57 protein-coding genes (1 of these 57 running past the window's edge) are annotated in these 57,671 nt (G+C 41.3%); 23 read left to right on the forward strand and 34 right to left on the reverse strand.

What is annotated here, in order from left to right:
• The coding region (locus Q0486_RS01460) for a hypothetical protein (RefSeq protein WP_299229729.1) at positions 1–182 on the forward strand (182 nt) is incomplete at its 5' end.
• A gap of 2 nt (positions 183–184) precedes the next feature.
• On the forward strand, positions 185–685 hold the full coding sequence (locus Q0486_RS01465; protein WP_299229732.1) for a D-Ala-D-Ala carboxypeptidase family metallohydrolase: 501 nt from the start codon (positions 185–187) through the stop codon (positions 683–685).
• 467 nt (positions 686–1,152) lie between these two features.
• On the opposite strand, the gene Q0486_RS01470 is transcribed toward Q0486_RS01465, so the two are convergent.
• On the reverse strand, positions 1,153–1,605 hold the full coding sequence (locus Q0486_RS01470) for a helix-turn-helix transcriptional regulator (RefSeq protein WP_032595873.1): 453 nt from the start codon (positions 1,603–1,605) through the stop codon (positions 1,153–1,155).
• 12 nt (positions 1,606–1,617) lie between these two features.
• The gene (locus Q0486_RS01475; protein ID WP_299229735.1) at positions 1,618–2,811 is read right to left on the reverse strand and encodes a hypothetical protein; all 1,194 of its coding nucleotides are present in this window, start codon (positions 2,809–2,811) and stop codon (positions 1,618–1,620) included.
• A gap of 184 nt (positions 2,812–2,995) precedes the next feature.
• On the opposite strand from Q0486_RS01475, the gene Q0486_RS01480 reads away from it, so the two are divergent.
• The 5 genes from Q0486_RS01480 to Q0486_RS01500 all read left to right on the forward strand — a co-directional run bounded on the left by Q0486_RS01480 (position 2,996) and on the right by Q0486_RS01500 (position 8,283).
• The gene (locus tag Q0486_RS01480) at positions 2,996–3,187 is read left to right on the forward strand and encodes a hypothetical protein (RefSeq protein ID WP_299229738.1); all 192 of its coding nucleotides are present in this window, start codon (positions 2,996–2,998) and stop codon (positions 3,185–3,187) included.
• An 18-nt stretch (positions 3,188–3,205) separates the two neighbouring features.
• Positions 3,206–3,520 (forward strand): hypothetical protein, encoded by a 315-nt coding sequence (locus Q0486_RS01485; protein ID WP_299229741.1) that lies wholly within the window; start codon positions 3,206–3,208, stop codon positions 3,518–3,520.
• Between the two features lie 195 nt (positions 3,521–3,715).
• Positions 3,716–3,919 (forward strand): DNA-binding protein, encoded by a 204-nt coding sequence (locus Q0486_RS01490; RefSeq protein WP_299229745.1) that lies wholly within the window; start codon positions 3,716–3,718, stop codon positions 3,917–3,919.
• Complete coding sequence (gene dnaG / locus Q0486_RS01495; protein ID WP_299229748.1) at positions 3,916–7,209, forward strand: DNA primase; 3,294 nt, start codon at positions 3,916–3,918, stop codon at positions 7,207–7,209. The genes Q0486_RS01490 and dnaG overlap by 4 nt, the downstream gene beginning before the upstream one ends.
• 180 nt (positions 7,210–7,389) lie before the next feature.
• Complete coding sequence (locus Q0486_RS01500) at positions 7,390–8,283, forward strand: Abi family protein (protein WP_299229751.1); 894 nt, start codon at positions 7,390–7,392, stop codon at positions 8,281–8,283.
• Positions 8,284–8,405: 122 nt separating this feature from the next.
• Here Q0486_RS01500 and Q0486_RS01505 read toward each other — a convergent pair whose 3' ends face one another.
• Together Q0486_RS01505 and Q0486_RS01510 are read right to left on the reverse strand one after the other, a co-directional pair.
• A complete protein-coding gene (locus Q0486_RS01505) occupies positions 8,406–8,894 on the reverse strand; it encodes an SLOG family protein (RefSeq protein ID WP_299229940.1) in 489 nt (162 codons plus the stop codon).
• A 4-nt stretch (positions 8,895–8,898) separates the two neighbouring features.
• Entirely contained in the window at positions 8,899–9,459 is a 561-nt protein-coding gene (locus Q0486_RS01510; protein WP_299229754.1) for a ribonucleotide-diphosphate reductase subunit alpha, read from the reverse strand.
• Positions 9,460–10,220: 761 nt separating this feature from the next.
• Between Q0486_RS01510 and Q0486_RS01515 the strand changes: the two genes are divergently transcribed.
• Positions 10,221–10,442, forward strand: coding sequence for a helix-turn-helix domain-containing protein (locus Q0486_RS01515; RefSeq protein ID WP_055298265.1), 222 nt, complete (start codon positions 10,221–10,223; stop codon positions 10,440–10,442).
• Here the strand turns inward: Q0486_RS01515 and Q0486_RS01520 are convergent.
• From Q0486_RS01520 to Q0486_RS01530, 3 genes are all read right to left on the reverse strand, one after another.
• The gene (locus Q0486_RS01520; protein ID WP_299229759.1) at positions 10,439–10,579 is read right to left on the reverse strand and encodes a hypothetical protein; all 141 of its coding nucleotides are present in this window, start codon (positions 10,577–10,579) and stop codon (positions 10,439–10,441) included. The two genes, Q0486_RS01515 and Q0486_RS01520, sit on opposite strands and share 4 nt — an antisense overlap.
• 3 nt (positions 10,580–10,582) lie before the next feature.
• Positions 10,583–10,822 carry a hypothetical protein gene (locus tag Q0486_RS01525; RefSeq protein ID WP_299229762.1) on the reverse strand — a complete coding sequence of 80 codons (240 nt, stop codon included), beginning with the start codon at positions 10,820–10,822 and terminating at the stop codon, positions 10,583–10,585.
• A gap of 99 nt (positions 10,823–10,921) precedes the next feature.
• Positions 10,922–11,281: a hypothetical protein gene (locus Q0486_RS01530; RefSeq protein WP_299229765.1), complete on the reverse strand. Its 360-nt coding sequence runs from the start codon at positions 11,279–11,281 to the stop codon at positions 10,922–10,924.
• Between the two features lie 434 nt (positions 11,282–11,715).
• On the opposite strand from Q0486_RS01530, the gene Q0486_RS01535 reads away from it, so the two are divergent.
• The 12 genes from Q0486_RS01535 (at position 11,716) to Q0486_RS01590 (ending at position 28,550) form a co-directional block, all read left to right on the forward strand.
• The gene (locus tag Q0486_RS01535; protein ID WP_299229768.1) at positions 11,716–11,937 is read left to right on the forward strand and encodes a hypothetical protein; all 222 of its coding nucleotides are present in this window, start codon (positions 11,716–11,718) and stop codon (positions 11,935–11,937) included.
• 153 nt (positions 11,938–12,090) lie between these two features.
• The gene (locus Q0486_RS01540; protein ID WP_299229771.1) at positions 12,091–12,300 is read left to right on the forward strand and encodes a helix-turn-helix transcriptional regulator; all 210 of its coding nucleotides are present in this window, start codon (positions 12,091–12,093) and stop codon (positions 12,298–12,300) included.
• Positions 12,301–12,349: 49 nt separating this feature from the next.
• Positions 12,350–13,423 carry a WYL domain-containing protein gene (locus tag Q0486_RS01545; RefSeq protein WP_299229774.1) on the forward strand — a complete coding sequence of 358 codons (1,074 nt, stop codon included), beginning with the start codon at positions 12,350–12,352 and terminating at the stop codon, positions 13,421–13,423.
• Positions 13,424–13,441: 18 nt separating this feature from the next.
• Positions 13,442–15,868, forward strand: coding sequence for a GHKL domain-containing protein (locus Q0486_RS01550; protein ID WP_299229776.1), 2,427 nt, complete (start codon positions 13,442–13,444; stop codon positions 15,866–15,868).
• 15 nt (positions 15,869–15,883) lie between these two features.
• Positions 15,884–17,149, forward strand: a complete 1,266-nt coding sequence (locus tag Q0486_RS01555; RefSeq protein ID WP_299229778.1) for a hypothetical protein — start codon at positions 15,884–15,886, stop codon at positions 17,147–17,149.
• Positions 17,150–17,156: 7 nt separating this feature from the next.
• The gene (locus Q0486_RS01560) at positions 17,157–19,181 is read left to right on the forward strand and encodes a class I SAM-dependent DNA methyltransferase (protein ID WP_299229781.1); all 2,025 of its coding nucleotides are present in this window, start codon (positions 17,157–17,159) and stop codon (positions 19,179–19,181) included.
• Between the two features lie 11 nt (positions 19,182–19,192).
• Positions 19,193–20,476, forward strand: a complete 1,284-nt coding sequence (locus Q0486_RS01565; RefSeq protein WP_299229784.1) for a restriction endonuclease subunit S — start codon at positions 19,193–19,195, stop codon at positions 20,474–20,476.
• 20 nt (positions 20,477–20,496) lie between these two features.
• Complete coding sequence (locus Q0486_RS01570) at positions 20,497–24,018, forward strand: DEAD/DEAH box helicase family protein (RefSeq protein ID WP_299229787.1); 3,522 nt, start codon at positions 20,497–20,499, stop codon at positions 24,016–24,018.
• A gap of 301 nt (positions 24,019–24,319) precedes the next feature.
• Positions 24,320–25,657, forward strand: coding sequence for a DUF2130 domain-containing protein (locus Q0486_RS01575; protein ID WP_299229790.1), 1,338 nt, complete (start codon positions 24,320–24,322; stop codon positions 25,655–25,657).
• A gap of 97 nt (positions 25,658–25,754) precedes the next feature.
• The gene (locus tag Q0486_RS01580; RefSeq protein WP_299229793.1) at positions 25,755–26,876 is read left to right on the forward strand and encodes an SAVED domain-containing protein; all 1,122 of its coding nucleotides are present in this window, start codon (positions 25,755–25,757) and stop codon (positions 26,874–26,876) included.
• Positions 26,876–28,102, forward strand: a complete 1,227-nt coding sequence (locus Q0486_RS01585) for a nucleotidyltransferase (protein WP_299229796.1) — start codon at positions 26,876–26,878, stop codon at positions 28,100–28,102. The genes Q0486_RS01580 and Q0486_RS01585 overlap by 1 nt, the downstream gene beginning before the upstream one ends.
• A complete protein-coding gene (locus Q0486_RS01590; RefSeq protein ID WP_299229799.1) occupies positions 28,089–28,550 on the forward strand; it encodes a hypothetical protein in 462 nt (153 codons plus the stop codon). Before Q0486_RS01585 ends, Q0486_RS01590 begins: the two co-directional genes overlap by 14 nt.
• Positions 28,551–28,709: 159 nt before the next feature.
• Here Q0486_RS01590 and Q0486_RS01595 read toward each other — a convergent pair whose 3' ends face one another.
• The 8 genes from Q0486_RS01595 to Q0486_RS01630 are packed head-to-tail and all read right to left on the reverse strand — an operon-like array spanning position 28,710 to position 35,473.
• Positions 28,710–29,255 carry a hypothetical protein gene (locus Q0486_RS01595; protein ID WP_299229802.1) on the reverse strand — a complete coding sequence of 182 codons (546 nt, stop codon included), beginning with the start codon at positions 29,253–29,255 and terminating at the stop codon, positions 28,710–28,712.
• Positions 29,252–29,797 carry a topoisomerase C-terminal repeat-containing protein gene (locus tag Q0486_RS01600; protein WP_299229805.1) on the reverse strand — a complete coding sequence of 182 codons (546 nt, stop codon included), beginning with the start codon at positions 29,795–29,797 and terminating at the stop codon, positions 29,252–29,254. The genes Q0486_RS01595 and Q0486_RS01600 overlap by 4 nt, the downstream gene beginning before the upstream one ends.
• 26 nt (positions 29,798–29,823) lie before the next feature.
• Positions 29,824–30,564, reverse strand: a complete 741-nt coding sequence (locus tag Q0486_RS01605) for a hypothetical protein (RefSeq protein WP_299229808.1) — start codon at positions 30,562–30,564, stop codon at positions 29,824–29,826.
• Positions 30,565–30,569: 5 nt separating this feature from the next.
• Positions 30,570–31,757: a toprim domain-containing protein gene (locus Q0486_RS01610; RefSeq protein WP_299229811.1), complete on the reverse strand. Its 1,188-nt coding sequence runs from the start codon at positions 31,755–31,757 to the stop codon at positions 30,570–30,572.
• A 30-nt stretch (positions 31,758–31,787) separates the two neighbouring features.
• Positions 31,788–33,113, reverse strand: coding sequence for an ArdC-like ssDNA-binding domain-containing protein (locus Q0486_RS01615; RefSeq protein WP_299229814.1), 1,326 nt, complete (start codon positions 33,111–33,113; stop codon positions 31,788–31,790).
• On the reverse strand, positions 33,097–33,327 hold the full coding sequence (locus Q0486_RS01620; protein WP_299229817.1) for a hypothetical protein: 231 nt from the start codon (positions 33,325–33,327) through the stop codon (positions 33,097–33,099). The genes Q0486_RS01615 and Q0486_RS01620 overlap by 17 nt, the downstream gene beginning before the upstream one ends.
• Positions 33,328–33,356: 29 nt before the next feature.
• A complete protein-coding gene (locus Q0486_RS01625) occupies positions 33,357–34,676 on the reverse strand; it encodes a DNA mismatch repair protein MutS (protein ID WP_299229819.1) in 1,320 nt (439 codons plus the stop codon).
• Positions 34,677–34,687: 11 nt separating this feature from the next.
• The gene (locus tag Q0486_RS01630; protein ID WP_299229822.1) at positions 34,688–35,473 is read right to left on the reverse strand and encodes a DUF4099 domain-containing protein; all 786 of its coding nucleotides are present in this window, start codon (positions 35,471–35,473) and stop codon (positions 34,688–34,690) included.
• An 83-nt stretch (positions 35,474–35,556) separates the two neighbouring features.
• Between Q0486_RS01630 and Q0486_RS01635 the strand changes: the two genes are divergently transcribed.
• The 3 genes from Q0486_RS01635 (at position 35,557) to Q0486_RS01645 (ending at position 40,531) form a co-directional block, all read left to right on the forward strand.
• Positions 35,557–36,201, forward strand: coding sequence for a glucosaminidase domain-containing protein (locus Q0486_RS01635; protein ID WP_299229825.1), 645 nt, complete (start codon positions 35,557–35,559; stop codon positions 36,199–36,201).
• A 297-nt stretch (positions 36,202–36,498) separates the two neighbouring features.
• A complete protein-coding gene (locus tag Q0486_RS01640) occupies positions 36,499–38,439 on the forward strand; it encodes a DUF262 domain-containing protein (RefSeq protein ID WP_299229828.1) in 1,941 nt (646 codons plus the stop codon).
• Entirely contained in the window at positions 38,432–40,531 is a 2,100-nt protein-coding gene (locus Q0486_RS01645; RefSeq protein ID WP_299229831.1) for a DUF262 domain-containing protein, read from the forward strand. Before Q0486_RS01640 ends, Q0486_RS01645 begins: the two co-directional genes overlap by 8 nt.
• On the opposite strand, the gene Q0486_RS01650 is transcribed toward Q0486_RS01645, so the two are convergent.
• The 19 genes from Q0486_RS01650 to Q0486_RS01740 all read right to left on the reverse strand — a co-directional run.
• The gene (locus Q0486_RS01650; RefSeq protein ID WP_299229834.1) at positions 40,517–41,197 is read right to left on the reverse strand and encodes a TraX family protein; all 681 of its coding nucleotides are present in this window, start codon (positions 41,195–41,197) and stop codon (positions 40,517–40,519) included. The two genes, Q0486_RS01645 and Q0486_RS01650, sit on opposite strands and share 15 nt — an antisense overlap.
• Before the next feature lie 11 nt (positions 41,198–41,208).
• The gene (locus Q0486_RS01655; RefSeq protein WP_299229837.1) at positions 41,209–43,518 is read right to left on the reverse strand and encodes a type IV secretory system conjugative DNA transfer family protein; all 2,310 of its coding nucleotides are present in this window, start codon (positions 43,516–43,518) and stop codon (positions 41,209–41,211) included.
• A 20-nt stretch (positions 43,519–43,538) separates the two neighbouring features.
• Positions 43,539–44,012, reverse strand: a complete 474-nt coding sequence (locus tag Q0486_RS01660) for a hypothetical protein (RefSeq protein WP_299229840.1) — start codon at positions 44,010–44,012, stop codon at positions 43,539–43,541.
• A gap of 3 nt (positions 44,013–44,015) precedes the next feature.
• Entirely contained in the window at positions 44,016–44,903 is an 888-nt protein-coding gene (gene traN / locus Q0486_RS01665; protein ID WP_299229842.1) for a conjugative transposon protein TraN, read from the reverse strand.
• A 51-nt stretch (positions 44,904–44,954) separates the two neighbouring features.
• Positions 44,955–46,166 carry a conjugative transposon protein TraM gene (locus Q0486_RS01670; protein WP_299229844.1) on the reverse strand — a complete coding sequence of 404 codons (1,212 nt, stop codon included), beginning with the start codon at positions 46,164–46,166 and terminating at the stop codon, positions 44,955–44,957.
• Positions 46,163–46,651, reverse strand: coding sequence for a hypothetical protein (locus Q0486_RS01675; RefSeq protein WP_299229846.1), 489 nt, complete (start codon positions 46,649–46,651; stop codon positions 46,163–46,165). The genes Q0486_RS01670 and Q0486_RS01675 overlap by 4 nt, the downstream gene beginning before the upstream one ends.
• Positions 46,652–46,663: 12 nt before the next feature.
• Positions 46,664–47,260 (reverse strand): conjugative transposon protein TraK, encoded by a 597-nt coding sequence (gene traK, locus Q0486_RS01680; RefSeq protein WP_299229848.1) that lies wholly within the window; start codon positions 47,258–47,260, stop codon positions 46,664–46,666.
• A 19-nt stretch (positions 47,261–47,279) separates the two neighbouring features.
• Positions 47,280–48,407, reverse strand: coding sequence for a hypothetical protein (locus tag Q0486_RS01685; RefSeq protein ID WP_299229850.1), 1,128 nt, complete (start codon positions 48,405–48,407; stop codon positions 47,280–47,282).
• Between the two features lie 60 nt (positions 48,408–48,467).
• Entirely contained in the window at positions 48,468–49,154 is a 687-nt protein-coding gene (locus tag Q0486_RS01690; RefSeq protein WP_299229851.1) for a DUF5045 domain-containing protein, read from the reverse strand.
• On the reverse strand, positions 49,144–49,839 hold the full coding sequence (locus Q0486_RS01695) for a hypothetical protein (protein ID WP_226791149.1): 696 nt from the start codon (positions 49,837–49,839) through the stop codon (positions 49,144–49,146). Before Q0486_RS01695 ends, Q0486_RS01690 begins: the two co-directional genes overlap by 11 nt.
• Before the next feature lie 19 nt (positions 49,840–49,858).
• Positions 49,859–50,599 (reverse strand): hypothetical protein, encoded by a 741-nt coding sequence (locus tag Q0486_RS01700; RefSeq protein WP_299229855.1) that lies wholly within the window; start codon positions 50,597–50,599, stop codon positions 49,859–49,861.
• Positions 50,593–53,427 carry a TraG family conjugative transposon ATPase gene (locus Q0486_RS01705; protein WP_299229856.1) on the reverse strand — a complete coding sequence of 945 codons (2,835 nt, stop codon included), beginning with the start codon at positions 53,425–53,427 and terminating at the stop codon, positions 50,593–50,595. Before Q0486_RS01705 ends, Q0486_RS01700 begins: the two co-directional genes overlap by 7 nt.
• A 15-nt stretch (positions 53,428–53,442) precedes the next feature.
• The gene (locus Q0486_RS01710; RefSeq protein ID WP_117652515.1) at positions 53,443–53,733 is read right to left on the reverse strand and encodes a DUF4133 domain-containing protein; all 291 of its coding nucleotides are present in this window, start codon (positions 53,731–53,733) and stop codon (positions 53,443–53,445) included.
• Between the two features lie 12 nt (positions 53,734–53,745).
• Positions 53,746–54,102, reverse strand: coding sequence for a DUF4134 domain-containing protein (locus Q0486_RS01715; RefSeq protein ID WP_195550674.1), 357 nt, complete (start codon positions 54,100–54,102; stop codon positions 53,746–53,748).
• Positions 54,103–54,168: 66 nt separating this feature from the next.
• Complete coding sequence (locus tag Q0486_RS01720; RefSeq protein WP_195550673.1) at positions 54,169–54,603, reverse strand: hypothetical protein; 435 nt, start codon at positions 54,601–54,603, stop codon at positions 54,169–54,171.
• Positions 54,585–55,202 (reverse strand): MarR family transcriptional regulator, encoded by a 618-nt coding sequence (locus Q0486_RS01725; protein ID WP_299229863.1) that lies wholly within the window; start codon positions 55,200–55,202, stop codon positions 54,585–54,587. Before Q0486_RS01725 ends, Q0486_RS01720 begins: the two co-directional genes overlap by 19 nt.
• Before the next feature lie 3 nt (positions 55,203–55,205).
• Complete coding sequence (locus Q0486_RS01730; protein ID WP_299229865.1) at positions 55,206–55,604, reverse strand: hypothetical protein; 399 nt, start codon at positions 55,602–55,604, stop codon at positions 55,206–55,208.
• 28 nt (positions 55,605–55,632) lie between these two features.
• On the reverse strand, positions 55,633–56,457 hold the full coding sequence (locus Q0486_RS01735; protein ID WP_299229867.1) for a ParA family protein: 825 nt from the start codon (positions 56,455–56,457) through the stop codon (positions 55,633–55,635).
• A 299-nt stretch (positions 56,458–56,756) separates the two neighbouring features.
• Positions 56,757–57,671, reverse strand: partial view of a TolC family protein gene (locus Q0486_RS01740; RefSeq protein ID WP_299229869.1) — the 3' portion only. It continues 360 nt past the right edge of the window; the window shows 915 of its 1,275 coding nt (coding positions 361–1,275); its start codon lies beyond the right edge, outside the window — the gene reads right to left on this strand; it ends in the stop codon at positions 56,757–56,759.

Below are 57,671 nucleotides of genomic sequence, written 5' to 3' on the forward strand. Positions count from 1 at the left end.
TTGGAAACGGGATTACAAATCCCGATAAAATATCCATTGGATTGCAAATCCAATGGAACAAAAATGAAACAAAAAAACGAGGGAACAACCAAATGGCTGTTCCCTCTACCAAAACCTTAACTATGAAATTGTACCACTCCAGCTTCACAGCTGATAATGATACTCGTTTATTCAAGCCTTAACTATGAAAAACGATTTTACATACGTTTTGTTAAATCGATATGCGAATATAAATATAAACTCTTTTTCTCCAAATTTATTTTATATGTTATACAATATAATTATATTATCTCCAAATTTCAACTTATCCGAACTCACCCATTCCCAGACAGCTATTGAAAATGCAATAGACAATAGCCCTGATGAAAAAAGTTTGGAAAACCTCAAAAATCTTTGTAAAAATCTTTTGCAGCCTTTGCGTGATAAGCTTGGGAAACCTATTCATGTCACAAGTGGTTATCGTTGCGAAGAGCTTAACCGCCTTGTTGGCGGTGTTCCGACGAGCCAACACGTTAAAGGTGAAGCTGCGGATTGTTATTGTACGGATGGTCCTGAATTTCTGCTTCAAATTCTTCTCGACTCGGGGCTGGAGTTTGACCAGGCTATTGTTTATAAGAAGAAACGTTTCTTGCATTTGTCTTTGAAAAGGGGTGGCGGGAACAGGAAAATGGTTTTGCGGAAATAGAATAATACTAAACACTATTATATTATTCATATAATCCATATTTTACCAATAACAAACAAAATATTGTTTCTACAAAAAACGACAAAAGGCTGATACAAAAAAATGTATCAGCCTTTGTAATTGCATTTATCTATTTTGGTTTATTATGCTTCCTCAATAGCTGCCTGCGCCACTTTCATAAACGATTATTTCCCAATAGGTTACATTACCGGTGTATGTGAAGTGTATGCGCTTTGGTATGACTTTTTTCTAAAGCTGCTACTTTCTTAGCATTATTATTCTATCGCAGCTTGTGCCTCTCCAATACATATCTGTATTTCAATAAGATGCAATATTTGTGTATGTAATCTGTATGCATCTTGATATAATCACATACAATGCTTAGAGCAGTTGCAATAGATATTAAGGATGAAGATTTGACCTCTCTCTGTAACGAGATGACGCATTCATTTAAATTTCAGTATTGTTTATTTCCTATCTTTCAATAGCTCAATAATCACGTCCTTATCCTTCAGGTTTGAATCAAGACGTAAAATCTGTGAGTTCAGACTCTCTATTTGCTCTTTCAGAAGCTTGATTGTTTCCCTCAGGTTCTCTGTTTCTTTCTTTTCGCTGGATAACTGTACGGCCAGTTCTGCATCACCTATCAAATTATTTGCATTACCGTCCAATGAAACGGCTGCAAGATGTGCCGAAATATGATGCTGTTTCGGACAGAAAAGGGAAAAGAAATTGAAGTCCAATGCTTCGCTGACTTTAATAAGCCTGCTCGTTTCCATTGTCTCCCTTTCCAGTATGCGGTTTATGTGCTGCTGCGGTACACCTATTTTGCGCCCAAGCTCAGATTTGCTTAATCCAAGCTCGTTGCGTCTTTTGTCGATAGCCTGACCTACATGCACGTGTTTTATGTCATTATCCATACTTGTTTAAAATTATATATTCTTTATGTCTGTATAAACACCTATACATTCTCCATTTTCTATTAACATATACTGCCTGGGGCCTAATGAACTAACTTTTGAAAATTTGTTTTCGATATTCGAAAAATTGTCCATAATTTCATTTTTAATATTTGTTATTGTACCATTTTTATATTCAGCTTTATTTTCAAGACCATTTAAGTTGATTTCCATTTTCTTTTTTAATTCATAATATTTGGGAGCATAAAAAAAATAGAAGTTTGGATTATGCCTCTTTGCGCATAGTACTAGACGTTCTTTATAATAATCAGTATCGTAGTTTGAATACATTTTACTGATTAATATATTAACCAATAGATATTCAACTTCGGCTGCATAAGCTATTTCCATTATTTCTAACATATAGCTTTTTGAAAAAGCATTTCTCCATTTTTTGATTTCAGAGTAATTAGATCCAACTAAATAATTTATGGAAAAATCAATCTTTTCAAATTTTTGCCTGTAATCGCATCTTAGTCTATTAAGATCTTCTAATCTTTGTTCTGCACTACTGATATCTTCAGGTTTAAAATTTTCTAATTGATTTACTTCATTTATCCATTGGGAATTAGATTGTATAATACTATAATCTTTTTGAAATATGTTATTTATTAAAAAATCAAGTTTTTTGTTTATGATAGATAATTGTTCTGATATTTTATTTTGGAAATATAGTCCTGTAACTAAGGAAGTTATTTGAAATACTAATAAAGGGGTAGGAAATGAAGCTGACACAAATTTACCTTGCTTATAAAAATGTCCATCTTTCATTTGATAACCATGAAAAATATTAGGGTTATCTTTCCAAACATGAAGCATATCAGTTGGTATATTAACGCATTCGAGCAAATTTCTTCCATGATTGGAAATTATTCCATCTTGTATTGCTGTTGCAATAATGGGACTAACTGCCGACTTAAAATCTAAGTTAACAGTTTTGCATTGTCTCATAATAGAATCTTTATCTAAAATTGTCTCATCGTAAACAGGCTTTAATTCTGTAAATTCTTTATTAGTCTTTTTAATTACAGCCTTGAATTCTTTTGTCCTATTTGATTTATCAATCCAATGTTCAATTTGATCAATTGTTACTTTGCTTACACCGCCAGCGACGGTACTTGCAAGAAGAACTACTATATTATCTTTTTTTATGTTGGGTATTTTCATTTTTCTATCTACATAGTAATATTGAAATTGTACATATTATGTACTTGTTTCAAAAAATACATCTTAAACAATAAATCATCAAACAAATATTTGGTTATATAAACCATTTTATGTTACTTTGCAATGTAACCTATTCATTTGGTGAATACAAAGTTAAACATTAAATATTAAACATCCAACAATTATGTCTAAAAACTTAGAAAAAATCCGTCCGGCACTTGTTGCCCTTGAAGTAGGTGAATCCGTTTCATTCCCCATTTCACGTTTGAAAAGCGTCCGTACACAGGCCTCAGAACTTGGTGCCATCTACAACCGCCAGTTCAAGACCAGAACTGACAGGGAAAATCATACCATTACGGTCAAACGAACAATATAGCAACCAAATCAGGTTTATATGAAAATATTACAGTTTCTGGACCATCTTATACCATACGAAACATTTCTGAATGATCTCTCCTCCAGAATTGTCAGGCAATTGAAGGCTGACAAGGATGATCCTGAATTCATCAGCCAGAGGAAGGCATACGAACTTTTTGGTCGCAGGAATGTAGAACGGTGGAAACGTCAGGGAAAGGTGGTTTCCTATAAAAGACCGGGTAAGGTGGAATACCGCACAGCAGACCTCAGGCTTCTGCAGCGTACCACCCAGGACTATTTTGATGAAAGTCAGCCGAAACAGGCAGAAAAATCGGTCAAGAATGATAAATGATAAACATATTATGGCTAATATTTTAATAGTGGTAAACTATATGTGTTTAATTTAGCCGTGATACTCTATGAAATATAAAGAAAACAATTATAATAGGTACAGGAATGTGCGTCAGTAACCTTTGTTCGCCAGCTTATAGTTTAAAATAAAGTCGGACAGGTATTTGTATCGCACATTCATAATGATTTTATAATAATGAAAGAACTCAGACCAGCGTGCGATCCAAACGGTGTCTATTCAGTCAAGCGCACCTGTGCTGAACTCGGTATCAGCAACAAGACACTCAAAAAATACAGAGATAACGGATATATCCAACCGCTCAATCCTAATAATGTCAGCCGTCCGAAATACTCCGGTCAGTCAATAATCGATTGTTGGAACCTGCTCAGTACGTTATGATAAGCGAAACGACCATACGGAAAGTAAGGGAACTTGCCATAGAAGACGTACTCAGTCCTTATGTCAGACTATCCAGGAAAGGCTCAACCCTGATGGGACTTTGTCCTTTCCATACTGAGAAGACCGGTTCCTTTGCTGTCACTCCCAGCAAGAATCTCTTCCACTGTTTCAGCTGTAACCGTGGCGGTGATTCCATTACGTTTGTAATGGAAAAGGAAAACCTTTCCTTCAGTACCGCCGTGGAATTTATTGCCAGAAACCATAATATTCCGGTAGAATACATCAGTGAAGAGCGCAGTGAGGAACAGATGGCCGAAGCTAGGCACCATGAATCACTTCTGACAGTTCTCGATACAGTCCAGACCTTCTTCCTACAAAATTTAAGAGCAACAGACAAGGAAGAGAGCCTTGATGCCAGGACATACGCATACAGCCGGTGGCATGAGGAGTTCTGTGCCTTTGCCGGAATAGGCTATGCACCGAAAGATGGTCAGGCCTTTATAGATTTCTGCAGAAGCAAGGCTCTGAACGAAGAACTGCTGTACGAACTCGGCATGTTCAAGCGTGGTGAGGACGGCAACACATACGCCATGTTCCGACAGCGTATCATGATTCCCGTGAGAAACAGATGGGGACGCATCATTGCCTATACGGCCAGATATATCGGAGACAACAGGAAAGCTCCCAAGTATATCAACTCGGCAACAAGCATGATTTACTCCAAGGGAGAAACAGTATTCGGTATTGACCGTGCAGCCAGACTGCGTGATGCCGACTATTATATCATTGTGGAAGGTGCTCCTGATGTCCTGAGAATGCAGTCAATAGGATACGACAATACAGTAGCGTCACTTGGAACAGCTTGGAGTGACAGCCAATTAGAGCAGCTGAAGAAGTATGTATCCTCACTCTGTTTCATTCCAGATTCAGATATTGCGGAAGGCAAGCCATACGGACCGGGATTTGAGGCGGTGATGACCAATGGGGCTGCAGCCATAAGAAAAGGATTCCATGTAACAGTCAGGGAACTTCCTTTTGCAGAAATACCATCCGAGGCAGAAGGAGAAGTACAATATGCCAAGAATGATGCCGACAGCTATATCCGCAGCAGGGAAGATTATACTTCACTTCCGGAAAAGCATTTTGTCATCTGGTTGGCACAGAAACGTTTTCTGGTAGCCAGTTCCATGGTAGAGGAAAGAAAGTGTGTTGCGGAAATAGCAGACCTGTTGCGCTATATAAAAGACCAGCTTGTGTATGACCAGTGCATAGAACAGCTTTCCAGACTGCACGGGAAGGTAAAGCTATGGCGTGATGCCGTTACCCAGGCACGTGGTGAAGCCAGGAGAAGGAACGACAAACCTGCAGCCATGAACGAGATGCAGCGTGAAGCGGAACTGCTTCGCCAGTTCGGACTGTTCGTCAGGGAAAACTGTTACTACTCCATCGGTGAAGATGATGATGAACCGTCAAGAATCTCCAATTTCATCATGGAACCGCTATTCCATATCGAGGATGAGATAAACGGAACCAGAATCTTCCGTATGAGGAATATGTACAATGTATGCAGGGTCATAGAACTGAAGGAGTCAGAATTATGCTCACTGAGCAACTTCCAGCAGAAAGTCGGCTCACTGGGCAACTATGTATGGCTAGCCAAGATAGACAAACTCAACCGTGTAAAGGAATACCTGTACTCAAAGACCGATACGGCAGAACGTATCAGAAAGCTCGGCTGGAATGCGGCTGAAGGATTCTTCGCTTTCGGTAACGGAATATTCCTTGCAGGTACATTCAATGCCGTTGATGATTTGGGTATTGTCCGTGGAATCAACGGCAAGGCCTTCTATATACCGGCCACTTCAAAAATCTATCTAAACAATCCGGAGATATTCCAGTTTGAAAGACTCATGGTACATGAGAACCGTAACGGGATAAAACTGTATGATTACGTAAAAAGACTTATGGAAGTGTTCGGTGAGAATGCAAGCGTAGCCTTCTGCTATCTGCTTGCCACCCTCTTCCGTGACATCATATTCAGACGCACCCGCCACTTTCCCATCCTGAACCTTTTCGGTGAGAAAGGAACCGGTAAGACAACCCTGGCTACTTCCCTCCAGTCCTTCTTCCTGCACGGAGTTGATCCGCCCAATCTCGGAGTAACTTCCGTACCGGCCATGAACGACCGTGTATCACAGGCCGTCAATACACTTGCCGTGCTGGACGAATACAAGAACGACCTCGACATACGCAAGATAGCCTATCTGAAAGGACTTTGGGGCGGTGGCGGCCAGACCAAGAAGAATACGAATACGGACGGTATGGCAGCACAGACCATTGTCACTACAGGTGTAGCCCTTTGCGGCCAGGACAAGCCGACACAGGATATGGCACTCTATACCCGTGTCATCTTCCTTGCCTTTTCAAAGACATCATTCAACCAGAATGAGAAAAGAGCCTATGAAGACCTCGTATCAGTCTGCAACATGGGACTTACCCACCTCACCCTGGAGATATTGGGACACCGGGAACTGTTTGAGAAGAACTTTCCGGAAATATACTCCATTACCAAGCGTGAGCTGGCTGCGAAACTGGATAATGAAACCATCCATGACCGTATATTCGGGAACTGGGTTATTCCACTGGCCACCTTCAGAACACTGGAGACAGTAATTGACGTGCCTTTCAGCTATGCAGAATTGTTTGATACGGCAGTCAGGGGAATACGCAACCAGAATGAACTGGCTCAGGAAAGTTCGGAAATAGCGGACTTCTGGAGTATGCTTCAAGGATTCCAGACTTCAGGGAAATGTATTGAGAAGGCACATTATCGTATAAGGTATATGAAATCCTTCCGTCCGTTGTCTGTCAAGGAAGATATAGAATTTAAGGAGGCACGTCCGATTCTCTATCTGAACACAGCAGCCGTAGCATCACTGTTCAACAGCCGGAATGCAGGTTCCACCTCCAACCGCTCGAACTGGTCCACCATCATGTCCTACCTGAAATCCCATGCTTCATACCTGGGTCTGAAACAGGACAGATTCACCATACTTCTGCCAAGCGGACTTCCAGACTATACCATTGACATTGTAAATGGAGAGCAGGTTAAAAAGGTAAAGGTAAACCGACCGAAGGCATTATGCTTTGATTATCTCCAACTGAAAGAGACTTTCGGGCTGGATCTTGAGACTGAGGTTGTGGCTGAAGTGCAGGACATGAAGGAAGTTTTGTCTGACAGATCAGATTCTCAGCCTTCAGTTCCGGTACAACAGGATTTATCATTTTAATCATCAGGTCATATATGTAATAAAGGAGATTGATATAAATAAAAAAATAAAGAAGAAGCTTGTTTTGGATATGAAAATCAGCAGAATATTTTGTTTAATCATGATTTTTACATATCTTTGCAACACAAGAACCCGCCAAGCCTCTTCACAATGCTTAAATCGGCGGGTCGTTTTTTATATATGAGATACACCAAACAATATTCATCCCCATCCGAGCTTCTGGTAATTTTAGAAAATCGTGGACTTGATTGTTCTGACACGGAAAATGCTGAACATATATTACGGTCTATTGGTTATTACCGGTTATCCGGATATTTATATCCCTTTTTAAAAGCTCCGAAATCAGAACATATTTATAAGATTGACAGTACTTTAGATAAAGCACTCAGTTTATATGAGTTTGACCGTGAATTACGTCTGCTTTTATTCAATCAGATAGAACGTATCGAAATAGCAGTAAGAAGTGCCATAACGAATATAGCCTGTGAAGAAACTGAAGATGTGTTCTGGATGTCCAAACCTGAATATTTTGCGAACAGTGAAAAGTTTAATAAGACTATACAACTTGTGGATAAGGAAATTCAGGCCAGTCGTGAAGATTTCATTCTTCATTTTAAGGAGTCATACGAGGAACCATACCCTCCATCATGGATGATTGCGGAGATTATTCCATTAGGAACTCTTACCAGAGTCTATGAGAATATTTCAAGTAATCAGATTCGCAAAAAAATAGCCAGATATTTTGGCTTATCTGTTCCCGTGTTCATTTCCTGGATGACTATTATTACGCTTACCCGTAATTCATGCTGTCATCATGCAAGATTGTGGAACCGTTCTTTATCTTTACGTGCTCTCACCATGACAAGACCGCTCAGACCTTGGTTGGAAGATGATGTACAACAGGGACGAGTCTTCTTTACACTATGCATATTGAAACATTTTATAGACATAATACGGCCTGATAATGATTTCAAGCAGAATCTTTTAGTCCTTTTGGAAAAATATCCGATGATTGACACACAAGCTATGGGATTCGTTGATAACTGGTTGGAACAACCCCTTTGGGAAAGTTGATTTGCATCGTATATTGTTTATTCAAAAATATTTAGCTATTCAGATATAAGTATTATAAATGAGATGTTAAGTTTTCTATTGCATCTCATTTATAATATTTTCAGTATAACACTGACTGGTTTTCAGTACAGATTTACTATGTCCATGCCTTTCTTCATTGCCTCCCTGCAGGTGTAGAATGTTCCACCATAAGGTTTGCCGTCATAAAAGGCTATCACGCCACATGAATGCTCCAGCATGAAGTCATTGCGCCTTAGAAGACACCCGTGAAAATAGTGTTCACTCAATACGATAACCCGGTCAGCCCTGGAAACTATATTCTGATAACGTTCCTTTTCAATTGAAGGCCATCGGCAGTTCTGTCTTCTGAAAGGAACAACGGCAATGAGCCGTATATCCGGATACCTTCCCTTCAGTGATAATACTGTTTCAGCGGCCAGCATGTCGAATCCCATGGCCATGCCTGAATAGAAGCAGGTTATACCCGATTTGCAGGCGACGGACACGGCTTCAACAAGCCGTGCCCTTATTTCATCCTGCCTTTCTATGGGAACAGTTCTGTGTCCCGTGAAAGCCAGTGACTTTGATTTTTCTGATAATATTCCGTTCATAGTTCTATTCTTTATAATGAGTTCTTGCAAGGAAGATGCCTTCAATGACATTCGCTCCGAAACTCTCCAGCTGATTCGCATACATACCGAAACTGATTCCGCGTGTTATTACATCATCGAAGACTATTACTGCCTTACCTCTGAACCACTCTTCTTCAAACTCGATGATACTCACCTTTCTGATTTCCTTTTCAGCCTTGTGGTTTTCATGAATAGCAAGTCTTTCTCCGCATACCCTTACATGGTCATATCCGTTTATTGCTCCTGTGAGTTCACATACCCTTTTGCAGAAGTCCATGTACCTGATTTCATTCTTTCTTACTGATGATACCGGAACCGGAATGAATACCAACTGAGAACATCCATTTCCGTGTTCCTCAATCATTCTTGCTGCCGTCATCTGTGCTACCGCTTCATAAGACCTTCCATCCTTGAAGTCATAGACTAACTGTCTGCCGGCGATTTCCTTCTCGCCCACATTCTGAATACGTTTGGGAAAATACTTGCAGAACCATGTCTGTGGCTTTTCCAACTGCTTTCTGATGCTTTCGTCCATCTGTACCATACGCTCTGATTTTTTTCCCTTCTGTCAGCAAGTTTTTCAACTTGCCCGAAGGATATTTTTTGCAGTTCTCAGAAGCGCAGGCATTCAATATGGCAAACTACAAGGGAAGCTGAAAATATGCTCAACCCCGTTTGAGGAAGATTTTCAGCCCTGTGTTTGACGTTTGCAATGCCGGAGATACCTTTGCAAAAAAATATCTGCAGAGGCATGCTGAACAAACCTGTGGCTATAATGGTACATTAGTATAACCATGTATCCCTTTCGCATCAGATGTTTTCAGATAATAAAATGCACCCGTTTCAGGGGTGACAGTGTTGACAGAGAGTATCTATCAGTGTATCAGACACTTCATATAGAAATCATACGTTGACAAACGTTGACAAGTGTAGCCACAATTTTCTGTCCGCTAAAAATCCATAGCCAAACGTTGACACATTATAATACTCTATTCTTTATAAGAAAAATCAGAAAGAATATAATGTACTGTATTACAGTAATTTCCCAGACTGACTTTATACCGGATTTTCATTGGATTTGCTGTCAACGCTGTCAACTATCAAATATATTCCTTCCTGATTTTCATAAAAAAGATTCGCTATCAATCGCCAAACCTGCTGTATTGAATATGACAGGTAACATATAATCCATACAAATCCCACAATCTCCGGAATAATCCCATATTTGACGTATTGACAGCTAATAATCAGTTATTTACATTTGCAGTATCCCATAAACGAAAAGATTAACCAGCATGAGATATAATGAAAGTCGTTCCGGAAAAGACATATTCAGTAAAGGAGGCAGCACGCTACCTGGGTGTTCACCGCTGCACCATCTATGCCTATATCCGTTATCTGGAAAAGCCGCTGGCTTTCCTGAAGATACCTGACAAGGCAAAAAGGGTGTTCAGAGGAATCGACCTGATAGCCTACAAGGAAACCGGTCTGCCCAAACGTGGCCGCAAGCGTAAGGAACACCGTTAGTTCAGTCTGTCCCATGGAATGGTATCCAGGACATTATATTGGGCATTCATAGCAGCAAGTTCAAGAGCCAGCAGCCTTGCCCTTAGCCTGACATCCTCCATGTCAGCCATGGCCTGAAGGAACTCCGACGCTTCCATTACTCATGACTGAATCATCCATTCCTTTGCACATTTCTCAGGAACAACGGCACTGACGAAAGAGAATATTTCTTTTGCTATCCAGCCGGCTGTACAGTCACCGGCTTCAATGGTAAAGCAGAACGGCACACCGCTCGAAGTCTTTCGTTTGAAATTGAGAAACCGAATTCCATCCATGTTTTCCATAGAAACGCTCCACCCATGCCGGATAGAGATATTAAAAATATTACGACAATTTTCCATTTACCATATAATTATAGTTTTGTTTTCATTTACCTGCTATAATAAGCAGCCGGTCTTGTCCGTGACGGATTGGACCGGCCACTTCTGTTTTCATACAGCCTATTCAAACCTTGCAAGAAAATCCTGAAGCCTGCTGTCCTGAATCTGTTTCAGCGGAACGGGCTTAAAGTTCTGCTGCTGTCTTACCTGAAGCTTGCCAAGTCCCTGAGCACTCAGGTCAAGCTCCACATCCGAAAGCTCATTGAGGGAAACATACCCGTATTCATCCTCCATGAGTCCGACTACGATACTGAATAGAATCACATCGTCATCCTCCCTGTTTCCTTCAAGGATAAACCACTTTACAGAACCAAGGGCAAAAACCGCACGACAAACAGCTTCTTTTCCCTTGCCGTCCTGGGAGTAGAGCGGATAACCCTCCAGAGCTTCCGCCAGTTGTGTTGTCATCAATCTGCACATATCAGTTAAAAATTAAAAGATTGTTTGATACTCATTCTTTTTGTTTGCATAACACTTGATTTTGAAGTTCCAGTTCTTTTCCCTCCAGTAAAACTCATTGAGCTTTATGGCTGGGAAAAACCGTTTTATGTGCATTTGTGACTGCGGACCAAAGGGAGAAAAAGACAAGTGTGAAGTCAGAGAATGCAGACGGAATACCCAAATTTTTGAAGCATGAGAAAATTTGCGGAAGGCTGCCGTCAAGTCCTCAGACTGAAAGCGCAAGCGTCACTTGGCGTTACTCCAGTCCGAAGTATCTTTGCACATAAGAAACGGTTCCGGCTATGATGCTCCAATGATTTCCTGATATTCAGTATTCAAAGATTTCTGAAGAGCATAGTATCTGTTTTCAGACAAACCACCGGTAACCGGTTGCCAATGTCAGGGCCTTTGAAGTGAAGAGCAGCGCAACCTTAAAGGCTCTGTCTTTGGTAACTGTCCTGATTTATCTGCATGATTGTATGAACCTGTCGGGTGAAACTTGCCTGGTATCGGGATACGAAGCAAGTCAGCCGGTTAGTTTCCGTTGCATAAGGCAATTTGTTCCGGCATCGTATGAAATACGAACAGTCGGAACAGCTTGCCTGTATTTTAAGATGGGTATTCAAGGTAATTAGCCGTTCCTGTCTCATGACTTAAATTGTAAAGCATGAGAACTTCAAATAATTGATATAATTCGCAATTTTTATTGTAAATTACCTTGTTTGAATGATGTGTATTAGAGTTTTATTAATTACATTTGTAATGTAGGAAAAATAATCATCAATAATGTGGAAACGATGAAGGATATAAATCGAATTAAAGTGGTGCTGGTAGAAAAGAAACGAACCAACAAATGGCTAGCAGAACAACTTGGTAAGGATCCAGCTACAGTTTCTAAATGGTGTACTAACACTTCTCAGCCTGGATTGGAAACCTTATTACTGATTGCAAAAGCTTTAGAAGTAGATGTTAAAGACCTACTAAATTCTACTAAATAGAATCAGATATTTAAGTATTAAAAACAATTTAATGATGAGGTAACTTAATATGCCCAAAAACAAAAATGCAGATTATCGGTTTCAAGTCTTAGATAGATGCTTTAGTGATTTTCGTCATAAATATAATATCAAAGAATTATTAGAAAAAGTTAACGATAGACTTTATGATACAAATGGATGTAAGTCTATGATTATGGAACGTCAGTTGCGTGGCGATATTAATGCTATTCGTAAAATGCTTCCTGACGGAATATATCTTGAAGCAATTAAATATGATGGAAAAAAATGTTACTATCGTTACTCTGAACCTAATTTCTCTATCTTCAAGAATGAACTTTCTGTAGCAGAAGTGCAAAATCTTCGTGCTACCATTGAAATGTTGAGCAAATATAGAGGGCTACCTTCTAATGGCTGGCTAGAAGAAGTCATTTCAAACCTTGAATTAAGATTTGGTGTAAAAAGTAATGCTGAGAATCTCGTTTCATTTGGGCAGAATGAGCAATTAAAAGGTATTGAATATCTTTCTGATATTATTGATGCGACAATCAGCCATCAACCATTGGATATTGAATATATTTCGGCTAATGGCAATTATCATCAACATACATTACATCCGTATTTTGTGAAACAATATAACGGGAGATGGTTTCTATTTGGACTTGATGAAAAAGAGGAAAGGATAAAGAGCCTTGCTTTTGATCGTATTCAAAGTGTATCAAATAGCAACCTGTTTTTCAGAAAAAATGAAAAAATTGATTTCAATACTTATTTCGATCACGTAGTTGGTGTAACTGTACCGTATGAAACAGAGGCCAAATTGGAAGAATTTCAGTTGAAATTCTCTCCTAGACGCTTCAAGTATGTAATATCAAAGCCTATACATAAATCACAGAAAACGATAAGTGAAGATGACTGTATTATATCATTAAAATTATATCATACTTTGGAGTTAGAACAACAGATTTTTTCTTTTGGCCCTGATGTGGAAGTCCTCTCTCCCGCATGGTTTAGAAAAACTTTTGCAAAAAAAATAGCAGACTGTATGAAAAAATATTTTTCTATGCAGAACTTTTGCATAGAAAAGGCCGAACTTTGCAAAACCAACAAGACAATGGACGTTTAATTTAAATTTTTTGTAGACATGATACAGTTTGTTTCTCTTTCTTCTAAAGCGCAGACTCTCGTAAATCATTACGTAAACCTTTCTCGTGCTAAAAGTCCATTTGATGATAATATACTGAAAAAATTATTGATTTCAGTATATAGCCGCACTGCAAATGCAGATACCGAACTATTACATATTTTAGAAAAATACCTAATAAATTTAGGTGATTACTATACCGATGATGAAATTGATATTCTTATTTCAGAATATTCAGCTCTTGCTATGTATTGTCATCAGCATGATGATATATTCTATAGCTCTTCAGGTAACAGAAGAAAATCAACGATTGCAGGATTTCAAGATGGAGCAAGTGACTTTTTAGCTCCAATTGATTTGGTAAATATGTGTCTTAAAATAGCTGATTGTAAGACTGATAGTAATATTTATTTACCATTTGCTGGTACTTGTTCCTTTGCCTTATATCAGTCAACCTCATGCCATTATGATGCAGATGAGATTAGTACAGAAGTTTGGGCATATTCTAAGATTTTGCTCTTATCTCAAGGCATTGTAGCTAATTTGAGGTGTAGAGATTGTCTGGTTCGTGATGATAACAGTAAAGTATCTTCACCACAATATGATTATATATTCTCTTTTCCTCCTATGCTGTTTGGGCGTGAAGAGCGATACATCGCAAATACTTTCCTTCTCCTTGCACAAAATACTCTTAAAGATAATGGAGAGCTTTATTGTCTATTACCGATATCATTTTGTTATGGAAGAGATTGGTTAGAATTTCGTGAGTCAATTCTAAAGAAAAGTGCGAATTGGTATTCTGTTATTGTTATATCTTTACCACCATTGTTCAAGCCATATGCCTCTATTCCTATGTGCCTTCTGTGCCTTAAAAAAGATGATAAAGGTACAATATGTCTTGTAGATGCCAGAGATGATACTTTTTCTGCATCGAAAGATTTGGCTGGTTGGAAGCAAAATATATTGAAGGCTGACAGTATTATTGAGACTATATCAAAACAGGATGAGAAATATGTATGGATTGGTAAGTCTGAGGATTTATCAGGCGATATAAACCTTCAACCTTCTCGATACCTTATAAATTATATTCTTCCTAAAGCCAATGATGGGGAAAAATTATTCAAATTGGCAGATCTTGTTGATATAGTTCCTTTTAGTGGTATTGTAACAAACAGAATAGCAGAGGAAAGAGATATTGCTTTTATAAGTATAAAGGAACTTTCATCCTCCTATCTGAATTGTGATATTTATCGTAAAGAGATACCTGTTTCTGATAGAAGAATAGGATATAGAATACTTACGTCAGATTGCCTATTAATATGGTTCATAGGCGGAAAGTTTAAGGTAGGAAGACTGCACGGGGTATCTAAAACTGAACCGGTGGCATTAAGACCGGAGATTTTTGCCGTGAAGTTAAAATCCAAAGCCATTACTGAAGACTTTTTACTTCGCTGTATTATGGCTAAGGAAACAGAATTACAAGCCAACAGATTGTCAATAGGCAGTGTGATACCACGTTTAACTCAACCAGACTTTTTGTCTATATCAATTCTTGCGCCCTCCCGTATTGCAAAACAGGAGAGTCTATGCAAGGAAGATACAAGAAGCAGCTTGACCGAATCCGACCGTCAACTATTAGAGTCTGCAGAATCCTTTCGCCGCGATATTCACATGAAAAAGCATGCTATAGGACAGACTATTTTCAATCTGAATAACTGGATGAAAGTATTGCAACGTGCTCGTAGAGATGGCAATGGGGTTGTGGATGATAATGCCGTTGTTGGTACAATCCATAAAACTAAGGTTACTGATATTTATTCAAATCTACAAGCTATCATGCAGGAGTTGCAGACAAAAATTAGCAAATTGGATAGCGGATATGGTATGCAATGCCGTGAAATTTCATTAACTGATTTTATTGAAGACTATATTCAGAAAAATCCAAGTCCTATTTTTCAATATGTCTTTGATGCAATATCAAATCGTGCCCAGCAGGCAATTACCGATCTAAATGGTGAAGTTGTAATTGCAAAAGGAGATCCAATAGGATACGTTCATTTTCCGCCTGAAGCTTTGACCATTATTTTTGATAATATAATTAATAATGCCAGTTGTCATGGTTTTGAAGGTGTAACGAATTCTCAAAATATGGTTAGAATTGAGATTATGACAGAAGGAGAAAATTTCATTGTGAATATCTCCAACAATGGGAAACCATTACTTCCTGGTTATGACTCTGAAAGTGTACTTACCTATGGAATTTCTTCCAAAGAAGGTAATGGACACTATGGTATAGGAGGATATGAAGTACGTAAACTGATGCAGGAGTTTGATGGTGACGCGAAATTTATATCCAATCCTGAAGATGAGTTTTCTGTTACATATAAACTTATCTTTCGTAAAAACAACATTATTGCTTCATTTTAACTAATTTAGAGTATTATGTGTGATATTAAATATAAAGTTTTGTGGGTTGATGATCTTAGTGGAACACAAGACGAGATTTTTGCAACCGGTTTTGAAAGTGTTGCAGACGAAAAAGGTATAGAACTCGTTCCATTTACAAATTGGGAAGAAGCCGAACTGGAGTTAAAAAGGAATTTCAAGTCCTATTCTGCTATTATTCTTGATGCGAATTGCAAATACGGTAAAAATGACAGCAAGACCGATGAGCTTTTTATCCCATCTGTTGTATCGTCACTGGCCCGTATGTTTGGTGAGAAAAGACAAACTATACCTTGGTATATACTGTCTGCTGGAACAATGAGCAAGTTTGATGATATTGTTCAAATAGCGCAGCGCGACCATGCTACACATAAGGAAGAATGGGGGAATTTAGTATATCTAAAAGATGCCATAGATAATTCACAAAATTCTGTGGATGTAATGTTTACAAACATTGTAAAAGTCGCCAAAAGCCAAAATGCCAATATTATAGCGTTTAACTTTAAAGATGTCTTTAAGTATCTTGGCGAAGGAAAACTAATATGTAAGGAAGCTCGTACTATTATGATGGATATGCTCTGCGCATTCTACTATCCTGCTGATAATTGGCAATTTAAATACGAGGGCAATCCTCTTCGCAAGGTTATGGAGTATATCTTTCGTTCCGCATATAATTATGGCTTATTACCATTAGAGTGTTTTGAACGTGATAATCAGCTAAATTTGCTTGAATCCAATCGTTATATGTCTGGATTAGAAACGAAGCACAGTGGGTTACGTTATGGTAATGAAAGCGATACGATATTTCCTAAATCTATTGGCAATATTACACTACAGATACTAAATTTCACAAATGTTGATTCTCATACAAATGAGGAGCACCCCTACACTATAGATGATAAGGATCTAGAAATTTCTGAAAACGAAAAGGAACTTTATTTTTCGTATGTACTACAGTTATGCCATGTCATTAAGTGCTTCGGTTCATTTGTCGACAGCCATTCAGACAAGGAAGCAAATAAAGGGATGAAAAAAGTTGTGACTGTACCTACCTCTCCCAATAATACCCTAACCAACTCTCCAGTCGGTCAAAAAGCTTTGGTTCAGAAGGGAGAAAGTGGTCCATACATTCTGAATTGCAGATTAGCTCCTTGTTTTGAAAAATATGTTGGAAGCTATGCTACAATAATTGATGTTAATCAAAATAATGGGAAAGATACTGATGTCTTTCCCTATTATGCCAAAGTAAAAATTGAAAAATAAAAGATATATGACTGAACAGGAATTAGCTAATGTGATATGGGATATTAAAGAGATTATCCGAAATCTATATGATGATGCAGAGGTGGAAGACGTAATTCTTCCGTTTACTCTTTTGCGCCGTCTTGACTGTGTCCTCGATGAACACCGAGATGCCATTATGAAAGAAATGAATGCCATCAAGGACAAGCCGATCCTTATGCAAGATATCAAATTAAAGAGTCTGCTCAAACAGCATAAACTGACATTCTTTAACAAGTCTGGATTGTCTTTGGAGCGTTTGTTGGGTGCACCTGACCAAATAGGAGCATCTTTCCAAACTTATCTAGACGGATTCACTGATAATGTGAAAGATATACTTGCAAACTTTGTTCATACTGATACATCAAGCGAAACGCTCGATCTCTCTCCAATTTACAGCCGATTAGAACGTCACGACAAGCTATTCTCTGTTATCCAGCTTTTTGTGCAACGAGCAGACCTTCACCCTAATGTAGTAAGTAATTCCATGATGGGAACTGTGTTTGAAATTGTAGTCCGCCGTTCAAAAGAGTCCAGCAATACGAAAGCCGGCCAATTCTATACACCGCGTGAAATTGTTCGTTTACTGGTATCACTTACAATGTGCGGTAAAGAGAATGAGTTGTATGAACCTGGACGTGCATTTTCTATTTACGATCCTTGTTGTGGAACCGGTGGTATGTTGACTGCCGGACGTGAATATTTACAAGAAATTTCCGGTCGTAAAGATTTAAAAGTGTATTTGTATGGACAGGAGTTGAATGAAAAGACCTATGCCATTTGCAAATCAGACCTTTTAATGAAGGGTGAGGACCAAAATCTGGACCGACAGTTATTCCGTGGTGATACATTGGGCGATGACAAATTAGAGGGAAGTACATTCAACTTTATGCTTGCAAACCCACCATTTGGAATGGATTGGGGCAAAGATGAACGTGTAAAAAAGCGTGTGATGGATGATAATTGTCTCGGAGGACGTTTTGAAGCAGGATTGCCAAGCAGTAATGACGGTTCTTTGCTATTCCTCCAACACATGATTTCCAAGATGGATAATCAAAAAGGTTCTCGTATTGGTATTGTTCTGAATGGATCTCCCTTGTTTAATGGTGAGGCTGGTAGTGGCTGGAGTAACATTCGTAAAATGTTACTTGACCGTAACTTGCTTGACTGCATTGTGGCATTACCTAAGAATCTGTTCTATGGTACCGATATTACTACTTATCTTTGGATTCTCGACAACAAACGCCCTGCCGAACGGCTCAATAAGGTATTGTTTATTAATGCTGCTCATACAGAGTACACCAAACTGCTGCAAAAGAATTTAGGTAAAAAGCGTTTTGAGATTGCGAAAGAAGATGATATTCTAGGGATGTATAGAGAATATAAGGATGCCATCCGTGATATTGTATACGAAAAAACGGGTAAAGTAGAGCAACTTCAGGTAGCACGTCTGTTAGATTACGACGACTTCCGTTATACTACCGTAGTAACTCGTCGCCCATTGCGCCTATGGTATGAAAACATCACGGAGAAATATGCGGAGCTGCGCGAAGACGAAAATTTTGATGCGGATGCGAAGAAGAATGCCATCCTGAAAATGGTAAGCGAGATAGATGGAATTGATAAAAAACGCTCCGATTGTGAATTCTTTGCTTATTTGAAAACCAAGAAAATAAAATATACAGCAACTGAATTAAAATTGTTGCGTATGATGTTCGGTACTATCAGCGAAGAGGCGCCCGAAGTACACGAGAAGCCATTGGATGTAAAGAGTGATTTTGTTGCAGATACGAATCTGAACGACACTGAAAAAATTCCTCAAAAGCAAGATATAGACGAATATTTTGCCCAAGAGGTTCTGCCATACGCTCCCGAAGTATGGATGGACCGCACCAAAGACAAACTCGGTGTGGAATTTCCATTTACACGTATATTCTATAAATACCGTCCACTTCGTTCGGTTGATGAAATTTTAGCAGAATTGAGATCGTTAGATGATAGTATCAATATCTAATTACAAATGGTATGAAGTACGAAGAATATAAAGATAGCGGTATAGAATGGATTGGTGAGGTGCCGAGTCATTGGGAAGTAAGAAAAATAAAGACTCTGTCGATTGTTAAGCGAGGAGCTTCACCAAGGCCGATTGAGGATCCTAAATATTTCGATGAAAATGGAGAATATGCTTGGGTTCGTATTGCTGACGTATCTAATAGTGAACGATATTTAGAAACAACGACGCAAAAATTATCAAAATTAGGAGCATCATTAAGTGTAAAAAGAGAGCCAGGGGATATTTTTATTAGTATTGCCGGAACTGTTGGAAAACCAATTATTACGCATATAAAATGCTGTATTCATGATGGATTTGTTTGGTTCCCATTTCTAAAACAGAATTCTGAATTTCTATATTATATTTTTATGTCTGGACAACCATATCTTGGATTAGGGAAAATGGGAACTCAATTAAACCTCAATACAGAAACCATCGGAGATATTAAAATACCCATTCCACCTCTCATAGAACAGCAAGCTATTGCCACATATTTGGACGAGAAGTGTGGAGAAATAAACCGGGCAATCGATGTTCAGAAAAAGAAGATTGATCTTTTAAATGAACTGAAACAAACCATCATTACTGATGCTGTTACTAAAGGACTTGACCCAAATGCACCGATGAAAGATAGTGGTGTGGAATGGATTGGCCAAGTGCCAAGACATTGGGAGGTAAGAAAAATAAGGACTCTATCCATTGTCAAACGAGGAGCTTCTCCAAGACCTATTGAGGATCCTAAGTATTTCGATGAGAACGGAGAGTATGCATGGGTCCGCATTGCAGATGTATCTAGTAGTGAACGATATTTAGAAGAAACAACGCAAAAATTATCAAAACTGGGAGCATCATTAAGTATAAAAAGAGAGCCTGGAGATATTTTCATTAGTATTGCAGGAACTGTTGGGAAGCCTATCATTACACATATAAAATGTTGTATTCATGATGGGTTTGTTTGGTTTCCATATTTAAAGCAGAATACAGAATTTCTATATTACATATTTATGTCTGGACAACCATATCTTGGATTAGGAAAGATGGGAACTCAATTAAATCTTAATACAGAAACCATAGGAGATATTAAAGTACCCATTCCAGGGCTTCAAGAGCAACAAAATATTGTAAAGTTTCTTGATGAAGAATGTACTAAGATTGACGCCCAAATCTCTAAGGCAAATCGACATATCGAATTATTAGAAGAGTTGAAACAAAGCATCATTACCGAAGCAGTAACAGGCAAAATAAAAGTATGTTGAACCGATAAAGAAATTACAATATGAATCCGCTGAATGAAACCGTATTTGAAGAGCACATTGCACAATATCTTGCGGCAAGTCCTCTATATAATCAACGCAAAAGTTCACAGTTTGACATAGACAATCTTGTGGACCGAGAGATGTTGGAGCATTTCTTGCAAGCACAAACTATGGTTTGGCAGAGACTTCAAAATCATTTTCCTGGTAGAGAAACAGAAACTGTTGTAGTCGAAATAAATAAATTTCTAAATAGAGGAGATAGTTTGCTCACACTGTTCAACAAAGGCATAACAATCAAAGGTACAAAAATCAGATTCATGATGCCTAAACCAGTGTTGGAGAACGAAGATTCGAGTAACTATCAACTGTATTTAAGCAATCGCTTTAGCGTAGTCCGTCAGATGCATTATAGTACGGCAGCAGACGATAGTGGTAACGAATTAGACCTTTGCATCCTACTCAATGGCCTGCCTCTAATGACCTTTGAACTAAAAAATGAGGGTACAGGTCAAAACTATGGACACGGCATCTATCAATACCGTTACAACCGTTCTTCGGTAAACCGCATGCTTCGCAATTGTCTGGTACACTTTGTGATGGACAACAGTTTTGTGTTTATGACCACCAAACTTAATGGCGAGCAGACTCGTTTTTTGCCATTCAACAGAGAAAGTACAAATCCTGTCATTGAAGGTGAATACCCTACTGCCTATATGTGGCAAGAGATATTGCAGGCAGATTCCTTACTTAACATCATAGAACATTTCATCAAACGATATAACGATGAAGATGGCAAACCAGTAGTCATCTTTCCCCGTTTCCACCAATTAAGAGCCGTACGTAAACTCTGTAAAATGGTGATAGAAGAAGGACCTGGACATAACTATCTGATTCAACATTCGGCAGGTTCTGGAAAAACCAAGTCAATGGCTTGGCTGGCTCATCAACTTGCCAATATGACCAATGCCGACCACACACCGATTTTCGACAGCATTATAATGGTTACAGACCGTATCGTGCTAAACAGAAATATGGCGGATGATGTGGTGAATTTCCAGACAGTTGCCGGTACAGTCAAAGATATTCGTCGTGGTTCAAAGAATTTGGCAACTGCACTCAATGAAGGAAATAAAATCATCATTTCTACAGTGCAGAAATTCGCATTTGCACTAAAAGATTTGAAACGCGATACCCAACGAAAGTATGCTATCATTGTAGATGAAGCGCATACCGCCATAGGTAATGAAAGTGCAAAGGATTTGGTAAATGCTCTTTCTACAGACAAAGATTTACAGAATCTTCCAGATTTCAATCCAGAGGAATATGAGGACCAAACAGACGCAATGCTTGCATATTTGCAAGTGATGCGACGCATGATGAAACATATTAGTTACTTTGCCTTTACAGCTACGCCCAAAGACAAAACATACGCTCTCTTTGGTATTCAGGATGGCCCGAACAAAGGCAAAGCCCACGATCTCTACTCTATGAAACAAGCCATTGACGAGAAATTCATTCTTGATGTTTTGGCAAACTATAAAAGCTATCTCACCATGTTTGAGTTGATCGAGAAAAACCCAACCAATGATCAAAAGAAATTCTTTGAAGAGAAAAAAGCGCTGAAAGTAATTTATGGCGAGCTGAACAAGAATGCCTATATCATGCTTCGAAAAGCTCATATGATGTTGGAACATTTCATGCACCATACCATCAATAAAATCGGGCATAAAGCAAAGGCTATGGTTGTCTGTGACTCAAGACGTGCAGCGGCTGATTACAAGCGTTTACTTGACAGACTTATTGTAGACAACTATGATGGTAAAATCAAGACATTGGTAGCTTTCTCTGGCGAAGTAGAAGACAGTCATGGGCGTAAATGTACAGAAGCGAACATGAATGATGGTAACGTTTTTGATGACGGTATTCGTGAGAAGTTTAAAGAAGATGATTACAAGATTCTTATCGTTGCGGAAAAATTCCAAACAGGCTTTGATCAACCATTGCTTCATACGATGTATGTAGATCGTATTTTAGGTGGCATACAATGTATTCAGACATTGTCTCGTCTGAATCGCTGTTATCCTGGTAAGGAAGATACAATGATTATAGATTTCAGAAATGACCACGAAAAAGTGCAGAAAGCATTTCAAGCGTATTATACAGAAACAACCCTTGAAGGTGAAGTAGATACGCAACGCATTTATACACTTAAATGCGACATCGAGCAGTGGAATATTTTCAACGAGATGGAAGTTGATGCTGTAGCCAAGGCATTAGTCTCCAGTAACGGAGTGAGCGGTGTGCCAACTATTCTTAAACGGATAGTTGATGAAAGAGTTATGCCGCTTGACGATAATGAAAAAGACCGTTATCGTAAAACGGTTTCACGTTATGTCCGCCAATATGGTTTTTTAGCTCAGCTGATTGACTTCACTGATCCCGACTTGGAAAGATTCTATATCTTTTGTAAGATTTTCTACAAGTTCCTGCCATATACTAGAGAGACTCTTCCGATGGAAATTTTGGATTTGATAGACCTTGACAAGTTGCGTATCCAAATGTCGTATGAAGGGCAAATAAAATTAGAAGATGAGGAACAAACACTTCGTTCTTCGCGAATAGGAGAGCCTGGACAAAAGAGACCAGATAATGAGTTACCGGTTTCAGAGATATTGAACATGGCCAACAGCCCATTTGTTGGATTATTAAACGAAAACGACAAGATTCTCCGACAGATTTGGGATGCAATCCTTTCAGATCCTGAAGTAGTAGATGCGTTCCATGCTGGGAACAGTTATGATATTTTGATCAATATTGTCAGAGAAAAGTTTGATGAAAAAATAGCCCTAGAGATTGAGAAGTATTATAATTTTGCAGAAGTTCTGGAAAAGGAACAGGCATTCAGTCTTGCACTTGTCCGCAAGTTTGTAGATGCTTTGGCTGAAAGAACAGCGAGAAATTCCAATTTCCCATATGATGAAGAACAGTTGAAAGAGATTCTTTGCACTGTTCTCAAAGAAGAATTTGAGGTTATTAAAAACAGACTGCGTAATATCAAAGAAATTGTGGATACATTTTTCTTCACTCTCAATGAAACCAGTATACCACAACTTGATGGTGTTGATGGACTGATTAAGACCGCATTGAATAACGTATTTGCAAATACGACTATTGGTTTGTTGGAGAAGCGAACTTATTTCAATTCATTAGTAGCAAAATATGAAGCATATCTGAAAAAGTTATATTACTTGCTCAACGAAGATGACGTGCCTCGCAACCCGAATACACCGGATAAAACTCCAGGATTATCCGAATGTATCTTTGCATTTCCTTGTTTGAAAAAGCTCAAATATAGCGACGACAAATGCGAACAAAAATTCAAAGGTTATCTTGATTTATTAAGGCAGTGGCGTAATGACGAAGCACACCTTTCTCCAAATGCGACAGAAGAAGAGATTAACGCTGCTCTAAAAGTAGTCACATCCATGTACCTTTATGTAGTTGGTAATAATATAACTGATTTGGAAAGTGCAGGGAAATAATAAAATGGCTTTGAGTAAAAAATACTGTATTAATAATGTTGAGTAAAGCTGGAAGCTGTGCTGAATAAATATAAATGGAGTTATAGGTGTTGATTTTTTCAGAAAAAAAATCAACACCTATAATCTGTTTTTTCGTAATAAGGCAAAATGATTCTCCAAGTACATAGCGTGCAATATTAAATATTACATTTAAAGGAAATGGCATAAACTTTTTCTTGCTATGCAAAAAGAATGCATAGATGATATATTACTTTGCAATCAGAAAGAACGAAGTTTAATATATATAAATTAGTTTCAGCGTATGAAAGAGTTAAAATGTCCACAATGCGGTAGTGTATTTTCAGTTGATGAAGCAGATTATGCTTCAATAGTAAGTCAGGTCAAAACTCAGGAATTTGATGCCGAGATAAAAGCACGTCTTGCCGAAATTCAAAAACAGAGTGAAGTAAAGCAAGAAGCTGAATCGCTTAAGCTTACCCGTAATTTTCAGGATAGACTAAATGCTAAAGATGTAGAGCTTTCACAAAAGGATAATGAAATTATAAAACTCAAAGCACAGTTGGATAGTTTTAATCAAACTAAACAACTGGAAATTAATGCAGAACGCTTAAAGGCTAACGAAGAGATTACAAAATTAAAATCTGTTATTGAGCAGAATGAGAATAATGTTCGTGTTGCCATACTGGAAGAACAGAACAAAGCGAAGGACATTATTCAAGAAAAGGAAAACACACTTATTGAACTTCGTAGTCAGATTGATGTAACACAGAAGGAGGCGACAATCCGCGAAAAAAACATCAAGGAGGATTATGAACGTCAGCTTAAGCAAAAGCAGGAACTAGTGGACTATTATAAAGATCTCAAAGCTAAGCTGTCCACAAAGATGATCGGAGAGTCATTGGAGGTTCATTGTAGTAATGAGTTTAACCGTGTTCGTACAACTATGTTTCCCAATGCATATTTCGATAAGGACAACGATTCCAGTAAAGGAAGTAAAGGAGATTTTATTTTCCGTGATTATGCTGATGACCTAGAGTACATATCAATAATGTTCGAGATGAAGAACGAAATGGATGAAACGGCAACAAAGCATAAGAATGAAGATTTTCTTGCCAAATTGGATAAGGACAGGCGTGATAAAGGTTGTGAATATGCGGTTCTTGTATCATTATTGGAACCTGATAATGATTTTTATAATGAGGGAATTGTTGATGTGTCCTACCGCTATCCTAAAATGTTTGTGGTTCGTCCCCAGTTCTTCATGCCTTTGATTTCATTACTCACACAAGCCTCAAGAAAGAGCGTTGAATATCAGCGTGAACTCATTATGACAAGACAGCAGAGTATTGATATTACCAACTTTGAGAATAAATTGAATGATTTCAGAAATAAATTTGAGAATCACTACCAGCGAGCAAGCGATAAGTTTAACAAGGCTATTGAGGAAATCGACAAGACAATCAAGTCTCTTCAAAAGATGAAAGAGGATTTGTTAAGTTCAGGAAATTATCTAAGGTTGGCGAATAATGATGCGGAAGACTTGTCTATCAAAAAACTTACACGAGGTAATCCTACTATGAAACAGAAGTTTGAAGAAGCAAGAACGATAGTTAATATATCTGGCAATGAAAACAATTGACCAGTGTCACTTGGTCATGGTATCATATTGGCACAAGTATAAAACTGCTAATCTCCAAGTATTAATTTAATTGGTATATAAATTTTAATTATCAGGTATGAGTAATACATATATTCCCAAAAGTGTACAGCATGAAGTATGGTGGAAAGCTGCTGGACGATGCGAATTTAAAGGGTGTAATAAACCCTTATATAAACATGGCGTTACATTGGACGAATGTAAGATTTCTGAGTTGGCACACATTATCGGCGATTCAGAAAATGGTCCTCGTGGAGATAAAAAATTGTCGAAAGTATTAGCAAAGGATCCTAAGAATATTATGCTGATGTGTCCTGAATGCCACAAGTATATTGACAATGAAGGAAAAGAGAAGTATACAGCTGAAATGCTTTTTGATATGAAGAAAAGACATGAAGACCGAATTGCTAGACTGACTGCATTAGGTGAGGATTTACAAGCTCATGCAGTTACATATGGTTCAAAAATTGGGAACCATCAGCCTGACTTTTCCTTTCCTCAAATCCAAGATGCTTTGTTGCCAGACTTTTATCCTGTGAATGATATGCCCATAGATTTAGGCGGTAATTGGCCTACTGCAAAAGAATGGGATGAATTTTGGAGAAGAGAAGTTGAAAATCTTGAATATAACTGCAAAGATAAGATATTAGACAAAATAGACAGATGGGAATATAAACGTATTGCTCTCTTTGGTTTTGCTCCTATGCCTTTACTAGTTAAACTTGGAACAATGTTAAATAACAAACACGAAGTTGTTGTTTATCAGAAACAACGATCTGGCGGTTGGAAATGGTTACAAGAGAAAATACATACAGATTATATTATCAATAGACCTGAAAATCCTCGGTTAAAACCTGTATTGGTTTTATCATTAAGTTTTCCTATCGCAGAAAGGATAAAGAAACATAATCCTAATGCAAGTATCTGGGAAATGACTATTGATACGCCTAATCCTGAATTTTTAAAGTCAAAACAGCAACTTTATGATTTTGGCCGCCAAATTGAGTTACTTTTGGATGACATTACTAAGGCTTCCAACGATCAACCCTTAGACCTTTACCTTTCTGTGCCAGTTGCTTGTGCTATTGAGTTTGGTAGAGTCTGGATGCAGAAAGCAAATAGTCCATTGAGGATATATGATTTGGACAAACAAGTAGATAATATTGATAAATTAGCAGTAACAATAGAAAATAAAAAATAATGATAGAAACGTTATCTTTTGAGAAGAAAAGGGAACTTAACAATTTGTTCCTTAGTGTGGCAGAGAATCTTGATATTACTGAGACTCAGTTTAATAATCTAACAAGAAGTTATAATGCCGTAGGAAAGTACTTAGAGGATGATCCAAATTTTAAGGATTATCATCCGGTAGTTACACCACAAGGCTCTTTAAGATTAGGAACTATTATCCAGCCTATCACTGAGGATGGAGATCTTGATGTGGACTTGGTGTATCGTTTGATTGAGAAACATCCAAGCTGGACGCAGAAACATATCAAACAAATGGTGGGACAGCGCTTGAAAACTCATGGCGTTTACTGCGATATGCTCGATAAAAAGGAAGGTCGCCGATGTTGGACCCTACTATATCGTCAAGACTCTGACAATGCAAAGAAACGCTACCATATGGATATTTTGCCTTGTGTAGCTGATTCCAAGTTCAATTCTAATATGGAATTATATAGAAGCAAATCTTTCTCATCAATCAAACTGGATAATATTGCCATACGAATTACAGACAATAAAGCCCCAAACTATGACAATAGCACTTTTATATTTGATTGGCTGAAAAGTAACCCTGATGGCTATGCAATGTGGTTTGCAGACCGCTGTAAATATTATACAGAAAAAAGAGAAAATATTACTGATACCATTATGCCAATTGGTAAGTATATCAAGAACAAATCTGTTTTGCAGAGAATTGTACAGATTCTCAAAAGGCATCGTGATATAATGTTCAAAAATGACGAAGATAAACCAATTTCTATTATCATTACTACTTTAGCAGCAAGGGCGTACAAAGGTGAAGATTCACTTCTAGAAGGTCTTATGAATGTTATATCCGCAATGGAAAACTATATAACAAAAGACCAGTCAGGTAATTACGTTATCAGTAATCCAACCAATTCTGAGGAGAATTTTGCAGATAAGTGGCCTACACACCCAAAAAGAAAAGAAAATTTCTTTAGATGGTTGAAACAGGTTAAATCCGACGTGAATAGTATCATTAGTGCAACGGGAATAGAATTGAGAGAAAATGTGGGACGTTCATTTGGTGATGCCTTCTCCAAAAACTTGTTTAATTTACTAACTGAACAGCATAAGGTTTCTGCGATTAATGGGGAAATTAAAATTGCTGCGACTGGAGCTTTGGGCAGTATAGGTAAAACATTAAACGCCAAAAACACTTTCTATGGTAAGAAATAGACGTATCACAGCTATCCAACAGGTAGCAGCATTGAAAAGCCAATATGATTCTAATAATTCACGATTGAGCATAAGACCTCATGGATTCACATGGCTTTTCAATGTAACGCCTACAACCCTAAGTGATACATATACATTAAAAATAGTATACGATGAGCCGTTTTACCCTCAAGTATATGTAGTATCCCCTAAGCCTTTGCCACTAGCAGAAGGAGCGGAAAAACTTCCTCACACATATGATACAAAAAAGCAGCTCTTATGTTTATTCAATCCACGTCTTGGTGAATGGAATAGTAAAATGATTATTGCTAATACAATTATTCACTGGGCAATAGAGTGGCTGTATTATTATGAAAATTGGGTATATACTGGTAAGTGGATTGGAGGTGGACATGGCAACTGGGATGCAGATTTTATTAGTAACATAAAGGAACAAAAAGTAAAATGAAAAAATACGGAATTTAAAGTAATCATCCGTATTTTTCATTTCACTTAACAATATTATAAAGTATAAACTCTCTTTAAATTTGGTTAAAAGATTTAAGTATATAATATTATAGGTCTTCGATTGAACAATATGTAAAACAACAAGTTTAATCTTAAATGATTAAAACAGTGGAACTTCAAATGACCTGATTACACATTGCGCTTCCTTATCCATAATGAACCAGTATTCAGAACGGTATGGTTGTCCGTCTGAATCAGTGGCTTCATACTCAATCTTCACTTTCCAACCGTTGAACGGCTTGCGTTCCTGTCTGCTTTCATCACCTATAGGCTTCAGTTCACCGGAAACCATCAGAGAGCGGAGTGCCGTCATGGCATCCATCTGACGTTTCATCTGCCCTGACATCCCGTGACATTCTGAATCCGGATTATCAAAATCCGTATCCTCCATAAACCTGCGGCTGATTTTCATCATGGCCACAGAAAGAGCCATCTTCTCCTTCATGGTAACATACTCACGGCCAAATACAGAATCCGGTTTGCTGATGCCCACAATCTTTACGGATTCTGGGTTGTCCACTGAAGCCATCAGTGCCTTTTTGGCCATATCCTGTGCCTTATTCCCGCTGTTGCCGGAACAGCCGGTTCCCATTCCGAGCAGAACTGCCACTGCAGGCAGTATCAGAAGTTTCTTTCCCTGTTTCATATCTTTACGATTTGAAGTTTGTCCGGAGCCAGACCGAGGCGTTTGCGGTAAATGGAACCGTCTTCCCGGTACATCTCCAGTTCGGATAAAGTAATGTTCTTCTCACAAAGCTCCTTCGCCTCTTCCAGTGTCAGCTGATGGCCTCCTATATTCCTCCATATGGCGAATGAACACGGTGCTTCCTGATTGCTGTAGTTGGAGCAATTGAAAGCCCTTGTTCCCACACGTACCTCGCCGCCGCAGTGCGGACACCTGCCGATAACAGACTGCATATTGACTGCACCGTCATCAGCAAGTTCTAGCACCGTCGGGAAAGTCTTTCCTTCCTTGGTGGAAAAGCCGTCCAGAAGGATACGGCGTTTCTCCAGAAACTCGGCAACCTCCTCGTCATTCATTTTCCGGTTGCCAATGATGGCATTGATGTTGAGCACACAAGAAGGATGCTCACCTGTGTTGTTTTCGCAGCGATAGCCCTTACATGTCTTCACCACGTTGCCGCCGCAGAACGGGCAGCATCCTATAATCTTCTTTTCTGAATCCATATTCCTGATAAGTTACATTGTTTGAATTAATTGAATGAGAATCCCCGGTTCCAGTCCGCAACGATTCCACCTATTATGTTCTTGCCGGACATCACGCTTGCCCAACCTTCCGGGTCAAGAGAGAACCAGAGGTCGTTCCATGAGAGTGTGCGTACCTGCCATGCCAGGATAAAGAGGTCGGTATTAACAGTCTCCAGTCTGGTCAGTACCTCGTTTGCAATGTAGTACCGCTCGGAAGAACTGAGCAGGTTTACCTTGTGCTTCTCCTTGCCTCCGTCAGAACCGCCTGTATCATAGCTTCCGGAAGTCACCAGCTGCTTCATGAACGGATAAAGCGCAGCCATCTGGGTTGCGGCATCAGCCAGCTCGTCCGAGACGATTGCAGCAATGGCCGTTCCCTTCAGGTTACTGCCGACTGATTTGAGCAGCAGGCTGCAGTTCTGAGGTATCTCCGTGGCCACCAGTTCCCCGGCACGCTTAATCTGATAGAGATTCTGCATGGCACCCTGTGCATTGGAAAGATATTCCAGCATCTTGTCCTCCACACTGTGTACCCTGTCGAGTGCAACCGTTACGGCAGTCTCGGCAGCGATAATTTTCTCGTGTGCCTTCTGGCGTTTGTCATAGATATTCTTCAGTGTGGATGTCTGTGCAAAGACAGCACCCGTCAGTGTAGGGTCTGTCTGTTGTGCAAAAGTGTCCGCACCTTTCAGCAGAAAAACTGCAAGGGCAGCCGCTACCGTTATTCTTATCTTGATTCTGTCCATATCATTCAAATTTTACGTCCTTTATTCCTTTGTTCGCTCAGATTCTGTTCACGTTCCTCTTTGTGTGGTGAAATCACCGGCTCCATCGGCCTGTTCAGCAGACAATCGTTCCAGTCCTTGAAAGCCTTCGGAGGAAGCCATTGTCCCATACGGTACCGGATGTTCAGCTGCCTGGCAACCTGGGCCAGTAGGGGACGCTCCATGTCAGGCTCGAATACCTTTCCCTTCGCTTCAATCCGGATGCCGCCGTCAGTCCTGCTTATCTTCATCTGAATACCTTCCTGCAGAGCCATCATGCGCAGTCCGTATATCCTCCCGGCCAGGTCATTGTCAAAACAGTCGAAGGCACGTGCATTGGGAAAGCGTTCCATGACTCCGGTTATCTGCCTGTCAGAGAATGTGCCGCCCAGTGAAACCAGAGCCGCACTGTCCCCAATCTGTATCCGGTTCATCTGGTAGAAGGCCATGGCATCAAATGCAGATTCACAGAAAAACACGCTTCTTACATTGTCAGGACTGATACCCGAAGGAACAGCCACCCATGCCGAAGATGATGAATCCGTACCGGCAGCTTTCGACTTGTAACCGCCATGTCCTCTGATTTCATACCCCCTGACTTCATTTCCCTTTCCGTCAGTATATGGGAATCCGATATTGTAACCTTCAAACTTTCCGTTGTTCCTGTCCCTTATAAGGGAAATAAAAGGCGAAAGAGCAGTTACGGTTGCTTTGGACAGTCCGCGCCAGAAGAACAGTCCCGGTATTTTTTCGGTATCAACCGGCTTCACCACATATCTGGAAGCGTCAAACACGCCGCATGATTTTCCTGCCGATTTTACATACTCCCTGTCCTCCCTGTATTCAGGTTCAGGCATGTTGGCAAAACGTGCCATGACCTTGGCTATCTTCTGCCACTCATCCTTTCCTGATACCGTAAAGGAAGAAAGATTCTCACGGATGAGTGTCACTACATCCCCCTTGGAACCGTCACGCCGGAAGAAGGTCTGTGCCGCCTTGTCGTTGGGATGGCTGACAATCAGCGTATCCCTCCTGTTACCGCCTTCACCAAGTACCAGCTCGATGTAGCGTCCGACACCGGCCTTCCTGTCCAGATGGTATCCCAGGGCATATGCAATGTCATCAATCCCCACACGGGATTTCATTTCCCTGAAATTAACCTTGTAGTCACTCATGCTTTCCGATTTAAGATGTTATACAGAATTTCATATACCAAGTCCTGTACCGGCATTCCGGTTCCGGCCCATCATGGTAATCTCGGGTTCGTATGTCTTCCGTGCCGTCATGTTCAGGAAAGCCTCTTTATCTTTCCAGTCCGTAAGCTGGAAGAATGTCCTGGCCGTTTCCTTGGAAACCTTCTTCAGTCCCAGCTCCACACCATCGTATGACGCACGGATGGCATAGTCTCCGGAACGGGTCTTGACAATAGCCGCATTCTTGAAAGATTTCTCTTCGTCAGCACTCATTGAAGTCAGCGGATCATTCTTTGCCAGATAAGGCTGCTCACCGAGAGCCAGACGCTGTTTGTCCACATGGTCAAGAATCAGGTCCGAAGCCTTGTTCACGTCAGCCATGACCGATACTATAAACTTGGGTTCCTGTTTCAGTACACCAATCCACGAGCCCAGATAGGCAGCCGAGTTATCCGTTATCCTGGAATCAAATCCCATGGAATGACTGATCATGGCACCCGTAAGTTCCGCCACCAGCTCCTCCTTGGCGTATTTCGGGTCACCGAACCTGCCGCCCATCTCCCTGTTCAGACGCTCCGGTGTCATGGTGGAGTGAGTCATTTCATGTAGCATGGTGGAATAATATTCCATTCCACCACGGTAGGTTTCTTCCGGAGAATCACCGATATTGAACTGCGCCTTCATGGGCAGCACCACAATATCTTTTGAGGGAGAATAATAGGCACCGTTCTCACGTTTGTCGGCACGTATTGGGCATAGCCACTGCTGCGTCTCTACCATGCGGTCGAGTGCGGCATGGGTGTACATACCTTCCGTATCCCGAAGTTCCGGAACCTTGAACCTGTCCATGAGCTTCTGCATCCTCTCCGGCTGTACTTCTGCCAGATTGGTCTGCGCCACATTGTACACCGGGAATGACTTGATGAAAGGAATGACATCCATATCCTTCTTCTCTTCCTTGCTCATTGCACGGTATTCCTCCGTGCTTATCCTCTTGCCGTGACTGTCCTTTATCATCATATCCCAGTATACCACTGGGAAGGCCTTTTCACCCTTCAGGACATGAGCCTTCAGGTTATGCGCCTGCTTGAAGGTCAGATATACAGGAAGCTGGTAGTTCATGGCTGCAGTATGCATCTGAAGGAAGAAGGAATTGGAACCTGAATAGTTGCGGCCACCCACATTCTGCGGCAGTCCGGCATACCCCGATGCACCGCCAATCCATCCCTGTTTCCATCCGGTATCCTTCATCTGCTGCATACGCTCAATCATCATTGCAGCGAAGCGGTCTATGGCCGCCTGTCCGCTGTTTCCCTGAGAGTCAGTTCCAGATGCCATAACTGTCGTCATCCATTACCTGACAGTCCATCTGCTCGATGTCCGTCTGTTCCACATAGAACTCAGCAGATTCATCCGAAGGGTCCGTACCGTGTGAACAACACCACTCCAGATAATCATCTGCATTCTCACTGTCCATAACAAAACGGAGGAAACCGATTTTGCCCTCCAGCAGAAGCTCCACAAGCTCCTCATGATTCATTTTAGCTGACATATAACTTATATTTTAGTTTTCTGATTATGTTACATTTTCATAGAAGTAGTTTTCTCCACCTTTGCGGTGTTGGCGGCAAGCATACCTGTTATTTCCGTATTCAGATATTTGGCCGCAATCTGTTCCCTTGTGGCCGTCTTGGTCTTGAAAAGAGAATAGCCGTCATCGAAGGAGATTTCATGCCGGGAAGTCTGTCCCTTTTCTCCGAGGTCAACCGACACCTTCCATTTGTTGTCATTCCCGTCCTTGGCCACACGCACACCCTTGGGGTCAACACCTTCTGGAAGCTGATACTTCTCGTATGCAGACTTCAGATGCAGACGTTCCCCGAAGTTCTTCTCAATAAGCTGGTTTGGAGTGGCCACCCTGTCAAAGTAGGCATTAAGGTCCTGGCGTGAAGCCACGGCAGACATGTTCGTATCCCCAACCTGAACATAGAACTTGTATTTTCCAAAGTCAGGACGCTGCTCATCTTTCTCCTTATAGACATTGAACTTGTTTACGGTTATAGAACCGTCCGGTCCTGCAATTTCCATTGGCATACGAAAGGCTTCCTCAGATACCTTCGGCATCAGCTTTGTCGGATAGTAGCGTTCCATCAGCTGTGGCACCGTCATTTCCTTGTTCTGATAGGCCGCAAGGTCTGCTGCATCCATCTTCTGCGGCTTGAGTTGCTGTCCGTCAATCTTTGCGGTAAAATACCAGTCGGCAGGATTAGTGGTACTCTGGTAGACATGACCATGAGTCACCTTTTCACCGTTGGCAGTCACCATCTGCGGCTCACGGGGCTTTTGTTCCTGGGCTGTCTCCGTTTTCTGTTCGCTCTTCTTTTCGGTCTTTACCTCATTATCCGTCCCGGTCTCAGCTTTGGTTTCGGCTTTGGCCTTCGACTTCTTTTCCCTTGCAGGTTTTACATCAACAGTGTTTTCCACTATTCTGTCAGGGGCTTCCTGCACACCCTGTTCATTTTTCTTCTTTCCCATATCTGTATTGTTTTGAATGGTTCTGTCATTATCCTCAGCCTTGTCCTGTCCGGCCTTCTTCTTCAAAGGACTGTCCAGTGCATCACAGATTGCAACCCTTATTCCGGAACGTATCAGTCTGGGCAGATAAACGTCAAGTGCTGATTGAGGGAATGATGCAACCTTTACAGGTCTCTTGTAGTCAGGCAGCATCCTGTCTGTAATCTCGATGGCAAGCACTGCGGCAGCCTTTACGGCATCCTGCTTATAGAGTTCATAGAAACTGTTCCGTCTGAACAGCAGCATGGCATCCGGATGCTTCTTTTTCAGTTCGTTGAACTGCCGTATGATACCGTTATCATTATCTGAATCTGTCTTTTTGGCCATAGGAATCAGTATTAGAGTTTAAGGCTGTTTGCTTTTGTTTCCTTCCGGGATGGAGAGAGTGAAATGGCACGCTCAATGGACTGTCTGTCCACCACCTTCTGATATTCCCAACGGTTCTTGTCAGTCATGACAAGGCCAAGGTATTCAGGATGAATCTCGTCATAGCGGAGCTTCTGCTGCCTTTCCCATTCCTTCATGTCACCCTTGATAAGCCTGAATCCCTGCTGCTCCTTCAGGTCAATGCCGATTGAAACCTTCTCACCGCCCACATTCAGTTCAACCGGTTTTCCCTCCCGTACCTGCTGCTTCTGCTGCATACCCAGTTCAATGTCGTTCACCTTCTCCATGTCCTTCAGACGCTGCTCCAGCTTGATATCTGTAACACGTCTGTGAATGACGGATTTTGTTTCCGGATCAAGCTGTAGATACTGCTGAGTCTTTTCACCGTTTACGTTGACCGCCTTCTGTATTACCTCACCTCTGGCCAGACGTTCAGCCTCCTGCTGAGTGAGATTGAGAACCTTGTTACGTTGCCTATCCAGTTCGGCACGTACCGGATAGGCAATCAGAGCCGGAGCACCGTTTTTGTCTGTAGTCATCTGAAGCTTCATCGGCATGGTGATGATACTTCCGTTCCTTGCGTTGATGGATACCTGCATGATGGGAGTCACTTCACCTGCCTTCAGCTTTTCCTTCACTTCCATGGGTAAGCTGTCCGCCTTTTCACGATCGATACCCAGTATTGCCAGTTTTTCGTATGGCATCAAATCGGACTGATTTCTGTTGTACATTTCCATATTACTGTAATTAAGCTGTTATATTTGCGGTTCTAACCGCCTGAATGCCACAAATGTATTTACGGCAATCCCCTGAAAAAGAAATGCGCAACACTATTCTGATTTCACTGATGTTAATGCTGCTGCCGATAAGCGTATCGGCACAGTTCTATACGATAACCAGAGATTCGGGAATTTTGCCAACAGAAAGACGAAAAGAGGCCTATAAGCATGTAGGAAAGGATGTTACAGAAGGGGAAAAGAATAAGATAATAGTAAATGATACCCCGACAGTTAGACCTGACAATCAGAATAAATCAGAAGATAACAGCCGGAATAGTGACAGAAAAGCATCCCTGAAAACAGAACAACAGCAAAAGAAAACAGATGATATTACTAAATCAGAAAACAATCTTCCTGAACTTACCATCCCTAACCTTTATAAAGAAATCATAAGAAACAGAATCTTATACCCCAAAATCGTATTGGCTCAGGCTATACTGGAGACCGGATGGTTCCGTTCTTCAGTATGTCGGAATAAACACAATCTTTTTGGACTTACCAATCCACGTACAGGGAAATACTATGAATTCAATCATTGGACGGAAAGTGTCAGAGCTTATTACACTAAAGTGCAATATAAGTACAAAGGTGGAAACTATTTGCTTTGGCTTGATGAGATTGGGTATGCGGAAGATCCAAGGTATGTTTATGAAATTATTAAGATATTGAAAAGTTCCTTTAATTAGTATATAATTATGAGCATGTTTAGAAATTGACTAAGACTTCAAGTTCAAATACTCAAATATGAGTGGAGGCTTAATTGAAATATCATACAAAGAGTCGATTAACCTTCAAAAGTAATTCTTTATATTTACATGCTATATCAATAAAAAGTTATGGATAGCTATCTCAGTTGAATTTAAGTTTAGAAAAACAAAAATTCTAATAAGAGAAAGTTTACAAAAAGAAGAGCAAGTCAAATTGTTCCATCTTTTCAGTATTAATCATTATGAGATTCAGAGAAATATTATAACTATTGAAATATGAATAACCTCATTTATAATACCCAATACTTGTTTCAGCATTTTTTAAAGGAACGAAATTGTGAGTACTTCAATATTCCAGAATATCAACGTGGTTATAAATGGACTTCCAATAACGTAATGCAGCTTTTAGATGACTTGTATAACTTTAGCAAGAAAAGAAACAATGAAGAATTTTACTGCTTGCAAAACATAACTCTTACAAAAGAGAGCGTTGAAGGGAAAACATATATGAATGTCATTGATGGCCAGCAACGACTAACGACATTGTTTATAATCCTTTCCTTCATGCAACGCAATCTTGCAGATAAGATAATACCGGTTGATTCGAATATATTCAAATACTCCGTCAGAGATTCAACCAATAAGTTCTTAAAAGAGAAAATTCAGACCGGCTATTTGTGGATGAGTGACATTGAACCTAATGATGCAGAAAGCAAAGACCAGTTCTATATCATGGAAGTAGCAAAGAGTGTAAAAGAATGGTTTGATAATCATCCCAATGAACTGTACCCTGATATAATTCTTAACCATATCAAACTTATAGTCAACGAAGTGAAATCCGGTGAAGAAGAAACGGTCTTTGCAAGTTTAAATGGAGGTAAAGTAGACCTTGATGGTGCTGATTTGGTAAGAGCAATTCTGATAACAAGAGCAGCCAGGCAAAAATATCCGACCATTATATCGCAAAAGACCATCAACCAGTTTACTAATGACGATATAGATTTTAATATTAATATCAAAGTATCATCTAATGGTAAAATACATGAATATCGTGTAAAACTCGGTGTAGAGATAGATAAAATGAACCTCTGGTGGTCACAAAAAGATGTGAGAGCATATTTTGAGCAGCTTTTACCTAATAGAATTGAACGTAACCGTTCATTCAATTATAGTGATTACCCTATAGACTTGCTTTATTATGCCTTTTTCGAAGCATTTAAGTCAACATTATTCAATGAACAAGAGAAAAATAGAGACTTAAATTTAAAACATTTTGAAAACGGAATAGATTTTAACAGTCGCCCAGAAGATGATCATCTTGAATTATATAAAGAATTGCAGGAACTTCATTTGACGCTTGTAGACTGGTACAATGACTCTGAAATTTATAATCTTGTTGGGTACCTTATGTACAATTTCAAGAGTGATATCATCACCTTTGAGTTACTGTACAAAATATGGAAAGATGCTAGGGGAAAAGCTGATTTCAAAGAAAAAATCAAACGTCTGATACGATATCAGTTGGCCTCTCTTTATGGAGAAATGGAAAGAGGTGAAATCAATCTTCTCAGCATACTAAATGGTGATATAAATGAAGCATTGGAAGAAAATTTGAGAAATCTTCGAAAAGATATTCTCAATACTTCAACTATGAACTGGTATAATAGTGATATTACCCTTAAACTTTTACCCTTACTTGATATTCTGCCACATACAATACAGAAGGGAAAGAAAACAAATAAAGTAATAAAGCCTTTGAAACAGCAATATTTTAAAAGAACGCCTTCAGAAGATAAAGAACATGTACGCTCACAAACAAGACAACTTGATGAAGAATCTATGACTCAAGAAGACGTAGAGCTTTTAATTGAAGAAAACAGAAGGGGATTGAATTCTATCGGAAATATTGTACTATTGCATGAAAGCATAAATAAAAGCTACAAAAACAAAAAACTAATAATGAAGATGGTCAGAATATACAGCGAACACTTAATGGACGATGTTAATGCTTATATACGGCCACATACATTGGATGTATTTATGTCAAAAATGAGAAATATCAATGAGAACGGGATTGATGAGGATGAGATATTTTGGTCAGATGAAGATATTAAACGAACAGCAATCAGCATAGACTCAAGCCTTGCTGATTATCTTTCATTCCCTGAACTTACGGATAATAAAAAATTGGAGGAAAACTGTCATGACAATGGATAAATTAAATATAAAAGAACTATTGGAAGGATTCAACTTTGTTGTCCCTGAAATTCAACGTGAGTATGTTTGGGGAGCAGTCAAGAACAAACGTGTATTAATTCAATTTTTAAAAGATCTTGATCAGAAACTTTCACAGGGAGATGCTAATATAGGTTTTTTATATTCCTACAAGTCAGGGGCAGAACATTATCTTATAGATGGACAGCAACGTTATACCACTATTCTGTTGCTTTGTTATTATCTTGCTGTAGATGAGGGAAAGGATAATCTGGCACATTTTATTGACATGTTAAAACTCAATCAGAATATTCAGGCATTCTCCTACCGTGTACGCTCTTATACAGAGTCATTTCTTCAAAATCTTTTTAAATCTGGAATAAAAAATGCAGATGCAGTAACTGACCAGACGTGGTATAAAAGAGATTATAAAGACGATACCACTATAACGTCTATGATAGGAGCATTATCTGTATTTGAGGCAGAACTAAAGAATTGCTGTAACATACAACTTGAAAGAATACTTAATCACGTAACTTTCTGGTACTTTGATGTGGATATGACATCTCAGGGAGAGGAGCTTTATATTACAATGAATAGTCGTGGAGAAAAACTGACAGATTCCGAACAAATTAAGCCCCGTTTATTGAAAGTTTCTGCAAAAAAAGAGTTCTATGGAAAGAAATGGGATGATTGGGAAGAGTTTTTTTATAAAAAACAGCTTAGGGGTAAAAGGAATATAGATTCAATTGATACAGCGATGAATAATATGATAAGAATCGTTCTTGAATTGAAAACCTTACACGAGCATAGTCGTATCAATCCCGTTGAAGATGCTGGACTGATTACCATTGAAGACATTGCAAAATACATGAATGCTATAATTGAGTTGTATAAAATAAACGATGGAAATTACATACTTGAAATTGCAAGACTGTATGGAGATAGCAAAGAAGATGGTGACTTCTATGTCTTAAAAGCCTTACTTACAGAAAGGCTGAAAGATAAGAAAGATTTGTATGAGTATGAACGTGTTTACCAGACTGTTAAGAATCATGTCAGAAGGAATAAATTAAAAAATTTACCATTTCTAACGTTTTTAAAAGAGTATAAAGAATCTTCTAAGGAGTGGTATGATTACATTCTTACAGAAAAAGAATCTTCCAGCAATATATTTAATGGACATGAACTGGAAAAAATAAATATTTGCAACAGTTTAGGATACTCAGCCGAAAAAGCAATATGGGAATTGCAGTCACATCCATTCTGGAATGGTGAAATCAAGCAAATGATTAACTGGTCTAAGTTAGGAGAAAGTTTTTCACTTGAGAATTTTAAAATCAATAGCCGATGTTTCAATCTCTTATTTGACCAGAAGCAAGATGTAGGGTGGACAAGTGATTCCGTGCGTCAAGCATTGATTACATATCTTCCTAAATATCCATTGGATGATTGCTTTTTTGGCTTTACGTCGTCCCAATGGAAGGAAATAATGTATAATAATTCAGATAGATTTCAACAATTTCTACAACTGTTTATTGATATGACTAAGCAAGAACGTAATGCAAAGTTGGATGAAATAAAAAGTAGTTATGATGAAAAACCTGAAAATAAATGGGCTGAATTTGTACAACACGATTATTTATTAGGATACTGTAACACCAAACGTATTCAGTACCGTAATGAATATGGTATAGAATGTGTGCAAAATTGTTATAAGCAGCCTGTATCTGTAAAAAATATGCATCTTTATCATTATTTGAAAAGTCATTTAAATGAAAATAAAACTCTTTCAAATGGTTGGATATGTTGGATGGATAAAAGTGGATGGAAATCTGTAATCAAAATTTACAATGATAATTATCCATTTAGATTTCATATTCAGTACAGAAAGGATCATAATGAACAATATAAGATTAAACTCATATGGAATGGTGATTCTTTATCGGAAGAAGAAAGAAATCTAGTTGAAACTGTCGGCTTTATTCGAGAGGAAGAAAGATATGTTTTCTATGTGTCGTTAGATATGAGTAATTCATTGAACGTTATTCGTCAAATTGTAATAGCATATGATGTCTTTTTAGCAAATAGATAAAAAGAATAGATGTATAGGATAGAAAGCATAGAATCCATATTTGGCTATGCTTCCCTGTACAAATCCTCTTGTTCCGTCATATAGATAAATAATCATGCAGGCCATTACAACACCAATAACCCCATATTGCATCATGAAAGCAAATGTGCAAAAAAATTGCATACCTCTACTATATGGGAAAGAGTGTCCATATACATTAAAAAGATAAAATATAACAATAACAAGAATCCCTCTCCACTCATAATCCACTCCAAGCCAGAAAGCGAGTCCGGCCATGCCAAGCGTCCAAAGGAATCCCAGTACCAGACTACGTTGCAAAAGATTTTCAAGAACCATAAGCGTGGCCACACCCAAAGCCAGTGTAAACATCACATTATGTGTCCCGTCAGCACCATTCAGCAGATACCAGGGTATTTCACTGATTACGGCAAAGCCCAGCAGAGTAAAGAAATACCTGTACCTGCTTCTTGTATGAATAAACCCTTCCGCTATCAGGAAGGCAAACACAGGAAAAGCGATGCGCCCGATACAGCGCATCGTTTCGTATAATACGGTACCGTGCTCCATCAGATAGAGAGCAATATGGTCTATCACCATGGAAATCATGGCAATGACTTTCAAGGCACTGCCGCTAAGTCCGAATGCCGGTTTTAAGGTCATATTCATAAATTACATATTTAACTGATACCGAGAAGTTCCTTTACCATATCCTCCACTTCCTGGTTCACACGCTTGAAGTTACGGTTGAGCAGGATTTCCTTCTCTTTGTCGTTCTTGAACTCATATATTTTTGGAAGAGAAACATAGTGCTTTTCCTCGTCCTTAATCTTCTTCATATCAAAGTGTGTCTTGCAGAAATACTTGGTGGTCTTGAACTCTTCCGACTGCTCGATGTCAAAATGGTCAAGCATACTGTCATCGGTAGCAGTAAAGTCACGTGCCGCCTGTCCGGCCAGCCAGCCTGTTGCCATATCCGCAATCTTGGCTGCAGGAACCAGAAAGTCCATCTTCTCAGAGATTGTGGTTGATACCTTGTGGTCATTGATGGAAACGGAGCGTGAAGTCTGCTTTGCCTTTCCGAACACATCATTCTGTGCCCACTCCAGCGTCTCCTTGTTACGTGCCGCACCCATGAAGATATTACCGCAGGTGGTGATAATCTTCTGCATACCGACCTTGCCGTAGTCAGCCTCCAGCTGAGGAAGCTCCTGGAAACCTAAAGTCACGGCTACCTTGTTGGAACGTGCCGTACCGATAAGACGGTCTATCTTGTGAAAGTACAGTGTCGGAAGCTCGTCCACGATAATGCTTACCGGGATGTTACCCTTTGAGTTCACCCTTGTAATCAGACGATTCAGAACCAGGGCATTGAGCGATCCGATAACCTGTTCCTTTTCCGGGTCATTGGCAATTACCAGATAGCTCGGATTGGCCTTGTCAGAAATCTTCAGGTCAAAATCATCCCCGGTGAATACCCAGTAGGCTTCCGGAGACACAAGGCGTGCGGCGTTCACACGAAGCGTACCGACCATACCTTCCAGCTGGTCATTCGCCTTGTTTTCATAAGCACTCTTAAAAGGAGCCATCAGCGAAGCAATCCTGTCATCCTGCATCAGGATATTGAATACCTGGTCGTATGGCCTTCCCAAGAATGAAAGCACATGCGGCATATCCGAGAACTCGCCGGTTACAGTGTCCGGCTCCACCTCATTGCCATGCTCGTCCTCATACCAGCACCTATGAATCAGTATCTTCCTGCCTGTCCTGTCCTTATAGCTGTATCCGTTCAGGTCAACAAACATACGGTCCTCGTCAGTCGATACGTCATTGCCGTTCTCATCCACGAAATCAAGCACCACGTTACCGTCCTTGTCGATGGCATTGAAGTCATCCCAGTTGCGTATGACAATCTCCAGCTTCATTCCCTCCAGTGATATGAAACGCTTCAGTTTCCTGCCGTTCCTGAATCCGACCGGATGGAAGTTTACAAAGAAATAGATGATGGCTGCCAGGAAGTTTTCCGCAGAGTTGGTGAAGAAGGCTTCCGATCCGCCCTTCTTCTCTCCACCTCCCTTGTTGAGCGAGGCCAAAAGAGTAGCCGCCGTTTCAGAAGCGGCAGCCAAATCCGGGATATATTTCCGCTGAATCGGATTGATACGGTTGGAGTATTCCACATCGGTAAAATTTACTATACGGAATCCGCAGTTCTGAGGCAGTTTACCGGCTTTCCTGTTCTTGCAGTACTGATAGAAAAGCGTCTGTGCAAGTGTCGGAAACTTGAAGTCATATACCATCATGGCAAATCCCTTTGCTGAGTGCTGCCTGATGAACGGGTCAATGATACCGAAAGACTTACCCGACCCCGGCGTACCCAGTACAATCGTACCACGGAACGGATTGATGATATTGATCCATCCTCTGTGCATCTTCTTTTTCCAGTAGTATATCATCGGAATGTTTACCGAGTAATCGTTGCTGACCAGCGTTTCCGACTGCTGGAACGATTCGTTCTCAAAATTGAAACGGTCCTCACCAACCTTGTAGTTGTAATATTTGGCAATACTGTCCAGTCCCTGATGTACCAGCATGGTACCCACCACCGAACAGACCGCATACAGAAGACGGTTGGCCGGAAATCCCAGCCAGCTGAATCCGAAACTCATGTCATGGAATACAAAACAAAGCCCCACAAGCGTCAGACCGGCAAGCACGGGATAGATAACCATTGTCCTTACATTGAATTTCAGGGACTTTTCAGCCTTTGTGCCGATACAGACAATACAGATGCATATCAGTTCGGCCACCTTGCATCCCGATACGGAATTGAATACCCTGAACCGTGCTAGCAGGTCGAGTACGAACTGAGTAACCCTGTTGTCAGCCGTAACAGGCAGGTTCATGATGATTTCAATAATAAGAAAGATATAGATGCAGCTCCTGAAGTAGTTGTACATCTGCTGCTGTTCCCTTGTTTCCTCAAATGCCATACGCCGTAAAATTTATATTGTCAGAGAGGAATCTTTATACCCAACAACAGACCGTTGCGGAAGGTATCCCCATGCAGGAAGTTCACATTGTTCTTTTGTATGACAGAGAACTCCAGTCCGCTGCGGAACACATAGCTGTATTCAAATCCGGCCTCCAGCCCGAAGAAGAACTTCTTCTGTACCGCACCGAACTGAGGCCCAAGACGAAGGCGCATCATGCCGTTCTTGTACCGTGCCAGACGGTGTTTGTAAACCATACCGCCATCCCAGAAATATCCTTTCCAGAAATTGTGACATACCGGTTTCTGCCAGTGATTCCCGACCTCACCATATACTTCGACCGCATTTCCGTATGAAAGCGGATACTCATAACCCAAAGTAGCATTCAGCGTACTTGGAAAAAGGAATCCGGCATTGACGGAAACCTTTCCGGTCTGTGCCGATGCACCGATGAATGCAACCGAGCACAACAGAATGAACAGAATCTTCTTCATGGTCTATCTTTTTATGGAATGATCAATATAATGGTAGGGGTAATAGTCGGCACCGTCCAGAATATCCGAGTCGAAGCCGTCTGCATTGAGAATATCCTCATACTCGATGGTGAGTACCACCACACGTCCGCTTATCTGGTTCTCGGAAATCTCCAGACGGAGCACCTTCTCTTCAGGGAAAGTCAGTTTCGGAATCACAAGTACATTTCTGTAGTCCTTTTTGAACTTACGGGTGTTGTTCATGGAGAATACTGGAGTAAGCTCTATGGTCTGTGAATTGGTTGCCTTTGTTTCCTTTTTGTCAGTAAGTTTTACCCTGATTTCTTCAATGTCGTATGCAATTCTGGTCCTGTTCTTCAGCGTATAGTCCAGAAAGAAATAGTCACCAATGGAATAGATATTGTTGATGTATGCCCTGATTCCGTTTTTATTGGATACAATCTGGTTGAACTTTCTTCTGCTTCCATAGACAACCCAGGCATATCGTGCAATCTCAGCCATCGGCATGGAAACCTCCGGATTGATATAGGACTGTGTCTCATTGTAAGATACATTGTAGATGGTAGAAGCATATTTGGGTGATTCGGTATAGAGGATGTCATACTGGGCGATATGACGCTCACCGATAATGGTTAGTGTACCCAGCAGTTCGTTTTCCTTGTAACATTCAGATAATATGGAATCATTCTCCAGATAAGGCTTGATGCGGACGATATTGTCCGTACACTGATTGCCTATAATTTTAGTAGTGGAAATATCCACCATTTTGATGTTTTCGGGCATGACAATGTGCGTGGTCACTTCCCGGTTGATGTATATCTTCTCGTTGGCCGACATATGTACGGCTATGCCTGTGATAAAGCATATTATCAGAATAATTCTAGTTTTCATATTCTACTATTATATTTTGATGACATTAAGATTTATATTGAAAAACTGCACTTATCTTGCATCCTCCGAGTTTATCAGATAAACGATGGTATTGTATTTGATTTTTGCCTTGTTCTTTCTGATATTGGAAGATATGGCAGAAGTTGCAGAGTTATACATGTTCTGCAGTGACTGGAGGGCAATGGCCTCCGTGGAAATACCTGTACCGTAACCGTCACTGGATTCAAAACTGATATTCTGCTGTACCGTATTGGAACCTGCATCCTTCATAAAATCACGGAATGCCGATTCAGGCACATAGAAACCTTCCATACCGTCATTGTCAAATACAGAAAGCTTGACCTTGATGAACCTATCACCGATAAGTATACTTGTTATGGATGCCCTGACACGCTGCTGTCCGAAACCTGTTACCGTTCCATAGAGGTAAGTTCCCTTTTTCAGCTTTGTACCGCTTACCGTCACATCATCCAGAAGCTTGAACCGCAGACGTGTACCTTCATGCGCCTTTGTAGTCTGGTCAATCATGGCACGTATCAGTTTGTTTTCGGCAAATTCATCCGGAGCAGTAACCGTATTGAACCTGTCGGCATTAGTGTCATCGGACTTGATTACCAGACTCGGACGGTTACGTTCCCTTTCCTCCTGACGTACTCTGGATATGGAATCAGCCCTGTGCTTTCTTTCCGCTTCCTCTGCTTCCGGGTCTTTGATACCCAGTCCGCTTTCAATGGCCTTCTGCCGTTCATAGCTCCTTCGCTGAATCTCTGCAAGGTCACGTGCAAACTCGTCCTGTGAGGAATATCCCATACCGCCGGAAGCCGTTTCACTGTTTCCCGAAGGACCGTTCCCGTAGGCGTATGCATTGATATGCTTTCTTGATTCCGCAAGGGAACGCTCCAGTTCTTCAAGCTCCCTCTGCTGCCGCTGTCTTTCAGCTTCAGCTGCATCCAGTCGGTTCAGCTCCTCCTCGCTGTAGCCGTGTTCCAGTTCCTCCTTCTTCTGTTTTTCTTCTCCGATACCGCTTACGGCTGTGAAGGCATCCTCGTCACCGAAACGTCTGGACATCTCATACATCTTGTCTCCGGCTTCCTCGGCATTAGCCTCCGGAAGTTCCATGTTGATACGGTCTGTAGCTACCGTTCCGGCAGTCTCCTCACTGCCTGAGAAGGTCTGCATCACAAAGTATACCAGTGCGCACAGCGGAACGAATATGACCAGCGGAAAGATATACTTGGGCTGTTTGAAATTAATCTTAATCATGGGTTATCATTGTTTTTAATGGATTTGACTATATTTTCCAGCTGCCGGTATTTGAGGATGATCCGCAAGGAATCCTCACGGCTCTTTACAGGTATGGCAATCATGGAGTCCAGTTCATGACGCAGTAACTGTCCCTTCACCGTCATGTCCGTCAATACACTGCGGTGAATGTCCTTGTTTGCCTGGATGGTACGGAATCCCTGAAACACCGGTTCCATTACGGCTATCGAACTGACATCCGGCTCACTCTGTTTCCCGTTACCGGAATCTATGGCAACGGTACTGACAAGTAGCAGAAGCAGTGTTCCTGCTACACCTGCGAATGTAGCTTTCGGATGCTTTGCCGCCCATCTGTTTGCCAGTCTTATCCTTGCGGCCAGACGGTATCTTGTTCCGATGACACCCAGTTTGGGCTGCAACCACGACCTGACAAGCAGATGCGTTTTCAGACGGCTTTCCTGTATCTTTCTTCTGAATGATTTCATAATATCAGTATATCAATAGTCCAAATCCCTGTTTTCAAGAGTTCTCCAGCCGGTAATGAGCAGACCGTGCGGATTGTTCCTTGTCCTCGGTACGGACTCGATGTAACCGGTTGTCACCATCGAGCGTCTGATGTCCCTGGTCCTGCGCTTGATAAGTTGCGTACCGTAATAGGTGAATTTCCGTTCATGTTCGTCAAACTGAATGGAGTCACACATGATGGTGCAGACAGCCGAAGAGGAAATGATGTCCGAGTAGAAACCGTTCTCGTCCATGGCCTGTTTCTGTTTCAGTGCGGTTCCGTCAGCCATATACATTGCTTTCCCTACCGTCCATTTGATATAGTCGTTGTCGGGCGGCAGGTTGAAGAAATACTGGTGGAACAGCTGTATGTGCGCCTTGGCCTCCATGGTGAAGTTGGCTTCCAGCCGTGCACGCTCGGCAAGAAACGGAATGTCTCCGTCAAGTACATAAATCTGCTGCCTTTCCTCATTGACCAAAGAAATGCAGCACCAGACCGTAAAGGCACAGATGACGGTGCAGCCTCCGATTACCGCAAATACCGTCATCATAGCCAGTCTGGTTTTCTGTGCAAGGGATTCAATAAACATATTGTAAAAAGATTTGAAGTTATTTGACTAATGATTTGACAGCCGAACCGGCTCCCTTCATGGTTGAACCTACCGCACCTCCGGCCATGGTACCTGCTGCCGAAGTGATGCCCATTGCAGCCGAACCGGCAACGGAACCCGTACCCGAGCTTACACCTCCCGGAATCAGCCATGAAGCCACTTCAGGAACGAAGCGTATGATATAGGCACCCACGAGCATACCCATGGCATACATACAGTTGGAGCCTATTCCCTGCAGTCCCAGTGCGCCAATCTGTTCCCAGGAGTTTACCGAGCCATGAAGCAGATGGTCGTATGCCACCAGATCCTGCTGCAGGTTATAAAGAAGGATGAAGTCTATATAATAGATGCACATATAGGTCACGAATCCCCATAACGAGAGGGAAAGGAATTTGGACATCCACTGGCTCCAGGCCGAGTTCCATGGCTGTGCCAGCGAGAGGGCAAACATGATCGGACAGAATATCATCATGATGGCCATGAAAATCCTCTGTGCCGCGAGCATCCCGTAATACGACATCTGGAAAATCAGTTCCCCGACAAAGCGTATTACATCGTTTATCCATTCACTGACCTTCGTCTCAGCCGCCACGGCAGCCCTCTGTGCGTAGTTGTTGATGGTCGAGCCCAGATTCTCCACATTATATATCAGCTTGTCCCACCAGGCTGCATCCTGACCGATTTCGGCCACCTGCTTTGCCGTGGCTATGGAGTCCTGCACGGTTCTCAGCCTGTCGAGATATTCACTCTGTTTCTGTGCCACCTTCAGCTCGAAGGCCGCCACTTCCTTATTCTTTGCCTTGGCCATAGCCCATGTAGCGGACTCCAGACTCTTTCCCGGAACCTGCAAAGCCGAGCATATCCATGAAGAGGATGAAATACACAGGGAAATGCCGATGATACGCAACAGTTTCATGACATCCATACCACGCCTTCCGAGCATCATCATCCAGCATTCGTATGAACCGACAGACAGGGCCAGGCACAGACCAAGAGCCTTTGCCATTGAAACGGCATCACCGAGAACGGCCACATTGGGAAATGTCTCCATGGCCGTCAGCAGCTTTTCCAGACTTTCGTCAATGGCCGGAAGTCCTATTGTCAGTGGAATAAACAATAAATTCATGATTGATTATATTATTTGTTTAATATTATTACCTGAATTGTTATCAATTATAGAGAATGTCTAATAGTGTGTAGCAGCAACGGCACAAAGGTGTGCAGTCCTGTTGACCAGTTCTGCCATCCTGGATTTGGCTTCCTCGTATGCCTTCTGCCGCTTGGCGTTCTCCAGCCCATAGCCGACACCGGTTTTGTGTATATAGGCTATATCCGCACAGAGTATTTCATTCTGACGGCTCAGCTCGTCCACCTGATAGCGGAGCTTGCTGTCACTCTTCTGCATACAGTAGAGCAGTCCGTCCGTGATACAATCCTGCATACGGTTGAACTCGTCCTTGTAAGTGGCATACATCAGGTCAACATTTCTGTCAGCTTCCCTTGCCAGTTCTTCCTTATACAGTTCCTCGATATATTTGCGCTCACTCTCCACTTTTTTGATTTTCTGTCTCTGCATCTCTTCGGCAGTCACACGCACCGGCATGATACGTTTTACATCAGACTTTGGTTCCTTGAAACGGACACGGAATCCGGAATTGAACCAGTCCCATTTCCAGTATATTTCCGCACCTGAGTATTTCTTATGCAGGAAAAAGTAATACCAGTCCGGAGCAAAATCCCACGGACCGTTTTCCATAGACTTCCACTGCTTCTGCTTTTCACTGTCACTGACTATGCTTTGGGCATTGGCAACAGTAACTGTACCTGTAACTGACATACAGAACAGGCACAATAACATTATTCTAACCTGCATATCCCTGATTCCATTTATTGATTACACGCTCAGCTATCTCATTCTTCACATTGGAGTTCAGTATCTCCCAGATATAGTCCGGCTTCCATCCGCAGTCCGTGACAAGGAAACAGTACAGATTGGCATTGTCTATGATGTACCTTGCCCTGTCGATGGAAGCCTTCAGTGTCATTACCAGATTCAGCTTCTCATCCATGGAAGCCTTCATCAGGTTTATACCCGAAGCAGCTACGGATGCATACAGTCTGTAGCAGTGTTGTATCTCCCTTGATATTGCCACGTTGGCATCGGCATAATACCATGCTACGAAAGGCTTCTTTGATACATGACTGAAGGTATTGCCGGTAAAGTCCTTGTATTCCGTTACCAGCTGATACAGTGAGTTGGCCGTTGAAGAGATTGCACCAGCCAGTACCAAGTACGAATAGGCATTGTTCAGTCTTGTATCCAGAGTGGTCCGGACATCATTGAACTTTTCCGCACCCTTCTCAATAAGCGACTGCTCGCCATAGCTTGTGGCCACTCTTGTAAGAGCCTTGTCCTCGTCCTTCTTTATGGCCTTGTGCAGGGCAATGAGTGCTTCGATGGTCGGCAGGTCTTTCGGTATTATGAAAGCGGAAGCCTTTACAGGCAGCAACAGCATTATAATACCGGCTGATATGATACTTATATTCCTGAGTTTCATGACAGAGATATATGAAAGATTAATAATTTGAAGCAACCAGGCCGTTCCAGTCCTGTACAAGATTTCCCACATGATTCTTCATGGTTACCACATTTGCCCATCCTTCAGGATCTATGGCAAAGAAGAGGTCGTTTGCAGTGGCATACTGTGCCATCAGAACCATCCCTTCCACCTTGTAGCGTATCCTGTTCAGGTCAGTATAGATGCTGTTGGCCAGTGTCAGCCTTTCATACCTGTCCAGCAGGTTGTAGCCGTCATCCTTTTTTTCTGCAGTTGCCTGTCCCTGCAACGGATTGGGAATCATGGCATTGTTCACAATATTGACGAAGTTGCCGACCAGCTGCTGGGTTTCCGCTACAAGGTTGCCGAGTTCGTTCAGACAGAGCAGCCTGTTTGAAAATCTGGCCTTATTTACCGTGCTGACAAGTACCGGAACATTTCGCAGAATATCCAAAGCACACAGGCCTATTTCCTTATAATAAAGACTTTCAGTCCCGAAACCGGATATGTTCTCCATGCTCAGCTTGTATAGTTCCTTCATGGTAGCCATGCTTACCGTATAGAGTTCCACTTTCTGCTTCTTTGCTGCAATGGTATCCACACGCTGGTTGTGCTGTTCCTCGATAACTTTCTGTGAAGCGGTATTGGCCATGACAATCTTCAGGCAGTTGCGGTCGAATACGATTCTCCAGGCAGCAGACATATTGGCTGATGCCGATACCAGCAGTATCGCAATCAGCATGAATCTGAATTTTACCATAGTGACATAACTTTTTGATGTTGGTTGACTTTTCTTGCAAACTCCAGATACAGAAGCCCTCCGTCAGCCTTGCGGTCTTCCTCGATACGGGTGATGGCCTCCTGCAGCGTACCGTACCGGGCAAGATAAATCTTCAGTGCCTCTTTCTCGGTACGTTCTGTAGTATATGCCCAATAACATTCCGGTGCTTCCTCCACACCGTACACATCCGAGTGCTGTCCCCGGCAAATCCACACCTCCTTGAAGTAGCTTCTTCCCTCATGGTTGTTCAGCGCATTGATGGTGAAAATCTGCTGACGCTGTATGTCAGTGAGTCCCAGAATGGCTGCAATATCCTCGTACCTGTCCTTGAACTTGGTCTGGTCAAGCAGAATCTTCACATCCGAGTTGTTGATGATGGCCTCCTTCACGATAGGGGAATCAATCACGTCATTAAGCTCCTGTGTGACCACACCGGCTATTCCGTGGAACTTCCGGACGGTCTTATACAAATACTTTATATATTCCGCCATGGTAGGTGAAGCAATTGCCTTCCATGCCTCTTCAATGATAAGAGCCTTCCGTCCCTTTTTGATACGCATCTTCTGTAGGAACACGTCCATGATAATCAGTACCACAATCGGGAATAGCACCGGATCATCCTTTATTTTATCTATTTCGAACACAATGAAACGCTCGTCAAACAGGTTAATGTCGAGGTCGGAGTTCAGCGTCATCTCCAGTTCACCGCCACGGTAGAACTGTTTCAGTATGGCCGCAAAGTCATGTATATTGAAACTGATTTTCTCCAGCTGTGTAATCTGCGGTATGCGTTCCAGGGCAAACTCATAATAGGAATTGAACGATAGTTCCTGAACCTTCAGCCTGCGTTTCTGTTCCTCCATGTGGTCAATCTGCCTGTCTATCTTAATCAGCATGGAATTGTTATAAAGTTCCCTTTTATATTTTTCTATGATGGCAAGTGCACGTTCCTTTTCCGATTCTGTGGCAGCTTCATCATTTATCAGAGCAGTCAGTGAACGGCACTGTCGTATCAGCTTCAGACGGCGTACTTCGGAAGGCAGCAGCAGGGCACGGCTTTCAGCCTTCTCCTGAACCTCTTCCGTATTTATCTGCCTGTCGATGTCCTCCATGCTGTGCGTGTACTGTTCATAGTCATCCTCCATCTTGGCGGCAACCAGCAGTTTCTGCCTCAGTGCCTCACGCTCACTGTCGCTGAACCTTTCAAACGGATTGAAATAGGCCTCGTAATATTCCACGATGGTCTGGTTTATCAGCATGTCCTCAATCTTTGTAGGAAATGCGTTACCTTTGAATATCAGGAATATCAGCGATTTGAGGAAGTTCTTCTTCTCCCCGAAATTAAGCTCGTATTCCTCCTTCGTGACCTTGAACGGATTCATGGAAATGGGCTTCTCCTTCGAGTAGGCTATGTATGTACCATTGTAATATCCGCATATACCTTCGTAGGAATCACCCGTATCCACCATGACCACATCCGTATTCTGTTCCAGAAGCTGACGTACCACACTGTTCATGTGGAAGGACTTGCCGGAACCGGAAGGACCGATACAGAAGAAGTTGGCATTGTCCGTCATCTTCCTTTTGCCTTCCTTGCCGGTAATGTCGATGCAGACAGGAAGTCCCTGACGGTCGGTGTAGTATGTGGTCAGCGGTGTATCCTCAGACTCCTTCAGATGTTCCTTGAAGAAAAAGCACAGGGCAGCATCCGAAAGCGTCAGGAACAGGTCATAGTCCGGGTTGAAGGCATAGCCGTTACCGGGAAAACAGTCCATGAAAAGCTCCAGCTGGTTGTAGGCTGTTCTTGACGGCATGATGCCGCACTCATACAGCTTTGTCTCCAGAAAGGAAGTTACCGGAGTAACCTTGTCAGGGGGGCAGCTCACCAGAATGTTAAAGTTGCAATATACAAGCATGGTACTGTCAACGGCCAGCCTGTCCAGCACTTCCTCAATATCGGCCTTTGCAATACGGTTGCTCGGGTCCGGCATGGAACCGTGACGCTTCGCCTTGGCCTGAAGCTTGCGCAGCAGCTTCCTCTGTCCCGGTATCTGAATGACCTGGTTGAACACCACACAGTCCGAGTAGGGGACGCCGGTCAGGAAAGAAAGCAGGTCGGTTGCGATACCGTACCCGTTGATGTTCATCTGCGTGTACGGCTTTATCATGGAAGGCAGATTAATCTCGTCAATGTCCACCAGCGGATAGGAACGGATAATCCGGTCACCTGTCCTGAGATATTCGTCTGAAGCCTTGAAGTTGGTCATTGAGAACGGTCCGTGCCGGAACTGGAATGCCATGAAACGGTGACAGTACTCGCTGACTTCCTCCTTGCCGAGCTTTCTGTGCCGGATATGCTTCTCCGTCAGAATATCATCCGTCTTTGATACCTTGGCATGGAAATCGAGCCATCTCTTCGGGTCATACTGGATGAACTGGCTTCTCTGGGCCTCCTGGGTGAGGATAAGAAAAGTCCTTATCTCTGTGAATTCCCTTCCCTCGAAGTATCTGAAATAACTCCTTGTCAGGAACTCCGCATCGTCCGGCACGTCATGGTGATATGCCTGTCTGCACATAATATCCTGCTTCTGCAGTGCATATCCCTCACCGATGGTCTGAAGGATATTGGATAGCACGTCATGAAACAGCATGTACTGCTGCGCATCCGTACAGAGCTGCTGGACCGGATTGGTTATTTCAAAGATAACGGACGGCTCGCCTCTGGCCGAGAACAGCACTACATTGCCGTCCGTCTCCTCCAGCTGCGCATAAAGTCCGTCAAATATTCTTTTCCTTTTGTGTGCCATACTGTATAAAGTGATTTACTGTTCTTTTCTCAGGTTTCTGTAGATATAGATACCTCTTGCCCTTTTCTTGTTGTGGAGTCCTCCACGCTGCTTGATGTAGATGGTTATCAGTCCCACCAGTGCCATGACCATCATGGCTATGAATCCTGCAACCTTTCCCAAAGCGATTGAGAAACCGATGAAGCCTACGAATGATACGCCTATGGCTGCCGCTGCCAGAGTGAGGAAACGACCACGTATGCCCATAAACTCCAGCGGTTTCTGCAATCCCTTGAACACAGGGTATCCTTCCTGATTCATTGTCATGCCGGGAAAGGATTACTGGAAGAACAGCGGGAGAGCTTCCGAGAGTGCGATGAATGCAATACAGCCTCCGATGGTAAGCATGATGGTCTTTTTCACGTCCTGGTCTCCGTTCTGCATCTTGAAATAGACGTTGAAGGCACCAACCAGGACGATAACGGCAGCAATGGCCTTCATCAGGTTCGATACCGGAGTCTGGTAGGAACTGACTTCCTGGGTGGCCTTGGTAAAACCTGCTGCACCCTTGCTTCCTGCCATTACGTTGGATGTGGAAATAACGAGTGCAATGGCCGCCATCACACTCTTCTGTGCAAAACTTGAACCGATGAAACGCTCCGTAAGATTCCGGGCATTTTTCTTTATTAACTGCATTTCTGAATAATGTTAAAGGATTTCATCGCCAAAGAAACAGATGTCACTAAAGGAACGGTATATATGTCAGGCATTCTCACAGCTGAAGATAACGGCACCGAGGTCACTGGTACCGGTCTCTGCCAGCCTGTTTATTTCCTGAATGATATTCTCTACCAGAATGCCGTCAGTCATGATGGCCTCCCGGTAAACGTGTCTGGAAGATTCTGATTGGGATGCAGATTTTTCTGTACCGTCAGAATCACTATTTTCATTCTCAGCTCCGGGATTCTCAGTATTATTCTGTTCTGAGCTTTCTTCTTTTGATTCAGGCTCATCCCGGTTTATCCTTATCGGCCTGAAGTTTCGTGCCTCTTCCGATATGTCAATGTCCTCTTCTTTTTGGCTGTCCTGCTCGGCATTCTGTGCGGCCTTTGCCCTCTGGAAGTCCATGAAAATCATTGCCGCATAGTAGAATACCATTGCCACGAAGAGAAGGAATACTATCTGTCCGTACTGCATGGCTGTTGTAATATGATGTTGGATGAAAGAGCGGAACTGTCCTCCGGAAACGGAAGGATATGCAGTCCCAGTCTGATACCCCGGCTTTCCAGACGTTCCCTGCGTTCCGTTGTGCCGGTATAATAAATCACGTTGTGTTCCTCACTGATGATGTATCCGTTTGACTTCATGTTTGAGCGCACCCTTACCTTTGCCCTGTTTGAAATGACACGGATACCGGTTATGGGTTCCAGACCGAAGACGATACGCCGTCTTTCCCTCTTTACCATCTGGGTACGGATACGTGAGGAAATCAGGTGTTTCTCTTCACTGCTGCGTTTCAGTCCGAGTGCAGCGGCTATGCGTCCGACACTCATCCGGGTAATGCCGAGAGCTTTCCCTATCTCAGAGAAGGAACACTCCTGGAAATGATTCCTGATATAGTCGGCACGCTCCATCCATCTGGATTTGGCCATTTTTACAAGTCCAAGCTCACGGGCTTTCAGCTTGACGGTCGATTCGCTCAGATTGAGAACGGCAGCGGTATAGGCCGTGGTCTCTACCGGATACAGCTCGACAAGAGCGGCCAGCATCCTGTCGTTCCAGTCTGTCTTTTTCATATCCTACAGATTATAACTGTTAAACAACGATTTCTTTTCCCTTCTGTATTCTGCCAGACGTGGCAGGTATGACTTGAAGAATGCCCTTACGATGGCATTCACCAGGTCAGAACGGCATCTGCCATGTATATCGCAGTCGTCCAGTGAATCCGCAAGGTCACGGTCAAGTTTGCAGACAAGCCTTTCTGTTTTGTCTGTTCCCGAACCGTCCGATTGCAGGAATTCCATGAACTCATCCCAGCATCCTGTATCCGAGAGGGAAACAGCAGTATCCTTTTCCTGTGCTTTGTTATTATTTTCCTTTTGCTCAACCTGGGTTTCTACGGAATCTTGCGTCAATATAAGTTCTGAATCATTGATGCCTCTTGTCAGGTCATCTATTTCCGGTATATCCTTACTCATAGTGTTATGGTTATTGAAGTGTTACTGATTATTCTGGTTCTTTATTCTGATTTTCGTTACTGTCCTGTGAAGCTTCATCAGACGGCTGTGCCTTCTTTTTCTTCTTAGGTTTGGGATTCAGATTTTCCGTCAGCTGTATGCCTTTAAGTTCTTTTTCCCTTATCGGTTGAAGTGTATCGAAGATACTTTGATAAACCTTGTCAAAGACCGGTGTAACGATAGCGGCCTGCATATCAAGTGCCGCCATAGTGCTGAACCGTTCCATATCCGCACGTTTGGGAATCTTCGCAGTGACATATCCATAGTTGGAGAAGGTATCCCTTGCATTGTCCCAGATGAGCAGTTCGGAACGCTTGCCGATTCTTCCGTCATTCAGATTGGGAATGATGAAGAGTCTGGCTTTCATCCTTTCACCGACAGCCTTTTTCAGCCGGTCAACAAACATGAGGAAACTGGCCGTTGACGGAACGGTTACCAGGTCATAATGAAATGGAACAATAATAATATCCGAGTTGACGAACATGGGTATCAGCCCTTCCGCTTTCAGACTGCTCGGTGTGTCCATCAGAACAACGTCAATTTCGGGATCGTTGTGCAGTTTCTCCATAAGGGAAGTCATCATCGCCTTGTTGTTGGCTTCGTATGCCCATACCTCGTATGGCATTTCCTGTTCACCGTATTTTCTAATGTCAGCCTTACGGCATTTCATGATGGAGTGCTGGAAGTCGCAGTCAATCACCACAACCCTTACACCCTTTGTCACCAGATAGTTGGCAAAGGTTACGCAAAGGGTAGTCTTTCCGACACCTCCCTTCTGATTGGCAAATGTCACTATAACCGGAGTCTGTATCATTTCAAGTATTGATTGATTTTGTGACAAATGTATTAACCAAGGTTATCAGGTAAGAAATGTACAACACAATTGTGATTTAGGTTGGATAAACCGAAGTAAGTAAGATAGAATTTATCAGTCCATTATAATTATCTTATCTGAAAAGGTTACAATTAAAAATACGTTATACCATAGATAAAATTTATACGAGTATAAATAAAAAATCGCTACATAATTACCTCTTATAGAAGTTACATTATGCAGCGATTTTTTTATTTAACAATGATAATTTTTCCTCTCTTATTATACTTAATGATGATTTATTTATAACCAGTCGTTTTAAAATAGTTTGCTTTAGCTATCTGATAATTAATTTTTGCAGAAACAAACTCCGCCCATGACTTTTGCCAGATAGATTGTGTGTCCATATAGTTCACAAGGGTTTCCATCCCTGTCTCATAATTCTTTCTACTTTCACGAAGGCTTTCTGTAGCTTCATTAAAAGCGGACTCCGTAAGTTTAATTTCCAGTTCTGACTCGTCCAGCATATTTAAAGCTTGTGAAACTTCCAACTGCATTTTCTCTGTAAATTCATCTCTTTGAACTATTGCCATCTGCTTTTCTATTTGGGCAGATTTGACTTTACGCATACCTTCTCCCCAATGAAACAGAGGAACCTTAACTGAAACCATAACAGCGAACACATCATCAGAAATGAGCTTCGTACCATTTAGCTTAACTCCATTCATGTAATTGTATCCTGCAACAAGTCCAACACGCGGCAGGAAATCACTTCTTACAGCTTTTATTTCCTGGTTCTTCAGTTGGATATTTTCTGAAAGTATCTTATATTCCAATCTGTTCTCTACTGAATGGATATTTGTATCTACAACCTTTATGTCAGATAGGTTATTTATTACATCTATATCCTTATTCATAGGCATACCCATCAGATGGCAGAGGCTCATTTTAGCCAGACGGACAGAATTTTCACTTCTTTTAAGAGACAGCTTAGCTTCATTGATTTTTACTTTTACCTTCAGTAATTCATTCTGTGATGCCATCCCTGTACTATAATAATTCTCCACAGTACGGTATAGCTCATCTACAGTTTGCAGAAACTGTTGCGATACTTTCTGCAGTTCTTTTGCCTTGACCACATTCCAGTATGCTTTTTCCGTTTCAAAACGTATATCAGACTCGGTTTTTTCCTTATTTAACCCGGCTATTGACAA

The sequence above is a fragment of the uncultured Bacteroides sp. genome, assembly GCF_937912035.1.
In the GTDB taxonomy this organism is placed as follows: Bacteria; Bacteroidota; Bacteroidia; order Bacteroidales; family Bacteroidaceae; genus Phocaeicola.

Coding starts and splice junctions, on each gene's coding strand:
- Q0486_RS01465 (WP_299229732.1), top strand. CDS start 185: ATGAAAAACGATTTTACATACGTTTTGTTAAATCGATATGCGAATATA.
- Q0486_RS01470 (WP_032595873.1), bottom strand. CDS start 1,605: ATGGATAATGACATAAAACACGTGCATGTAGGTCAGGCTATCGACAAA.
- Q0486_RS01475 (WP_299229735.1), bottom strand. CDS start 2,811: ATGAAAATACCCAACATAAAAAAAGATAATATAGTAGTTCTTCTTGCA.
- Q0486_RS01480 (WP_299229738.1), top strand. CDS start 2,996: ATGTCTAAAAACTTAGAAAAAATCCGTCCGGCACTTGTTGCCCTTGAA.
- Q0486_RS01485 (WP_299229741.1), top strand. CDS start 3,206: ATGAAAATATTACAGTTTCTGGACCATCTTATACCATACGAAACATTT.
- Q0486_RS01490 (WP_299229745.1), top strand. CDS start 3,716: ATGAAAGAACTCAGACCAGCGTGCGATCCAAACGGTGTCTATTCAGTC.
- dnaG (WP_299229748.1), top strand. CDS start 3,916: ATGATAAGCGAAACGACCATACGGAAAGTAAGGGAACTTGCCATAGAA.
- Q0486_RS01500 (WP_299229751.1), top strand. CDS start 7,390: ATGAGATACACCAAACAATATTCATCCCCATCCGAGCTTCTGGTAATT.
- Q0486_RS01505 (WP_299229940.1), bottom strand. CDS start 8,894: ATGAACGGAATATTATCAGAAAAATCAAAGTCACTGGCTTTCACGGGA.
- Q0486_RS01510 (WP_299229754.1), bottom strand. CDS start 9,459: ATGGTACAGATGGACGAAAGCATCAGAAAGCAGTTGGAAAAGCCACAG.
- Q0486_RS01515 (WP_055298265.1), top strand. CDS start 10,221: ATGAAAGTCGTTCCGGAAAAGACATATTCAGTAAAGGAGGCAGCACGC.
- Q0486_RS01520 (WP_299229759.1), bottom strand. CDS start 10,579: ATGGAAGCGTCGGAGTTCCTTCAGGCCATGGCTGACATGGAGGATGTC.
- Q0486_RS01525 (WP_299229762.1), bottom strand. CDS start 10,822: ATGGAAAATTGTCGTAATATTTTTAATATCTCTATCCGGCATGGGTGG.
- Q0486_RS01530 (WP_299229765.1), bottom strand. CDS start 11,281: ATGTGCAGATTGATGACAACACAACTGGCGGAAGCTCTGGAGGGTTAT.
- Q0486_RS01545 (WP_299229774.1), top strand. CDS start 12,350: ATGCCCAAAAACAAAAATGCAGATTATCGGTTTCAAGTCTTAGATAGA.
- Q0486_RS01550 (WP_299229776.1), top strand. CDS start 13,442: ATGATACAGTTTGTTTCTCTTTCTTCTAAAGCGCAGACTCTCGTAAAT.
- Q0486_RS01555 (WP_299229778.1), top strand. CDS start 15,884: ATGTGTGATATTAAATATAAAGTTTTGTGGGTTGATGATCTTAGTGGA.
- Q0486_RS01560 (WP_299229781.1), top strand. CDS start 17,157: ATGACTGAACAGGAATTAGCTAATGTGATATGGGATATTAAAGAGATT.
- Q0486_RS01565 (WP_299229784.1), top strand. CDS start 19,193: ATGAAGTACGAAGAATATAAAGATAGCGGTATAGAATGGATTGGTGAG.
- Q0486_RS01570 (WP_299229787.1), top strand. CDS start 20,497: ATGAATCCGCTGAATGAAACCGTATTTGAAGAGCACATTGCACAATAT.
- Q0486_RS01575 (WP_299229790.1), top strand. CDS start 24,320: ATGAAAGAGTTAAAATGTCCACAATGCGGTAGTGTATTTTCAGTTGAT.
- Q0486_RS01580 (WP_299229793.1), top strand. CDS start 25,755: ATGAGTAATACATATATTCCCAAAAGTGTACAGCATGAAGTATGGTGG.
- Q0486_RS01585 (WP_299229796.1), top strand. CDS start 26,876: ATGATAGAAACGTTATCTTTTGAGAAGAAAAGGGAACTTAACAATTTG.
- Q0486_RS01590 (WP_299229799.1), top strand. CDS start 28,089: ATGGTAAGAAATAGACGTATCACAGCTATCCAACAGGTAGCAGCATTG.
- Q0486_RS01595 (WP_299229802.1), bottom strand. CDS start 29,255: ATGAAACAGGGAAAGAAACTTCTGATACTGCCTGCAGTGGCAGTTCTG.
- Q0486_RS01600 (WP_299229805.1), bottom strand. CDS start 29,797: ATGGATTCAGAAAAGAAGATTATAGGATGCTGCCCGTTCTGCGGCGGC.
- Q0486_RS01605 (WP_299229808.1), bottom strand. CDS start 30,564: ATGGACAGAATCAAGATAAGAATAACGGTAGCGGCTGCCCTTGCAGTT.
- Q0486_RS01610 (WP_299229811.1), bottom strand. CDS start 31,757: ATGAGTGACTACAAGGTTAATTTCAGGGAAATGAAATCCCGTGTGGGG.
- Q0486_RS01615 (WP_299229814.1), bottom strand. CDS start 33,113: ATGGCATCTGGAACTGACTCTCAGGGAAACAGCGGACAGGCGGCCATA.
- Q0486_RS01620 (WP_299229817.1), bottom strand. CDS start 33,327: ATGTCAGCTAAAATGAATCATGAGGAGCTTGTGGAGCTTCTGCTGGAG.
- Q0486_RS01625 (WP_299229819.1), bottom strand. CDS start 34,676: ATGGCCAAAAAGACAGATTCAGATAATGATAACGGTATCATACGGCAG.
- Q0486_RS01630 (WP_299229822.1), bottom strand. CDS start 35,473: ATGGAAATGTACAACAGAAATCAGTCCGATTTGATGCCATACGAAAAA.
- Q0486_RS01635 (WP_299229825.1), top strand. CDS start 35,557: ATGCGCAACACTATTCTGATTTCACTGATGTTAATGCTGCTGCCGATA.
- Q0486_RS01640 (WP_299229828.1), top strand. CDS start 36,499: ATGAATAACCTCATTTATAATACCCAATACTTGTTTCAGCATTTTTTA.
- Q0486_RS01645 (WP_299229831.1), top strand. CDS start 38,432: ATGGATAAATTAAATATAAAAGAACTATTGGAAGGATTCAACTTTGTT.
- Q0486_RS01650 (WP_299229834.1), bottom strand. CDS start 41,197: ATGAATATGACCTTAAAACCGGCATTCGGACTTAGCGGCAGTGCCTTG.
- Q0486_RS01655 (WP_299229837.1), bottom strand. CDS start 43,518: ATGGCATTTGAGGAAACAAGGGAACAGCAGCAGATGTACAACTACTTC.
- Q0486_RS01660 (WP_299229840.1), bottom strand. CDS start 44,012: ATGAAGAAGATTCTGTTCATTCTGTTGTGCTCGGTTGCATTCATCGGT.
- traN (WP_299229842.1), bottom strand. CDS start 44,903: ATGAAAACTAGAATTATTCTGATAATATGCTTTATCACAGGCATAGCC.
- Q0486_RS01670 (WP_299229844.1), bottom strand. CDS start 46,166: ATGATTAAGATTAATTTCAAACAGCCCAAGTATATCTTTCCGCTGGTC.
- Q0486_RS01675 (WP_299229846.1), bottom strand. CDS start 46,651: ATGAAATCATTCAGAAGAAAGATACAGGAAAGCCGTCTGAAAACGCAT.
- traK (WP_299229848.1), bottom strand. CDS start 47,260: ATGTTTATTGAATCCCTTGCACAGAAAACCAGACTGGCTATGATGACG.
- Q0486_RS01685 (WP_299229850.1), bottom strand. CDS start 48,407: ATGAATTTATTGTTTATTCCACTGACAATAGGACTTCCGGCCATTGAC.
- Q0486_RS01690 (WP_299229851.1), bottom strand. CDS start 49,154: ATGCAGGTTAGAATAATGTTATTGTGCCTGTTCTGTATGTCAGTTACA.
- Q0486_RS01695 (WP_226791149.1), bottom strand. CDS start 49,839: ATGAAACTCAGGAATATAAGTATCATATCAGCCGGTATTATAATGCTG.
- Q0486_RS01700 (WP_299229855.1), bottom strand. CDS start 50,599: ATGGTAAAATTCAGATTCATGCTGATTGCGATACTGCTGGTATCGGCA.
- Q0486_RS01705 (WP_299229856.1), bottom strand. CDS start 53,427: ATGGCACACAAAAGGAAAAGAATATTTGACGGACTTTATGCGCAGCTG.
- Q0486_RS01710 (WP_117652515.1), bottom strand. CDS start 53,733: ATGACAATGAATCAGGAAGGATACCCTGTGTTCAAGGGATTGCAGAAA.
- Q0486_RS01715 (WP_195550674.1), bottom strand. CDS start 54,102: ATGCAGTTAATAAAGAAAAATGCCCGGAATCTTACGGAGCGTTTCATC.
- Q0486_RS01720 (WP_195550673.1), bottom strand. CDS start 54,603: ATGCAGTACGGACAGATAGTATTCCTTCTCTTCGTGGCAATGGTATTC.
- Q0486_RS01725 (WP_299229863.1), bottom strand. CDS start 55,202: ATGAAAAAGACAGACTGGAACGACAGGATGCTGGCCGCTCTTGTCGAG.
- Q0486_RS01730 (WP_299229865.1), bottom strand. CDS start 55,604: ATGAGTAAGGATATACCGGAAATAGATGACCTGACAAGAGGCATCAAT.
- Q0486_RS01735 (WP_299229867.1), bottom strand. CDS start 56,457: ATGATACAGACTCCGGTTATAGTGACATTTGCCAATCAGAAGGGAGGT.